Source organism: Allomuricauda sp. CP2A (genome assembly GCF_001683915.1).
GTDB lineage: Bacteria > Bacteroidota > Bacteroidia > Flavobacteriales > Flavobacteriaceae > Flagellimonas.
This window is the reverse complement of sequence record NZ_LXTT01000005.1, coordinates 1-57,671: the sequence shown is the minus strand read 5'-3', so window position 1 is coordinate 57,671 and position 57,671 is coordinate 1. Positions and strand designations below refer to the sequence as shown.

At 46.0% G+C, this 57,671-nt stretch carries 58 protein-coding genes and 1 pseudogene (1 of these 59 running past the window's edge); 24 read left to right on the top strand and 35 right to left on the bottom strand.

The window, feature by feature from the left end:
* The 3 genes from A7D14_RS00775 to A7D14_RS00765 all read left to right on the top strand — a co-directional run.
* On the top strand, positions 1-378 hold the 3' portion of the coding sequence (locus tag A7D14_RS00775) for a bifunctional 4-hydroxy-2-oxoglutarate aldolase/2-dehydro-3-deoxy-phosphogluconate aldolase (RefSeq protein WP_067028944.1). Its footprint begins 276 nt before the window's first position; only the last 378 of its 654 coding nucleotides appear in the window; the start codon falls outside the window, past its left edge; its stop codon occupies positions 376-378.
* Positions 368-1,516, top strand: coding sequence for a galactonate dehydratase (gene dgoD, locus A7D14_RS00770; RefSeq protein WP_409552654.1), 1,149 nt, complete (start codon positions 368-370; stop codon positions 1,514-1,516). Before A7D14_RS00775 ends, dgoD begins: the two co-directional genes overlap by 11 nt.
* A gap of 449 nt (positions 1,517-1,965) precedes the next feature.
* The gene (locus A7D14_RS00765; RefSeq protein ID WP_255307357.1) at positions 1,966-2,130 is read left to right on the top strand and encodes an addiction module protein; all 165 of its coding nucleotides are present in this window, start codon (positions 1,966-1,968) and stop codon (positions 2,128-2,130) included.
* 776 nt (positions 2,131-2,906) lie between these two features.
* Here A7D14_RS00765 and A7D14_RS00760 read toward each other — a convergent pair.
* The 4 genes from A7D14_RS00760 to A7D14_RS00745 form a co-directional block, all read right to left on the bottom strand.
* Positions 2,907-3,275: a DMT family protein gene (locus A7D14_RS00760; RefSeq protein WP_067028940.1), complete on the bottom strand. Its 369-nt coding sequence runs from the start codon at positions 3,273-3,275 to the stop codon at positions 2,907-2,909.
* 801 nt (positions 3,276-4,076) lie between these two features.
* Positions 4,077-4,466 (bottom strand): response regulator, encoded by a 390-nt coding sequence (locus tag A7D14_RS00755; RefSeq protein ID WP_067028938.1) that lies wholly within the window; start codon positions 4,464-4,466, stop codon positions 4,077-4,079.
* On the bottom strand, positions 4,438-7,599 hold the full coding sequence (locus A7D14_RS00750) for a PAS domain S-box protein (protein ID WP_067028936.1): 3,162 nt from the start codon (positions 7,597-7,599) through the stop codon (positions 4,438-4,440). The genes A7D14_RS00755 and A7D14_RS00750 overlap by 29 nt, the downstream gene beginning before the upstream one ends.
* A gap of 441 nt (positions 7,600-8,040) precedes the next feature.
* Positions 8,041-8,715 carry a hypothetical protein gene (locus tag A7D14_RS00745; protein ID WP_067028934.1) on the bottom strand — a complete coding sequence of 225 codons (675 nt, stop codon included), beginning with the start codon at positions 8,713-8,715 and terminating at the stop codon, positions 8,041-8,043.
* 287 nt (positions 8,716-9,002) lie between these two features.
* Between A7D14_RS00745 and A7D14_RS00740 the strand changes: the two genes are divergently transcribed.
* Positions 9,003-9,596: a TetR/AcrR family transcriptional regulator gene (locus tag A7D14_RS00740; protein WP_067028933.1), complete on the top strand. Its 594-nt coding sequence runs from the start codon at positions 9,003-9,005 to the stop codon at positions 9,594-9,596.
* Between the two features lie 295 nt (positions 9,597-9,891).
* On the opposite strand, the gene A7D14_RS00735 is transcribed toward A7D14_RS00740, so the two are convergent.
* The 7 genes from A7D14_RS00735 to A7D14_RS00705 form a co-directional block, all read right to left on the bottom strand.
* Positions 9,892-10,104, bottom strand: a complete 213-nt coding sequence (locus A7D14_RS00735; RefSeq protein ID WP_067028931.1) for a hypothetical protein — start codon at positions 10,102-10,104, stop codon at positions 9,892-9,894.
* Positions 10,097-10,783, bottom strand: coding sequence for a potassium channel family protein (locus A7D14_RS00730; RefSeq protein ID WP_067028929.1), 687 nt, complete (start codon positions 10,781-10,783; stop codon positions 10,097-10,099). The genes A7D14_RS00735 and A7D14_RS00730 overlap by 8 nt, the downstream gene beginning before the upstream one ends.
* Before the next feature lie 11 nt (positions 10,784-10,794).
* Entirely contained in the window at positions 10,795-12,582 is a 1,788-nt protein-coding gene (locus A7D14_RS00725) for a TrkH family potassium uptake protein (RefSeq protein WP_067028927.1), read from the bottom strand.
* 163 nt (positions 12,583-12,745) lie between these two features.
* Positions 12,746-14,083: a TrkH family potassium uptake protein gene (locus A7D14_RS00720; protein ID WP_067028925.1), complete on the bottom strand. Its 1,338-nt coding sequence runs from the start codon at positions 14,081-14,083 to the stop codon at positions 12,746-12,748.
* Positions 14,080-14,442, bottom strand: coding sequence for a hypothetical protein (locus A7D14_RS00715; RefSeq protein WP_141673180.1), 363 nt, complete (start codon positions 14,440-14,442; stop codon positions 14,080-14,082). Before A7D14_RS00715 ends, A7D14_RS00720 begins: the two co-directional genes overlap by 4 nt.
* A gap of 245 nt (positions 14,443-14,687) precedes the next feature.
* Positions 14,688-15,374: a response regulator gene (locus A7D14_RS00710; protein WP_067028958.1), complete on the bottom strand. Its 687-nt coding sequence runs from the start codon at positions 15,372-15,374 to the stop codon at positions 14,688-14,690.
* Positions 15,367-16,461 carry an ATP-binding protein gene (locus A7D14_RS00705; protein WP_255307356.1) on the bottom strand — a complete coding sequence of 365 codons (1,095 nt, stop codon included), beginning with the start codon at positions 16,459-16,461 and terminating at the stop codon, positions 15,367-15,369. The genes A7D14_RS00710 and A7D14_RS00705 overlap by 8 nt, the downstream gene beginning before the upstream one ends.
* Before the next feature lie 120 nt (positions 16,462-16,581).
* On the opposite strand from A7D14_RS00705, the gene A7D14_RS00700 reads away from it, so the two are divergent.
* The gene (locus A7D14_RS00700; RefSeq protein WP_067028956.1) at positions 16,582-17,517 is read left to right on the top strand and encodes a TerC family protein; all 936 of its coding nucleotides are present in this window, start codon (positions 16,582-16,584) and stop codon (positions 17,515-17,517) included.
* Between the two features lie 43 nt (positions 17,518-17,560).
* Here A7D14_RS00700 and A7D14_RS00695 read toward each other — a convergent pair whose 3' ends face one another.
* Positions 17,561-18,727: a heparan-alpha-glucosaminide N-acetyltransferase domain-containing protein gene (locus A7D14_RS00695; protein WP_067028921.1), complete on the bottom strand. Its 1,167-nt coding sequence runs from the start codon at positions 18,725-18,727 to the stop codon at positions 17,561-17,563.
* Positions 18,728-18,763: 36 nt separating this feature from the next.
* Here A7D14_RS00695 and A7D14_RS19910 point away from each other — a divergent pair, with 36 nt between their 5' ends.
* A complete protein-coding gene (locus tag A7D14_RS19910; protein ID WP_176712341.1) occupies positions 18,764-18,919 on the top strand; it encodes a hypothetical protein in 156 nt (51 codons plus the stop codon).
* 484 nt (positions 18,920-19,403) lie between these two features.
* On the top strand, positions 19,404-21,200 hold the full coding sequence (locus tag A7D14_RS00690) for a ParB/RepB/Spo0J family partition protein (RefSeq protein WP_067028954.1): 1,797 nt from the start codon (positions 19,404-19,406) through the stop codon (positions 21,198-21,200).
* A 783-nt stretch (positions 21,201-21,983) separates the two neighbouring features.
* On the opposite strand, the gene A7D14_RS00680 is transcribed toward A7D14_RS00690, so the two are convergent.
* The 5 genes from A7D14_RS00680 to A7D14_RS00660 all read right to left on the bottom strand — a co-directional run bounded on the left by A7D14_RS00680 (position 21,984) and on the right by A7D14_RS00660 (position 24,653).
* Positions 21,984-22,763, bottom strand: coding sequence for a patatin-like phospholipase family protein (locus A7D14_RS00680; RefSeq protein WP_067028917.1), 780 nt, complete (start codon positions 22,761-22,763; stop codon positions 21,984-21,986).
* A 95-nt stretch (positions 22,764-22,858) separates the two neighbouring features.
* The gene (locus A7D14_RS00675) at positions 22,859-23,347 is read right to left on the bottom strand and encodes a hypothetical protein (RefSeq protein ID WP_067028915.1); all 489 of its coding nucleotides are present in this window, start codon (positions 23,345-23,347) and stop codon (positions 22,859-22,861) included.
* A 47-nt stretch (positions 23,348-23,394) separates the two neighbouring features.
* Entirely contained in the window at positions 23,395-23,625 is a 231-nt protein-coding gene (locus A7D14_RS00670) for a hypothetical protein (RefSeq protein WP_067028913.1), read from the bottom strand.
* Positions 23,626-23,669: 44 nt separating this feature from the next.
* Positions 23,670-24,089, bottom strand: coding sequence for an Hsp20/alpha crystallin family protein (locus tag A7D14_RS00665; protein ID WP_067028911.1), 420 nt, complete (start codon positions 24,087-24,089; stop codon positions 23,670-23,672).
* Between the two features lie 93 nt (positions 24,090-24,182).
* Entirely contained in the window at positions 24,183-24,653 is a 471-nt protein-coding gene (locus tag A7D14_RS00660) for an Hsp20/alpha crystallin family protein (protein WP_067028909.1), read from the bottom strand.
* A 329-nt stretch (positions 24,654-24,982) separates the two neighbouring features.
* Between A7D14_RS00660 and A7D14_RS00655 the strand changes: the two genes are divergently transcribed.
* Positions 24,983-25,168: a hypothetical protein gene (locus A7D14_RS00655; RefSeq protein WP_067028907.1), complete on the top strand. Its 186-nt coding sequence runs from the start codon at positions 24,983-24,985 to the stop codon at positions 25,166-25,168.
* Positions 25,169-25,355: 187 nt separating this feature from the next.
* Positions 25,356-26,129 (top strand): membrane metalloprotease, encoded by a 774-nt coding sequence (locus A7D14_RS00650; RefSeq protein ID WP_067028905.1) that lies wholly within the window; start codon positions 25,356-25,358, stop codon positions 26,127-26,129.
* A gap of 63 nt (positions 26,130-26,192) precedes the next feature.
* Here A7D14_RS00650 and A7D14_RS00645 read toward each other — a convergent pair whose 3' ends face one another.
* The gene (locus tag A7D14_RS00645; protein WP_067028903.1) at positions 26,193-27,146 is read right to left on the bottom strand and encodes a DUF4382 domain-containing protein; all 954 of its coding nucleotides are present in this window, start codon (positions 27,144-27,146) and stop codon (positions 26,193-26,195) included.
* A gap of 288 nt (positions 27,147-27,434) precedes the next feature.
* Between A7D14_RS00645 and A7D14_RS00635 the strand changes: the two genes are divergently transcribed.
* From A7D14_RS00635 to A7D14_RS20305, 4 genes are all read left to right on the top strand, one after another.
* Complete coding sequence (locus A7D14_RS00635) at positions 27,435-27,809, top strand: ArsR/SmtB family transcription factor (RefSeq protein WP_067028899.1); 375 nt, start codon at positions 27,435-27,437, stop codon at positions 27,807-27,809.
* Positions 27,806-28,198 carry a metal-sensing transcriptional repressor gene (locus A7D14_RS00630; protein WP_067028897.1) on the top strand — a complete coding sequence of 131 codons (393 nt, stop codon included), beginning with the start codon at positions 27,806-27,808 and terminating at the stop codon, positions 28,196-28,198. The genes A7D14_RS00635 and A7D14_RS00630 overlap by 4 nt, the downstream gene beginning before the upstream one ends.
* Positions 28,199-28,525: 327 nt before the next feature.
* Complete coding sequence (gene merTP / locus A7D14_RS00625; protein ID WP_067028895.1) at positions 28,526-29,119, top strand: mercuric transport protein MerTP; 594 nt, start codon at positions 28,526-28,528, stop codon at positions 29,117-29,119.
* Positions 29,116-29,322, top strand: a complete 207-nt coding sequence (locus A7D14_RS20305) for a GDCCVxC domain-containing (seleno)protein (RefSeq protein WP_083157915.1) — start codon at positions 29,116-29,118, stop codon at positions 29,320-29,322. The genes merTP and A7D14_RS20305 overlap by 4 nt, the downstream gene beginning before the upstream one ends.
* 91 nt (positions 29,323-29,413) lie before the next feature.
* On the opposite strand, the gene A7D14_RS00615 is transcribed toward A7D14_RS20305, so the two are convergent.
* The 7 genes from A7D14_RS00615 to A7D14_RS00590 form a co-directional block, all read right to left on the bottom strand.
* A complete protein-coding gene (locus tag A7D14_RS00615; protein WP_067028891.1) occupies positions 29,414-30,511 on the bottom strand; it encodes a PepSY-associated TM helix domain-containing protein in 1,098 nt (365 codons plus the stop codon).
* A gap of 71 nt (positions 30,512-30,582) precedes the next feature.
* Positions 30,583-32,967: a TonB-dependent receptor gene (locus A7D14_RS00610; protein WP_067028889.1), complete on the bottom strand. Its 2,385-nt coding sequence runs from the start codon at positions 32,965-32,967 to the stop codon at positions 30,583-30,585.
* Between the two features lie 313 nt (positions 32,968-33,280).
* The gene (locus A7D14_RS00605) at positions 33,281-34,561 is read right to left on the bottom strand and encodes a serine hydrolase domain-containing protein (protein ID WP_067028887.1); all 1,281 of its coding nucleotides are present in this window, start codon (positions 34,559-34,561) and stop codon (positions 33,281-33,283) included.
* Between the two features lie 116 nt (positions 34,562-34,677).
* Positions 34,678-35,895, bottom strand: coding sequence for a DUF3500 domain-containing protein (locus tag A7D14_RS00600; protein WP_067028885.1), 1,218 nt, complete (start codon positions 35,893-35,895; stop codon positions 34,678-34,680).
* A gap of 293 nt (positions 35,896-36,188) precedes the next feature.
* A complete protein-coding gene (locus A7D14_RS20515; RefSeq protein ID WP_083157914.1) occupies positions 36,189-36,323 on the bottom strand; it encodes an IS1096 element passenger TnpR family protein in 135 nt (44 codons plus the stop codon).
* Positions 36,307-36,570, bottom strand: a complete 264-nt coding sequence (locus A7D14_RS00595; RefSeq protein WP_067028883.1) for an IS1096 element passenger TnpR family protein — start codon at positions 36,568-36,570, stop codon at positions 36,307-36,309. Before A7D14_RS00595 ends, A7D14_RS20515 begins: the two co-directional genes overlap by 17 nt.
* A gap of 195 nt (positions 36,571-36,765) precedes the next feature.
* Entirely contained in the window at positions 36,766-37,524 is a 759-nt protein-coding gene (locus tag A7D14_RS00590) for an SOS response-associated peptidase (protein ID WP_067028952.1), read from the bottom strand.
* 120 nt (positions 37,525-37,644) lie between these two features.
* On the opposite strand from A7D14_RS00590, the gene dinB reads away from it, so the two are divergent.
* Complete coding sequence (dinB, locus tag A7D14_RS00585; protein WP_067028881.1) at positions 37,645-38,859, top strand: DNA polymerase IV; 1,215 nt, start codon at positions 37,645-37,647, stop codon at positions 38,857-38,859.
* A 1-nt stretch (position 38,860) separates the two neighbouring features.
* Complete coding sequence (locus tag A7D14_RS00580; RefSeq protein ID WP_067028879.1) at positions 38,861-41,842, top strand: DNA polymerase III subunit alpha; 2,982 nt, start codon at positions 38,861-38,863, stop codon at positions 41,840-41,842.
* Positions 41,843-41,865: 23 nt separating this feature from the next.
* Here A7D14_RS00580 and A7D14_RS00575 read toward each other — a convergent pair whose 3' ends face one another.
* From A7D14_RS00575 to A7D14_RS00560, 4 genes are all read right to left on the bottom strand, one after another.
* Entirely contained in the window at positions 41,866-42,090 is a 225-nt protein-coding gene (locus tag A7D14_RS00575; protein ID WP_067028877.1) for a hypothetical protein, read from the bottom strand.
* Positions 42,078-42,680 carry a YkgJ family cysteine cluster protein gene (locus tag A7D14_RS00570; RefSeq protein WP_067028875.1) on the bottom strand — a complete coding sequence of 201 codons (603 nt, stop codon included), beginning with the start codon at positions 42,678-42,680 and terminating at the stop codon, positions 42,078-42,080. The genes A7D14_RS00575 and A7D14_RS00570 overlap by 13 nt, the downstream gene beginning before the upstream one ends.
* A 146-nt stretch (positions 42,681-42,826) precedes the next feature.
* Positions 42,827-43,000 (bottom strand): hypothetical protein, encoded by a 174-nt coding sequence (locus A7D14_RS19900; protein ID WP_176712340.1) that lies wholly within the window; start codon positions 42,998-43,000, stop codon positions 42,827-42,829.
* A 141-nt stretch (positions 43,001-43,141) separates the two neighbouring features.
* Positions 43,142-43,381, bottom strand: coding sequence for a hypothetical protein (locus A7D14_RS00560; RefSeq protein WP_067028871.1), 240 nt, complete (start codon positions 43,379-43,381; stop codon positions 43,142-43,144).
* Positions 43,382-43,671: 290 nt separating this feature from the next.
* Between A7D14_RS00560 and A7D14_RS00555 the strand changes: the two genes are divergently transcribed.
* The 8 genes from A7D14_RS00555 (at position 43,672) to A7D14_RS00515 (ending at position 49,676) form a co-directional block, all read left to right on the top strand.
* Complete coding sequence (locus A7D14_RS00555) at positions 43,672-44,223, top strand: hypothetical protein (protein ID WP_067028869.1); 552 nt, start codon at positions 43,672-43,674, stop codon at positions 44,221-44,223.
* 648 nt (positions 44,224-44,871) lie between these two features.
* Complete coding sequence (locus A7D14_RS00545) at positions 44,872-45,225, top strand: single-stranded DNA-binding protein (protein ID WP_067028865.1); 354 nt, start codon at positions 44,872-44,874, stop codon at positions 45,223-45,225.
* Between the two features lie 67 nt (positions 45,226-45,292).
* Positions 45,293-45,742, top strand: a complete 450-nt coding sequence (locus A7D14_RS00540) for a JAB domain-containing protein (protein WP_067028863.1) — start codon at positions 45,293-45,295, stop codon at positions 45,740-45,742.
* A gap of 62 nt (positions 45,743-45,804) precedes the next feature.
* Complete coding sequence (locus A7D14_RS19895) at positions 45,805-45,960, top strand: hypothetical protein (protein WP_176712339.1); 156 nt, start codon at positions 45,805-45,807, stop codon at positions 45,958-45,960.
* 252 nt (positions 45,961-46,212) lie between these two features.
* On the top strand, positions 46,213-46,422 hold the full coding sequence (locus A7D14_RS00530) for a hypothetical protein (protein WP_141673178.1): 210 nt from the start codon (positions 46,213-46,215) through the stop codon (positions 46,420-46,422).
* A 45-nt stretch (positions 46,423-46,467) separates the two neighbouring features.
* Complete coding sequence (locus A7D14_RS00525; protein WP_067028857.1) at positions 46,468-47,052, top strand: BfmA/BtgA family mobilization protein; 585 nt, start codon at positions 46,468-46,470, stop codon at positions 47,050-47,052.
* Positions 47,053-47,054: 2 nt separating this feature from the next.
* Positions 47,055-48,074: a MobB family relaxase gene (gene mobB / locus A7D14_RS00520; RefSeq protein WP_067028855.1), complete on the top strand. Its 1,020-nt coding sequence runs from the start codon at positions 47,055-47,057 to the stop codon at positions 48,072-48,074.
* A 12-nt stretch (positions 48,075-48,086) separates the two neighbouring features.
* Positions 48,087-49,676 (top strand): type IV secretory system conjugative DNA transfer family protein, encoded by a 1,590-nt coding sequence (locus A7D14_RS00515; protein ID WP_176712338.1) that lies wholly within the window; start codon positions 48,087-48,089, stop codon positions 49,674-49,676.
* 35 nt (positions 49,677-49,711) lie between these two features.
* Here A7D14_RS00515 and A7D14_RS00510 read toward each other — a convergent pair whose 3' ends face one another.
* From A7D14_RS00510 to A7D14_RS00485, 6 genes are all read right to left on the bottom strand, one after another.
* A complete protein-coding gene (locus A7D14_RS00510; RefSeq protein WP_067028853.1) occupies positions 49,712-51,592 on the bottom strand; it encodes a DNA/RNA non-specific endonuclease in 1,881 nt (626 codons plus the stop codon).
* 67 nt (positions 51,593-51,659) lie between these two features.
* Positions 51,660-53,399 (bottom strand): patatin-like phospholipase family protein, encoded by a 1,740-nt coding sequence (locus A7D14_RS00505; protein ID WP_141673177.1) that lies wholly within the window; start codon positions 53,397-53,399, stop codon positions 51,660-51,662.
* A gap of 362 nt (positions 53,400-53,761) precedes the next feature.
* Positions 53,762-54,568, bottom strand: coding sequence for a DUF4138 domain-containing protein (locus A7D14_RS00500; RefSeq protein ID WP_067028848.1), 807 nt, complete (start codon positions 54,566-54,568; stop codon positions 53,762-53,764).
* A gap of 18 nt (positions 54,569-54,586) precedes the next feature.
* Positions 54,587-55,504 (bottom strand): conjugative transposon protein TraM, encoded by a 918-nt coding sequence (gene traM, locus A7D14_RS00495; RefSeq protein WP_067028846.1) that lies wholly within the window; start codon positions 55,502-55,504, stop codon positions 54,587-54,589.
* Positions 55,485-56,111: a conjugal transfer protein TraK gene (locus A7D14_RS00490; RefSeq protein ID WP_067028844.1), complete on the bottom strand. Its 627-nt coding sequence runs from the start codon at positions 56,109-56,111 to the stop codon at positions 55,485-55,487. The genes traM and A7D14_RS00490 overlap by 20 nt, the downstream gene beginning before the upstream one ends.
* 47 nt (positions 56,112-56,158) lie before the next feature.
* Positions 56,159-56,941 carry a hypothetical protein gene (locus A7D14_RS00485; protein WP_255307359.1) on the bottom strand — a complete coding sequence of 261 codons (783 nt, stop codon included), beginning with the start codon at positions 56,939-56,941 and terminating at the stop codon, positions 56,159-56,161.
* A 219-nt stretch (positions 56,942-57,160) separates the two neighbouring features.
* Here A7D14_RS00485 and A7D14_RS00480 point away from each other — a divergent pair.
* Positions 57,161-57,671 (top strand): annotated as a pseudogene (locus A7D14_RS00480) (IS21 family transposase); the annotation flags it as partial.

Sequence of the window (57,671 nt, the reverse complement as noted above, 5' to 3'; positions counted from 1 at the left end):
AATACCAACAAGGGTATAGTGGATGTGGCCAAACAGGCTGATATACCGGTGGTCATGGGGGCGTTTACCCCAACGGAGATAGCCGATGCAATTGTCTTTGGCGCGGATATCATCAAACTCTTCCCAGCCAATCATTTAGGAACGGACTATTATAGATCTTTAAAGGGTCCCTTTTCCAACACCAAATTTTTTGCAGTTGGTGGTATAGGGGTTGATACCATGAACGATTGGTTCAAGGCGGGCATCGATGGAGTCGGTATAGGAAGTACGTTGGTTCCATCTGGGGTCGGAACTGAGGAAGAATTGAATGCCATTACAATATGTGCATCAAAGTTTGTGGAACATTTAAAAACTGAAAATGGGTCAATTGCAGATTGAGAATATTGAGCTGTTCAAGGTGCCACCGAGATGGTTGTTCTTAAAAGTAACCACTAAAGGAGGCATTGTTGGATGGGGAGAGCCTGTAGTGGAGGGAAAAGCCGATACGGTCGCTACATGTGTGCAGGAACTTTCAAAATATTTCATTGGCCGATCGGCAAATGATATTGAGGATATTTGGCAAACCATATACCGCGGAGGCTTTTACAGAGGAGGACCCATTTTGATGAGCGCTTTGGCGGGAATTGACCAGGCACTTTGGGATATCAAGGGAAAATCTTTGGGTGTTCCGGTGTATGAACTGCTGGGCGGAGCGGTCAGAAAGAAAATGAAAATGTATTGTTGGATCGGGGGCGATACCCCGGATGTCGTCATAGAACAAGCCCAATCCAAGGTGAAAGAGGGATATACGGCAGTTAAAATGAATGCCACAGGGGCACTGGAATGGATCGATTCCACAAAAAAAATAAAAAGCGTAACAAAGAACATCCAACTGCTCAGGGAGGAATTTGGGGATGACCTGGATATTGGGCTTGATTTCCATGGAAGGGTGCACAAAGGCATGATGAAAAGGCTCATAACAGAACTGGAGCCCTATAGGCCCATGTTCATTGAAGAGCCCATATTGGGAGAAAACAATGGGGTTTTGGAACATATCTATTCCTTCACATCCATACCAATTGCCACCGGGGAACGCATGTTCTCAAGATGGGATTTTAAGGAACTGCTGCACAGGGGTGTTGTTGATATTGTGCAGCCCGATCTTAGCCATGCCGGCGGTATATCCGAGGTAAGAAGGATTGCTGCCATGGCCGAGGCCTATGATGTTGCTTTGGCACCGCACTGCCCTTTAGGTCCAATTTCGTTGGCATCGGCATTACAGATTGATTTTACGAGCATCAATGCCTTCATTCAAGAAAGCAGTTTGGGTATTCATTATAATAAGGGATACGACCTATTGGACTATATGGAGAACCCAGAAGTTTTTGACATGGAGGACGGATATATTTCACTTTTAAAAGAACCGGGACTGGGTGTCCGCATTGATGAAGAAAAGCTTAGGAGCGCGGTGAAGGAAGGGCACCAATGGAGCAACCCCATTTGGAGGAACCAAGATGGCAGTCTTGCTGAATGGTAGGGGTGAACATGGGTGGTTCCAATAAGGGCAAATAGGTTCTTTTATATTTCTAAATATTTCCAACATAGCTTTTAAAATTGTGCATGTTAAAGGATTCTGTACCATTTGTTAAAAAATGACACAATTTGCTGGCTTTAAAATAGTAAAGCCCAAAAATTAAGAAGAAAGACCAAATAGGCCACCAATTACAAAGCATAGAAATTATGTGATTGGTTTTTAACGGGATATGAAGTATCCTCACAATCTGCCACTATGGAGGGTATCAAAAAACACTTGGGCTTTCATGTGGCCCGACATACGTTGGCGACCACTGTAAAACTTTTAAACGGAGTTCCGATGGAATAGAATTCGTACCTTTATTCTTAGAAAAAAAAGCTATCATGGCAACAATCGATTTAAGGAAAACGGTCAAGGAGTAGGTGGACACTGCGGACATAAGACTTTTAAAAATGATAAAGGCATTGGCCGAAAGCTACCAAAAGGACGAGCAAGAACTTACCTTGGACGAAGAGCAATACAAAATGATGGACAGGCGAAGGGAAGCGCATTTAAAGGGCGAGAGCAAATCACTTACTTGGGAAGAGGTTAAAAATAATGCAAGAAACGCCAGCTAGTAAATGACCTATATTTTGGAGATCAAGGATGAGGCCAACCGGGAAATCATAGAGGCCTATCTTTATTATCAAGAAAAACGAACAGGACTGGACTAGGAATTCTTGGAACATTTGGACGGTAATTTCGAGAGGATTGTAGCGAACCCGAAACACTTCCCTCAAAAGCGGTAACCTTACCGGGAAGCATTCATAAAACGTTTTCCGTTTCTAATTGTTTACGAAATCACAAAAAAAAAAGATAATTGTTTACTCCGTGTTCAACACTTGGCAAAATCCGGAGAAGAAGAAAAAATAGTCCTCCAAAACAAATCACATTTTTTTAGTTTCTCAAAACTCCCTGTCTTTTGTTCCGTTCTCTGCATGGATGAGACGGATAATGGGAGTCCTTGAAAACGGCAAATATAAACCAGTCAGTTTGTTGTTTCAGTGCTTTGTAAATCAATTCCTTATAGGTTATTGGGACATACTCAATTTTTTCTGGGAAAGGTGGTGTGCCTCATCCATTTTATACAGATATAGGGGCTTCGGTATATTCCTTCATCAATGACATAAAGTCCATATTGTTAGTCTTATTCGTGATCAAATTCCATCCCTGCCTTCAGTGACACAAGAGTGAACCTGAGCCAAATAAATATTTTAATCAGCTCAAATTCTTATTGTTTTTGAGCCGAATATGACCTTTAATCCGTTCGGTCCCTTTATGAAACTACAGTCAAGAAATTTGCCAGTATACAGGACTACTGGTGGCATCCCAAATCATTTTATTGTTTCCAATCTCATTTCTTGAACATGAAATAAACGGCTAAAATCAAAAAAAGAAAGGAAATGATATGGTTCGGACGAAACGTTTCTGTCTTGAAGACCACCAAGGTGAATATCGCAAAAACAACCAATGTTGTTACCTCTTGCAGTACTTTCAATTGGATGAGGCTGAACGGTCCCCCATGTTCCTTATACCCAATCCTATTGGCGGGTACTTGGAACATATATTCAAACAGCGCTATGCCCCAACTGATCAGTACTATGGAAACAAGCCCAAGCTTATTGAACCACTTCCATTCTGAAAATTTGAGGTGACCATACCAGGCCACGATCATAAAGGAATTGCTCATGAACAACAGGCCAATTGTCAAAAATGCTTTCATCGAGGATGTTTGGGTTAGTGAACCGTTCCGGGACCTTGATTAATGGCCAGATCCGTGTTCTTTTCAAAAGGTGGAAATTACAGAAAAAACCAACACAGGATGAGTGTGTTGCCGGGATACACAATAAGCAAAATACACGGATAGTGATCCCGGACGGGACGGTTACTTTTTAAGTTTTTTGAGTTCCCTTTTGGACGCCTTTAAAATCATATGGAGTTCTTTCCTTCTCTGTTTGCATGTTGACCTTGATACTTCCTCTTTCGTGCGGAACATAAGGGATTCGCAATAAGCAATTCGATATTTACTTGAGAATTGTACAACCTTTCTGTACAGGGGGTCGATTTGTGGTAGTGTTGATGAAGATTTTTTGTTTTTTGTTAAGAACAATGTGGAACAATTTAATTTGATCATTGTTGATAAAGCCACAACTTCTGTACCAAGTATGATATGGGAAATTTAGGGAACGCAATAGAATCTTATGTTCGACAGGCGATACCCTCTAAGAATTGCAATAGGTAAAGCTCCCATTCAAAGATTCGTATTGAAGGCAATGCCAGACAAAATTTTTTCTCAAGGTCAATTGTCCACTAAAAAATCTTGGCCCAGATATTAAACTTAGCTCTAATATGTTTCAAAGATTCATGGAAATAGCGGCCGAAACATGAAACAGAATCCATTTATCCAAAGATTGTGTTTTGGTACAATCCCTCGACAGATAGCGCAAACCGCATTTACGACGTTTGTTGGGAATCTATAAAAGCACTGGATATGGAAATATCCGGGAACGGTCCTTTACTGAAATCAAAGTGGCTTTTTTAACTTCGCCACCATAAATGACTCCATCGCTAGTTCATCCAACGGTTTTTCAATGAACGAAGCAACATTAGGCAGACCATTGGCCCTATCCCTGTCACCAGGGTTTATGGAAGACGTCAAAACATGAATCTCCATGCATGTTTCAATCGTTAAGGAATCCGCTGCTTCAATAAATTCCCAACCATTCATCACGGGCATATTGATGTCCAAAAAAACAATATAATGTTTGTCCGGATTATTCTTTATATATTTTAGACCTTCCAAACCATTATAGAATATGGTAATGGGAATGCCCTTTATTTTCTGTTCGATCAAATTTTGATTTAAAAAATTGGTGATGGCGTCGTCATCGATTAATAATATTTCCTTGGTCATTATGAAATTTTTTGTTGGTTATCTTTATTACCTTATGCAGTTCTTTATCTATTTCATCAATGGAGGTTGAAATAATATCCAACAAATCCATGGTTGAGAAAATTTCCTCCCCATAAGCCTTATGATGCATCAGCAGGGACATTATCCTTGTCAGGGGCGAACGGATGGCATGTGACTGCAGCCAGGCTATTTCCGTGAGCATTTTGTTCTGATTCTTAATTTTTTCCAATTGTTCCCTTGCCACCGTAACATCCGTTGCCGAACCAATAGTTTTTATAGGGTTGTTATTGCAATCCCTTTGGACATAAAAACTATCCAGGACATGCCCAATGGAGCCGTTTTCGGAAATTGTCCGATACTCGATCGCCCAATCATCCTTTTCAGATTCGAACAAATGGTTTTCAAGGGTGTCCCAAACAAATTCCCTGTCTTTTGGATGGATTCTTCTGAACCAATCATTATCTATTTCAAACGCTTGCTTTGTTATTTGTTCCTCAATCCGGTTGGAAACTTGGCAATATAACATGGTCTTGGATCGATGGTCCAGCTCCCAAATGACCTGTTTACTGGCTGACATGGCCAATAGGAAACGTTCCTTACTTATCCTTAATTGCAGCTCGTATTCCTTCTCCTTCGTAATATCCCGGACCGTTCCCTCAATATGCAGTGGCTCCCCTGTGGATTCATCGATGATCATTTGGATTTCTTGGTGCACCCATTTAACGGCCCCGTTCCCCGTAATGATCCGATGCTCAAATTTTGTGATGACCCCTGGCTCTAGATGGTTGTTGGGGTTTTCCTCGATAAGGTGTCTATCTTCAGGATGGAAGGCATTGGTGACATTTTCCATGGTCGGAAGGAAATTTTCCGGCGTATATCCGAAAATCCGATAGGTTTCTGGGCTCCACTCACTGAGGTCCGAACTGAAACTTCTGTACCAATAACCGATTTTGGCTATCCGGTGTGCCCGGTGGAGCCTGGCATTTGACATCTTAAAGGATTGTTCTAATTCCTTTTGGTCCGTAATATCCTTGGCGACGGCCAGCACCAGTTCATGGTCTTTATTGGCAGTACTTGACCATATGAACCATTTTTCCATGTTATTTACGGACAACATACGAATTTCAACGCCATCCGTTCTTCCCAAACCACAACGATTGGGTAACACGAGGTCCAATTTGTCCCGATTGGATTCATGGATGAATGCTTCAAATTCGCCTCCCACAATTTGAGTTCGATTTATTCCTATAACCCTGGCGAAGGCTTCATTGGCCTGTTTTATTCTCCCATCAAAACCAATGATGCAAAAAGGATCGGGTGAGAGCTCAAAAAATTCCAAATATTCCCTCAGGACCATTTTTTGTTTGATGGTTCCTCCTATCTGATGGCCAATTCCCTCCAAAAGGTATATGGCATCATCCAATTCATCTTTTGGTTTCTTTGAGAGCAATAGGAGACACCCGATGGATTCCTGGCCCGAAAGTATGGGTAGGCCTATGCAGGTTCTGAGCCCAAACTTTTTGGCAACATTTGATCGGACAAATTCAGATTTCTTGTCAAAATCATCCCAGATCATCAATTCGTTCGCCCGTTCAATTTTACATTGTACCCCCGTCCCCGTAGAAAAAAAATCCACGGGCATGGGGTGATTCAAAAAAAGCTCACCGTCTTTGTCCCTACTGGCCTGGCCTAGCAGGATGAATTTGGCCCCGTCCTTTGATTTTAACCACACCTCAGCGGCTTCGATCTCGCACACTTTTGCCAGTTTTTCCAGCATGTTGTCAAGGCCCTCCCGAAGGCTTCCCTTATTTCCAAAAGCTTTAACGAGGTCCAGTACAAGCTCCTTCTTCAGTTTGGACCTCACCCTATCGGTAACATCCTTGGAATTCATGACAATTCCTTGGATGTTAGTTTCGCCCAAATGGTTGCTCCAAATGGATTCGATCCACTTCCAGTTCCCATTGGAATGTTTAAACCGGAATGGTTCGATCTCAACTTTCTGGGCCTCTTGCACCATTTCGAGTGCACTCCTTAACCGTGGTACATCCTCATTGGACAATCGATCAAAAAAACAAGTGTCAATCAAATCATGGGTTGAATACCCTAATTGGTTGTCAAAAGATGGGGAAGCATAACGGTAGATCCCGTCCATATCCACGATGGAGATCAGATCGGTTCCGTTCAGCACCAGGCTTTTGAACCTACTTTCGCTGTTCTTCACTTTGTCCAACACATCTGATTGGTTGATCAAGTGGGATAGATTGGTGGTAAGTGTGTTCAACAATTGCACTTCCTCTTTCGTCCAATTCCTTTCCAACTCATGGTCCTCCAAGCCGATAAACCCCCTGAAAGTGCCTGATGAAAAAACAGGAAGTGCCAATAATGACTTTAGGTTTTCCGTCTCCAATGTTTCTACAAGACTGGGGTCGGAGATTTTCGACCTCTTCATGGAAAAGACCCTTCCTTTTCTCAACCGCTCGATCAGGTGCTGTAGAACTGGGAAGGGTAAGGCGGGGCATCCATATCGTTCGGAACTTATTTTAGGGCCGGGACCGGTCTTAATTTTCATTAAAATGATCCTATCATGTTTTGAATCGCTCTGAAAGAAATAAACCCGATGGATTTTCAAGGTCTCCAACAACAATGTAAAACAAACATCCAAGGCTTTCAACCAATCCGGATTTCGAATCAAATTGTTGTTCATGTCCGATATGGCCTGGAAAAGTCGGTTTTGGGAAAGCAATCTTTTCTCGTGATCTACGGTATCGGAAACATCCACTGCAATGACAAGTTCAGCTTGTCTGCCTTTATATTGAATGAGATTGCCTTTTAGGAATACCGGGAAAACCGTACCATCCTTTTTCTTATGGCGATAAAAGCCCTCTTTGTAGGTATCCTTTCTACCTTTGGCATTCTCGATGGCTATCTGTAGCTTGGGAATATCTTCTTTAGGTCTAATGGCTTTAAGGGTCATACGGAGAAAACGGCCTTTTGTAAAGCCATACTGTTGGACAGCAGCATCATTGACCTTTAGAAAACGAAGCGTCTCTAAATCATAAACCCACATGGGGTGTGGACAAAAATCAAAAATATAGTCTTCCGATAAACTGGAAGCATCTGGAGTGGGGGACATTCCTTTGAGGTTGGTTGAAAAGGTTTGGGATAATTGAAACGGTTAGACAACCAAATCACTGGTAAAAAATTAACTTCTGAGGCATGTTGGCAATTTAGATATTGTTGGTCTATTAAATTAAAATTACAAGGCCCTTGTAATTTTATCCGTAACGAATTTTATTCTCAAATATTATTAAAATTATAAATTAAGTTTAATTAAATCAAAAAAACTTAACAGCTCGTCTCTTAGTTTCTTCACGAAAAAAGCCGATTTAGATCTCCAACATCCCTAATGCCGGCCCGATTGTAATTATGTAAGACTCCTTTATACATTCCAAATAGTATCTTAATCTGAGATATCTTCGTCTTGACAAAAGCATGCCCAAAATAAACCATACTAATCATTAATATCACTATTGTCTTCACTACTTCCTACCTGTTTAATAATAGTATTAACCCTTTAACGGGTTTCAACCACCTCAATAATTCCTTGATGCCCGGAGGTCCTTCCCACTAGGAAAAGTGTGAGTAAAATTTGAACTAAGATGACAACAGAAATCAAAACTGGTTTGTCTGCCAAATAGAACTCTAAACCTTTTATCTGTGGAACGAACATAGTTAGATTGGCAAGATTGAATAGAAGGATAATCCAAAATAATGACTTACTTCCTTTGTAGTACCACCAGCAGAAAATTCCAAATGCCAGTTCTAGGAAAAATGCCACTATAGGTGCCGAAGAATATAACCCCATGCCCAACAAGGAATTATTCGAAAAACCCAAAGGAATATCCGCGGCATGAGTCAATAAATCCAGGACAATATGAGAAAGAAGGGCGAGAGCCATCCAAATGGCAACCCGCCAAGACCTCTTCCATACCAAGAACAAACCACCCCCGACTACTGCTATGATAAACGAGGACAGAACGGAATGGGAGAAAGGCATATAATCCAAATGAATATCACCAACATAGTTTACAGTCTTCTCAGTTACAGTGTTCTCAACGCCCAACAAATTTAATAGCACCCATAGCAGTTCCACGAACTGCACAGATAATAAAACCCAGACAACGGAAACCTTGTTTCTTAACTGCTTTTTAAAAATTAAAGCAGATGCCGCATGATTTATTGCAAACATAATATTGAGTATTAAATAGCAGTAACAACCATTATAATTTTTCACCACTAAATATTTGACATCCCTTCAAAACCCAATGAACCATAGTACTCTACATAACTCAGGCTAAATTTGATTACTTCTATAAAGTACTAAAATAGTATATTTAGTACAAATATAACGTTTATTTGAATTCTCGGGTTAGAAATTTGATTGTCAATAATAAAATTCTTGCTCCATTGATAGATTCTCCAGCTGGAATGGTCGGTTGATTCTTGCCATTAAAGTTTTCTTAGTACATTACCTTCATGAAAAAAGGAACAATAAAAAAAAGAGTTTTAAAATTAGCTTACGAAAAATTTTTGAGACATGGGTTTTACCGTGTCTCAATGGATAGTTTAGTGGAAGAATTGCGCACAAGCAAAAGCAGTCTCTACAATCATTACTCCTCAAAAGAAGATCTTGTAAAGGCAGTTATTGATGAGATCAATAATAAAATTAACACCAAATTGGAAAGTGTCACTGAGAATGAAAACCTGCCATTTAAGGACAAACTTATCATCATCTCCGAATTTACAAAGAACTATCTTTCAAAAGTCAGTGATGCCTTTCTCAAAGATCTTGCAATAAGCACTCCTGGAATTGGGGATTATTATGAACAACAGCGCACTAAAAGAATAAAGAAGTATTATAAACGGCTATTTGAAACCGGTATTTCTGAAGGGGCGGTAAGGAAGGATATCGATCTTGACCTTATTCTTGCTATATATTTGAACCTAACAATGATGCCCCTTAGGCCAGAATACCATCAGTTACTCAATATGGAGAATAAAAACATCTATAGCGATGTTCAAGAAATTTTTATGAATGGCATTTTAAAAGATGAACGGACTTCTGTCTGAACCCATTAAACCTAATCAATCAGCCCTGAAAATTATCTATCATGTAACTAAAAATCTATTAGCTTCCATTTTCTTTATTTTAATTTTTCAATAGAATTTAAAAATTTGGGCCGTAACGGATAGCAATTTCATGGTCAAACCCTTAATGGATTTATCAGACATTTATTACGGCCATCCCACTAAACCCCAATAATAAGAGCCTAATTGGGATTTAATACGTGTATGGGATTGCTACAATTCCCTTTATGGGCCATGAACCCGAATGCTGAATTGGAATCGGGCTCCTCCTTATAGATCAGGTATTCACAGCCTTCGAAAACAATGGTCTCAAAATGGTCCTTGGGAATTCTTGCCGTCTTGCCCTCTTGCCCTCGACCGAATTGGCCAATGAATCCTCGCCACGTTGCCGTTCCAAGCGCAGTTTTTCGTAATCCCTGTCCTGACAGGAGGAAGCAGTGATCATTGCCATTAACAACCCAAAAATGAGAATATTCCTTGAATCAATCATCCTTTAAAAACTTCTTGATATCCTTGTTCGAACCATAGACCACTATGATATCGTCCTTGTTCAAGAGACTATCGGGATTGGCCACTCCTTTCACTTTCGTTACATTTCGTGTCTTTCCCACTACGGTCCTTTCTTCGGTATTGGCAATAGTGGTCAATACCAATAGGTTGTACTCTTCCCTGATATTGCTCTCCCTAATGGTCTTTCCATGAAGTTTCTTTGGTACATCTACCTCTACAATACTGTAATCGTCGTTCAGTTCAAAAGAATCCACAACGCCTTTCAAGCAAAGCTTTTTGGCCCAGCGCTCGGCTGATTCTTCCTCTGGGTGCACAATTTCATCCACGCCGATGGCATGCAGCACTTTTTCATGCAGTTCGTCAATAGATCGGCTGATCAAACGCTTCACCTGAAAGTTCTTGAAAAGGGCCGTGGCCATCACACTGGCCCCTTTGTCCTCCCCAATGGCCACAATGACCATATCTGTATCCTCCAAGGGAAGGCCTGACACCGTAAACTCATCGGTGGCATCCATACAAATGGTATGGGAAATGCGTTCCTTGTAATTGTCCACGCGGTTCATGTTAGAGTCTATACCGATAACTTCATTGCCCTGTTCGGTCAATTTTTCCGATAGTGAGGCACCAAAACTGCCCAATCCCACAACGATATACTTCATATTGATGTTTTTTAGTTAATGGTAAGCTCCTCAACGGGATACCTGTAATTTTTCTGTTTGACCTTTTTGAAAACCGCGATCAACAAGGTGAGCATACTGATCCGCCCAATGAACATCACTGCTATGATGACAAACTTGCTGGCGGCACTTAAATTTGCGGTAATTCCAAGGCTCAATCCCACCGTACTATAAGCGGAAAAACATTCAAAGGCGATGTCCAGCAATTTCTTTTCACTATCAAAAACGGAAATCAGCATAATCCCTGTGCCGATGACCAAGAGCGAAAGTGCTATCACCGCAAAGGCACGTCTTACCGAGATTTCTGCGATTTCCCTTCTAAAGACCTCGATCTTGGCCTTTCCTTTGGCAAGGCTCAAAAAATTAAGGGTAGCAATGGCAAAGGTGTTGGTCTTGATTCCGCCTCCGGTGGAAGCGGGGGAAGCACCCACCCACATCAACAAAAAGATCATCATGATCGTGGAAAATTCCAACGCTGCCATATCCACGGAATTGAAACCGGCCGTCCTTGGGGTAGCAGCACCAAAAAGGGCCGTTACCACTTTTCCTATACCCTGATGCTCCGCCAAGGTATTGTCATATTCATTAAAATAGAATAGTATGGTCCCCAAAACGGTGAGGGAAATGGTCGTTATGAGTGTAATTCGACTGTTTAGGTTCAGTACCCAAGGCCTATACTTTTTTTCTTCCCCGGTTAGGAAGAACAGTTTCCTTAAGACAAAATATTTGAGATACTTTATGATGTTCACCACGATCGGAAACCCCAGTCCACCCAATACAAAGGCAGCAATGATAACCACTTGGAGCGTATAATTGTATCGGAATCCAGTTTCGTAAAGACTGTTGGGCAAGGTGGAAAATCCGGCATTGCAGAAGGCCGATACCGCGTGGAACACCGAAAAGAAAAAGCGTTGAAAAAAAGAGGCGAACAAGTTATTGTCCATGCTCAAATAGATCAATAGTGCCGCAACCAACTCAATTGAAAATGTAATGACCAGGATGCGTCTCAAAGTCGCGAAAACCTCCCCCAGCTTTTTGCTTCCGGTCATATCGCTCAAGGTCAACTGGTTTTCATAGGAGGCACCCCCTTTGAAAAAGTAACTGAAATAGCTTGCCACAGTCAGGATCCCGATTCCCCCGGCCTGGATAAGGCAGAGGATGATCGATTGTCCAAAAACGGTAAAGTAGCTTCCCGTGTCCACAACGATGAGTCCCGTTACACATACAGCACTGGTGGAGGTGAACAAAGCATCCAAAAAGGAAATGCCATTATGGGTGGCATTGGGCAACATCAACAAAAGTGAACCGACCAAAATGATGCCCAAAAAACTGGCAATGAACAATTGCGCGGGATTGAGAAGTGTCTTTTTATAGTTGATTTCCTGCTCTGAAAACTCCCGCACAAACGTAAGGATAATCGCAAATTTCACCCAATTGTCATTGTATAGGAACGATAGGTGCCTATGTGCCTCCTCACCAAAAAAATGGGCGTAGAGTATCATCAGGGTCACCAGAATGGTCACCGCATCAAAAATAACAACGGCACGCTTGATCTGTTTTTGGCGTTCCACGTACCGTAGGGCCGTGGCCAAAATTCCCAGACCGATGACCACAAAATAAAAGGTATTGAACCAAATCTGGACCTGTTGAGATTTATCAAAGCCAAAATCGACAACGAATAGAAAAACCCCAATAATGCTTGTATAAAAGGCCAATTGAAAAAGAATTTTGGAAAACTCCCAATCAAAAAGCCTTGACCCTCCCCATTTGAAAAGCGACATAGAAAACCATAATTCGGTTGGAAACCGTAAAGGTATGGATAGCGTTATAAAGATTTTATAAAGATTGGATGCCCGCTCAAAGGGCAAGTGCGGTTGAGAGGTAAATAATGGCTATGGTTCCAAAGACCAAGACCTTCCTGGGGGAATGATGGGGACAAATGGGCTAAATCGCCAAGTCTTCACTGCCTTTTTTGATCCTCAGCTTGTTCTTTTTGGCAAGAATGGCCAGGCCAAAGGTCAACAGGCCCAGCCTGCCCACAAACATCACAACGATAAGGACCATTTTTCCAAAGGACCCCAAATTCCCCGTTATCCCAGTGCTCAGGCCAACAGTGCCGATCGCTGAGGTGGTCTCAAAAAGTATCTGTTCCAAAGGAAAATTTTCTGTCAGGGACAACAGAAAAGTGGCCAAAAATATAACGGATGCATAGAGCATGAACACGGAAGTGGCCACATAGAGCCTTTCCAAGGGGATGGTCCTTCCCCAAAAGGTTACTTGTCTATTGTTCCTGATCCGGCTCCACATAATCGCGATCAGGGCGGTGACCGTTGTGGTCTTCATACCCCCTCCGGTACCAGATGGTGAGGCCCCTATATACATGAGAAAAACAACGACCAAAAGGCTCCCGGTAGCAAAACCCCCCAATGGGACCGTGTTGAACCCTACCGTGGTCAAGGCGGTCATGGCCTGGAAGAAGGAGGCCATCAACCGATGTCCTGCAAGGTCTTCCACGGATGGCTCGAAACAGTAGATCATCAGGGTGCCAAAGACCAATAGGATGGCCATGGCCCCCAAAATGATCTTGGTGGTGAAGGTGATATCCTTCGTTTTCCCGGAAAGCCTGTTCCAAAAGTCGGTGACCACAATAAAGCCCAAGGAACCACAGATGGCCAAAAAGGAGAGTATGATATTAATAGAGGGATTGTCCGTAAACTGTTCAAAACTGTCATTGTACAGTCCAAAGCCAGCGGTGCAAAAGGCCGAGACACTATGATAGATACTGCTCCACAGGGCAAAGTTATGTTCCACCCCTGCATTGGTAAAGGCAATGTAAAGACATAGGGCTCCAATGACCTCGATGGTGAAAGTGAAAAGGATGACCGACCTCAGAAAATCCTTTACCTGAAACCCCTTGGGCATGGTAAACTCGGCATTGAGGATACGTTGGTGCCAATGGGTGAGATCACTTTTTTTGGAAAGCAGGACAAAGGTAGTAAAGGTCATATAGCCGATTCCCCCTATTTGGAACAGGAGCAAGATAATGAACTGGCCGAACCAGGAGTAGGTATCAAATACACTCACCGTGACCAGGCCCGTAGTGGAAATGGCAGAGGTGGCAATGAACAGGCTGTCCAAGGCATGAACATCCAGTTTATGGGAGAGGGGGAGGGACAAAAGTGACCACCCGATAAGGGTATAGACCAGAAAGCCGTACAACAGGTTTTGTTGGGGGGACAATGTCAACTGAAATTTTCTGTATTTCCTTAACAAGGTGTTCATGAATTATATTTTAAATGGCGTGTTAAAAGATGTTCCAGTTCGGTTACCTCGGAAAGAATGTTGTCCAGGAGTCCCAGAACCTGAGTCTTATTCCCCGATCCATTGGGAACCGTTTCATAAATGGCGATGGTATTCTTGACAAAATCCATGGTCTTGCTTGCTTCCTTGACCAAGCCCCGCATGCCCAAGGCTCCCAACAGCGCATCCATCCGTTGCTTTACATCGGTATGGACCCATTGAAAGAGCATGGCATTTGGTCCGGGCTCATCCATTGATATTTTTTTCAGTTCATTGATGCTGAAACAAAGACTGACCAACAAATCCGCTATCTGCTTGTTGATGATGGCTTGTTTTTCCATGGGATAGGTCTTAGGATGGAGAATTTGAAGCAGCGGAAGATGACAATCCAAATTCCGAGCATAATGATCAATGGATACATGAGATACCTTTTGTCCCTGTACCAACCTTTCACAGAATTGTAAGTGCTACCGGAACCTTCATCATATAAAAAATTCCATATCATCGTTGTTCTGTTCTATTGCAGCAAATTTCAGGGAAAAGGGGTATTTAAAAAATCAAGAAAGGGGGTGGGGGAGTAAAGATTTTATAAAGCTCCTTGGAAACGATAGCCGACCCCACTTTGCGTAATGATATGTTCGGGGTGGTTGGGGCTGTCCTCTATCTTTTTTCTCAAGGTGCCCACGAACACCCGTAAATACTGGGTCTCATTCTGGTGCCCATAACCCCAGACCTCGTTCAGGATATACTGGTGTGTCAATACCTTGCCCTCATTCTTGGCAAATAGCGCAAATAGATTGTACTCGGTCTGTGTGAGTTTGACCAGGGTTCCATCCTTTTTGACCGTTCGGGCCACAAAATCGATTTCAAGATTCCCAAATTGTACGACCGTATTGAGCTCGATGTTGTGGTCCCTGCGCATAGCAGATCGGATACGGGCCAAGAGTTCCCCTGTCCTGAAAGGTTTGGTCAGATAGTCGGTGGCCCCATTGTCAAGTGCCTTTACAATATCCGGTTCATTGTCCTGGACGGACAAGACAATGATGGGCTTATGGTACCAGTCCCTGAGTTCCACCAAAAGGTCATGGCCGCTTTTATCGGGCAATCCGATATCCAATAGGATGACATCGGGTAAATGGCTTGCCGCCAGTGAAGTGCCTTCCTTTGCATTTGCCGCCTGTAAGATCTTATAGCCATTGCTCTCCAGATTGATCTGGAGAAGTTTCCTGATCTGGGGCTCATCGTCTATGATCAATAGTTGTACCTTATCCATTTTCATAGGTGCTTATCGGGGATGCTTCTGCTGGAATGGATATGGTGAACAAAGAACCGCCTTCTTGTCCGTTCTCCAACAGTACCTTGCCGTCCATGGCCTCCGTAAAGCCCTTGACAATAGATAGTCCAAGTCCAGATCCCCCGACCGTGTTGTCAAGACGATAGAACTTTTGGAAAACGGAATCCATTTCATTTTCCGGGAACCCTTTTCCGTTATCCGAGACCCAAACAATGCAACCCTCCCCGGTCTGATCGGCCCCAATGGTTATGATGGAGTTTTTGGGCGTATGTTGAAGGGCATTATGGATAAGGTTGTGCAGAATCTGCTCCAATAACCCCCCGTCCAGTTTAAAAAGAGGAAGATGTTCCTTGGGATTGAACAGGATTGTATGTTCCGTTGCATCCTGCGAGTTTCTTCGCATGGTGGAAAAAATGGTCTCGTTGATATCGCACCAGTCCCTTTTGGGCTGGATGAACCCCGCTTCCAACCTGCTCATGCTCAAAAGATTTTCCACTTGACGGTTCAGTCGGAGCCCCGCTATCTCGATTTCCGCATACAGTTCGTTCCTGTTGCTTTCCGAGAGTTTTGAACGGTTGTCCTTGATGGTGTCCACTGCACCAATGATGGTCGCTATGGGGGTCCTGAGTTCATGGGAAAGGGAATTCAACAAGATGTTGTAAAGGGCAATGGATTTGGTGCGTTCTTCCTCGTCCCATTGCCTTTTTTCGAATTCCCTGATCTTAAAGGTAAGCACGGCATTGATCGACGCGATCACGAAATACATCAGGAACATAAGACCATCCTCAGGGGTCTCAATATGGAAGGTAAGGGTGGGAGGGATGAAGAAAAAGTTCCATATCAGTGCACTCAACAGGGCCGAAGCCATGACAGGGAAAATGTCGAATAGGATTGCATTGAGGGAGACCGCCATCAACAAGATCAGGGCAACGGCACCATAACCGATAAAATTGACCAAAAAGAAACAGATGGCCGAGGTGGCCACAATGAGCAGGATACTTATCGTGTACTGTTTCCTTTTACTGTAGTTCCTTGTTTTTAGGAAATCCAAATCTTTTTTGGTCAAAGTTATTCAGAAGAATATAAAGATTTTATATGGATTTAATATTGGACCGCTATTATTTGATGGTTTTTTGCAGACCAACCATTCCCATTGTTTATTTTTGGTCCCTACAATTTGAAGCTTATGGCGGTCTGGGGGTTTTTCCTTTTGGGAATCCTTATTTTCTTGGCATTGGATCTCGGTGTCTTCAACAAAAAGGCACACATCATCAGTGTGCGGGAAGCATCGATATGGACCGGTATATGGGTGACCATGTCCTTCCTGTTCTCAGGCATTGTCTACTGGCTGTACGGAACCGGGAAAGTGGACAATGTGGATTCCCTGGCACCCATGGAGGCCAGTTTAAAATACATTACCGGTTATCTGATCGAGCTTTCGCTCAGCATTGACAACATCTTTATCATAGCCGTGATCTTCGGTTCGTTCCATATCCCACAGAAATACCAGCACCGTGTGCTCTTCTGGGGGATTTTGGGGGCCATTGTGTTCCGTGCTCTGATGATCTTCTTTGGTGTGGCCCTGATCAAGAAGTTCAGTTTTATGACCTATATCTTTGGGGCCTTTTTGATTTTTACCGCCATAAAGATGTTGGTATCCAAGCAAAAGGCATTCAATCCCAAAAAGTCCTTCATTTACCGAAATTTAAGAAAGGTCATGCCCATTACCACGCACATGCAGGGCCAGAAGTTTTTCATCAAACTTCGCCACATCACCGCAGCCACCCCATTGTTCATCGCCTTGGTGATCATCGAGTTTTCCGATATCCTTTTCGCATTGGACAGTGTGCCGGCCATTTTGGCCATAACCTCGGACCCCTTTTTGGTGTTCAGTTCCAATATATTCGCCATTTTGGGCCTTAGGTCGATGTACTTTTTCCTTTCCCACATGATCAACAGGTTCCACCACCTTAAATATAGTCTGGTGGCCATCCTGAGCTTTGTGGGGGTCAAGTTGATATTCGCACACCATTATAGCTTTCCGGAATGGGCTTCCCTGGGGTTCATTGCACTGGCGCTATCCATTGGGATTTTGGCCTCGTTCAGAAAAGAAAAGGAATAAACCGCACATGGGGAGCTATTGGGACCCTTCGCTCCAACCGGTCTCAACCAAAGAGTCGCTTTGCTTTCCTATCTGCCATCAGGACCACGGAACAAATGGCAGTAAGGAAAAACAATGCCCCAAGCACAACCTGTGAAAGGGACAGGGAGTGATGGAAATACCTGCTCAGGCCATGCCCCGTGATACTGCCGTAAAGGACCATGGCGTGGAGGATATAAATGGCCAATGTGTTTTGCCCAATATCAAGAAGAATCTTATGGTTCAGTATGTTCCTCAATAAAATGAATATGGCAAAGACAACAAGGACCACGCCCAAACGGGCAAAAAGATAACTGTCGTCCAATGCGCTGTGCAAAAAACGTATATCGGCCAGAATCCCCAGATCCCTTATGAACTCATAGGATTGGAAGATCAACAGAGCACCGATGGACAGCACGATCAAAAAGGCTTTGGGGTAAAACCCATGCTTGGCAAGATTGGAAAGGAAAAACCCCGATAGGCACCCACCCGCTGTAGCAAAGCCAAACCAGGGCACCATGGTAAAAACGGAACCGTTTTCGCGTGTGATGTAATTGGAGAACCAGTCGGGCAGGAAGCCATACTCCCATTGGCCCACGGTGCCGCTGGATAGGAAGAGCAAAATGGTAATGGAGCCCAACAAGATCTGGAACAGGTATTTGTTGAACTTATAGGTGGCCAAATAAAGCGCAACGATCAAGATCATCGAGAGTCCCAAACATTGGAGCACATGGACAATATCAAAACTGGCATTGATCGAGCCTTCCAACAAAAGGCCAAACCTGATCTGCAATACATAGCCGATGAGAATGAGGAGACCACCCCTTTTGATCCCCTTCTTGACACGGGGATTTGACCATCCCTTTTCATATTTCTTGAAGAGCAAATAAGTGAATATGAATCCCGTTACGGTAAAGAAAACTGGAGCGGTCACTCCCCTGAGATAAGCCCAGGCCAAATAGGTAGTACCTCCTCCTTCCCGATAACCTTCTGCCAATAAAGCGGACACAAAGTGTCCCTGAAGCATCATCAAAATGGCCCAGGCACGAAGGGCATCTATAAAGGATAACCGCTCAGAATTGGGTCTGTCGGGAAATTTTACGGGTTCAATGTTGATTTGCTCCAATGGTTCAGCTCTGATTGGGTTGAAAGGATCGATATTGTTCTTTATGTACGGAATAAACCTCACCATGGATCGTGTTGACCACGCTTATTTGCAATCGGGAATATGTTGGGGCATGGTGGCGATATGTACATCCCCGTCAACACTCTGAATGAAAAAGCATACTATCTATGGAACCCCGACACGGGAATTGCCACCAAAGCTTTTGACATAACTGGGGCCGACCTCTCGGGTGTGTTCAACATTACCAATAACAACTAAGAAGATTGAATTTAAAATCCCTTCAAATATTGGGGGAAATTATAGTTGTAGATGTTTTCCATTATTAAAAATAACTGGGATTCCGGACATAAGATGTGGATTTAAAATCTGGACTGGCTTGATGATTTCTCGGTCACGATTCTTTAGTGGATAGGTAATAGGTGTCAAAGTAGCCACACAAAGTTCAAGTTTATAGGATATTTTGACATGATATGTATCAATACCGCTTCTTCAAATTAGTTTGTGCTGTTCCTGATTTTTCAACACTTTGACAGGTGTCAAGCTTTATAGTTTATATTGCTTATCAATATTCCCGAAAGGTAAACCCGCAAAATATTTCTCGGACAAGGGACGGCATAAAACCGTTTCTATTGTCACTGCCTACCAGGTCGGCAGACAGGTTTATTCCGTTTCCTTGCCGCTCCAAAATTTTGTCTTCCGTTTGGTTCCCGCTCAAATATTGTTTAACCAAAATCCAAAAATCATGGAAGCACAAACAAAACAAAGAGGGGCCCGAAAGAGAAGCAATGGGCAGGGAACTAAAGCAAAGAGTTCAGAAACAGTCGGAAAAAAGGTGACCGTTCCACAGATCCAAATGCTGGACATCCAATCGGTATCCCCAGATCCCGACCAACCCCGAAAGACCTTTGATGAGCAAAGCCTTCAACAGTTGGCCCAGAGCATTGCCGAACATGGGGTCTTGCAACCGATCACGGTCCGTAAATCAGGGAAGGGTTTCATTGTTGTAATTGGGGAACGCCGGTACCGGGCCAGTAAATTGGCAGGGCAAAAGACCATTCCGGCCATGGTCAGGGCGTATGGGGACAAGGAGATCTTGGAGGTCCAGATCATCGAGAACCTACAGCGCAAGGATGTGGAGCCCACAGAGGAGGCGGAGGCCATCCAGTTCCTGTTGGACCGTTACGAACCTACCGAGATCGCCAAGCGGCTGGGCCGGTCGGAGAACTATATCCGGCAACGCATCAAACTGGCTGGCCTGATCGAAGGGTTCAAGGCCTTTGTCCGAAGCGGGGAAATGACCCTGTCCCTTGGTGTGGCCGTGGCCCTGTTCGAGCCGGGGGAGCAACAGCTGATGTTGGAGAGCCTGGAGGGGGATTTTCAGGCGCATCGGGTCAAGCGGATGATCGACAACCGGACCTTTGACCTGACCAAGGCCTGCTTTGATGTGACCGACAAGAAGTTGGTGCCCAAGGCCGGAGCCTGTGATGTCTGTCCCTTCAATGCCGCCAACCAGGGCAACCTGTTCGGGCAGGGGAAAATGGTCTGCACCCGGACCGCCTGCTTTGAGAACAAAAAGACCAAGACCTTTATGCAGCTCCTGAAGCGGGTAAAGAAAGAAGGGCTGAAACTCATTCCCGACATCAACAAATACTGGGTGGACGAGGAACACAACCAATGGGTGATGGCCCAAATGGAAAAGCAGGGGCTTGAGGTCCATCTGACCGATGGGCTGGACATTTTGAAAGAACCCGTAAAGCCCACCATGGAGACCATCAGGGAGGAACATCGCCATTTTGGACACAGCGAGGAGGAATTGGGGGAATTCCTGAGAGAGGCCCTGGAATCCTTCACCGAGGAGAAGGATGCGTGGGACAATGCCAAGGACCATGGCTTTGAGAAGGGGATTCTCCTACATACCGATACCTACCGTACCGAGGCCATTATTGTTAGGCCAAGGGAAGAGGTCCAAAGTGGAGGCCCAGGTGCCAGGCCCTTGGAAAACCGGAAAATGGCCGAGTGCACCCCGGAGGAACAGATCATCAAGATCAATGCCCGGGAGCTGCGGAAAAAACAGATCGAGAACAACCGCCAGTTCAAGGAAGTGGTGGAGATGGTCAGGGAGACCGATTACATTGACCGGAAGAAGGCCCTCTCCACGGATGAAATGGTGGCCCTTTCCATCTCACTGTTCGAGAACAACATCGGATGGGAGGACCAAAGGGAGCATTTCGAAGGGTTCTTTGGGGATGATCATAATTTGTCCAATGAGGAAGTGGTGGCCCGGCTCAAGGCAAATTTCAAAAAGGAGACCTTCCATAAGCTGCTCCGGTTCCTATTGACACGTCAGGTACACCTCGGGGAGAGCAACCATGCCAATAATTTGACCAACCGGTCCTTTTATGTCGCCATGCAGACCTTTTACAGGGACAAGATCTCGGCCATTGAGGAAACCTTTGCCGAAAAGTGCCAAAAACGGGAAGCACGGATCAAGGAAAGGGTTGCGTCACTGGAACAGCAGGCCAAGGCACTGGAAGATTGATTTGGTTTGGCCAGGGGGCCTGGAAACAGGCCCCTCTTTTTTATGGCCAAACCTTGGTATGGTCATCAATTAAATGCACCCTTTTGCCCTTACGACGTAAGGAAGGTTGGATACTGAACACCCCTAGAAACGGACAATCTGAACCATTGTAGGTTTTGACTTAGAGGTTTGGTTTTCAACTGCTTGTAGCTGATTATGCTATGCTCTATTTTATCGACCAATAGGATAAACCTTGTCCCACACTCCCATACAAACCCAAGCCTTTTTGAAACTATTGGTCAGCCAATATTTAGCTGTTCTTCCGGGCAAGCTAGCCTGAATGACGATTTCATTTGAAAATACGCTTGGGTAACTCTTGTCAAGGCCCATAGCCCTATTTCCTGTTACATCCTTTATCCCATTCTCAGGCCAATGTTCGCATCCATTGTATATTCCCTTAAAAAGGTGATTCAGTGACGCAATGCCCATAGATAACGTTGATTGGTTCAATGAGACAATCAGGTATGGACCTTTCCTCTTGTTGGTACTGTGGCTATTTCTTAAAGCCACGTACCATCAGGTAAACCCTTTCCCTAGCGATCTTAAAAACCCTTTGAATTTTTTGATAAAGCCATTAAGGCTTATGTGTCGGGAACTTCCATTCCCAAAGAAATACAGGTAAGTGATGTGCAGGAAAAGGGCATAGACTACCATGATCAAAGAGATTCCTATCGCCAAAGTTCCCATATCCAAACATTTTAAGGTTTTCCATTTGGTTTATTTCATTTTACTGCGGCATCATCCTCACTGCAACCATTCATCCAACTTTCTGTTGGCATGGTCATAGCCAAGGACAAAGGCCTTGTCGATTCCCTTTTTGTCCAGGACCTTGATGTTCCCCAGTTCCTCCGGTACGATCAAAAGATCGGGGATGTGAAGTTTGTCCATGGCATTGGCGTGCAACATCAAAAGATTGGCCCTTTGGGAAATTTGAAGGGCGCTCTTGATCTGGCCCTTCCCCACCTCCTTCATGGACGAGGCATAACACCCAATGATCACATCGCAGGCACCGGCCAAGGGCTCCACCGGAAAATTGTTCATGATCCCGCCATCGGCAAAGAGCTGTCCATCGATGGATACTGGACTGAACACCGGTGGCAGTGCCGCCGAGGCCAACAAGGGCGCGAACAGTTCCCCCTTTTCGAAGTACACCGGTTCGCCCTTCAATAGGTTGGTGGCCACCACCACAAGCCGCTTATCGAGTTCCTCGAACCGATGGGCGGTGAAAAAGTCATCAAAGAAGGGTAGGTACTTATCCGTATCGAACAGCCCCGGTTTGTTCAGTGTTACAAAGTTGTATTTGAGCAAAGGGGTTTCCTTGAAGAACAGGAGCATTTCCTCAATGGACGCCCCATCTGCATAAAGTCCACCCACAAGTGCCCCGGCACTTACTCCCGAAATCTGGCTTGGATATATCCCGCGTTGTTCCAGGGCCTTGAGCAGCCCAATGTGGGCCATCCCCTTTACCCCTCCACCGGATAGCACCAAGCCCAGTGTGGTGTTGATCAATCTTTCCGGTTTCATATTCAAAAGTTTACTGTCAAGGGGGCATTGCTCCTTTTCTTAAGTGGTTCATTTTAAAAGAAACAAGGTTTGGACAAAGATGGATCCGTATCATTTTACAGACTGTCCCTCTCCTGGACCCCCAGGTCGGAGCGGTACTTTTCCAAGAATCTCTTTTGTCTTTCCATCATTCGCTTTCTGATATTGTCAAGCTCCATAAAGTCCTCCCCGAAATCGCTTTTAAAAAAATCTTCATTGAAGAACCTTTTGCTGAAAAGTGAGTCCGGTTCGAAAAGGTCCCCGAACCCTTGGTCCTTGAACTGGGAAAAGTGGCTGTAGAACTTGGATTCAAAGTTGCTCAAAAGGCTGTCCCTGTCCAGACCGGAGAGGTCGTCCAACGAATCGGAGGACCAAGTGTAGATACTGTCATAACGAATGAGGTTTCCGTTCTCGTCAAATTCCCGGTCGACCTTCCAACTGCCCTTGGGTTGGGCCATCTCTTTGTGGTCACCTTCCTTGACCATTTCACTTTCCTTTTTCTCTTGGCCCTGACAACTGGTAAGGGCCAGTAACAGACCTGTTAAAACTAGGGTTTGAATTTTCATTTCTCACGCTTTTTGGGTTCAACATTCTTTTGATCATCGATTCTCCGCTAGGTTTTGAAGATTCCTTTGGTGCCCAACACTTTCGACAGTCGGTTCTGGTGGAATACCCGGGATCTTCGCTGGCCATTGCGGTACCATGTACATTCCACATAGGTGTCCCTGTCCAGGAACCCAAATATGGGTTCCTTCTTGGTGATATATTTGGACACCTCCATTTTGGGGCTATCGGACGCTCCCTTGGCCTTGACCCAATCCCCTGCCTTGAACTTCCGTGCCATATTGTGTCAATTGGTAGAGCATTGAACATCGGGTCAGGCCACTTTCAGCAGGCGCCTGTAGGTGGTTTCCCTTTTGGAGAAACGAACCTGCAAAATCCATTCCCCAAGGTGGCATGTATGCTGTCAGGGGCAACATCCCCCGGGAGCTCCAAGGTCTTGTGGAAGGTGGAACGCAAAAACTCCCTGTGCACACCATAGCCTTCCTTGACCTCACGTGATCGTTCCTTCTCACCGCTGATGATGAGGGTGTTTCCCTGAAGTTCCAACTTCACGTTGTCCGTACCGCACCCGGGCATGGGAATGGAAAGGCCAAAATCGTCCTCCCCGACAGCGCTGCCCGTCAATGGCTTGGCCAACGATCTAGGTTTGCCAATGCCCGGTACACGCTTTGCCCAGTTCTTCATCCGTTTTATGATAGGTGGGATCTGGATTGCCTTGCCCACCTTTTTGCCAAAGATTTTCATTTTTGCAAAAATTTAGGTTCAACAATTAATGGGTTGAATGGAAGGGGCCGGTCTATCGGCCCCGGTCCACATGATCCGACAAAAAATACTTTGCTACGTAATCTTGATGGTCCTGGCTGGTTTTTGCCTTGCCTCTTCCTTTTTCGGAAGATGAATGTTCAGGATACCATCGTTGTACGTGGCTTTGATCTTGTCATCGTCAATGGAATCGGGAAGTGTGAAAGATCGCCGGAACGATGCATAGCTGAACTCCCTACGGGTGTAGTTGTCCTCCTTGTCCTCCTCTTCCTGTTTCACCTCGGTCGAGATGGAAAGCTGCTGGTTGTCCAGATCGATCTGGAAATCGGACTTTTTCATTCCGGGCACGGCCATTTCCACCCAATAGGCATCCGCCGTTTCCTTGATGTTGACCTTGGGAACGGTAATCCCGGTGCTGAAGTTGGAAGTGGACACTGAAGGTAGGTCCGAACCGAAAAAACTGTCGATCCAATTGGACCAGCTTGGGAAGTCCAGATTTGATTTTGCCAAACTTCCATTTTTTGGTACAGAAACTAAATTGCTCATGGTTTAAAAAATTTAAGTTCAACATTATTTTTAACGTATGGGGCTTTTCCAAACCCCAATGTGTGATGGGCAAAGGGCATGCCAAATTGGATCTCTGTCATTTATTTGTTAAGGGATTCTAAATGGCCCTGTCATATTTTCGGAAGGATTGGAGCCTGCAAATATCATTTTAATAAAATATTGACATTAAATATGTCATATTGACATTTTGATTGCCGTTTTGCCAAGAATAAAGTTGAAGAGATCATAGGTTTCCCTCTTTGGAACGGCATTTGCCCTGGTTGAAACGGTATTTTTTTTATGGTTTAACTTTTTTAAAATTTTAGGTTATGGAGAAAAAACCAGTCAAGGTAAGGCTTATCGGAAAAAATGGGAACTCCTATCAGATCCAGTTCCCCAATCTTAAGATCCCCGTCAATGTGGACGAGACCGTGTACAATAAAATGCTCCACAGTAAAGAGTATGAGTTTGGCCATTCACGCCCCAAGATGAAGCAACCTTCCTATTCTGCATAGGGACGCTTGGTTCTTTATTTCGGTAGTTAAACGGGCCACCTTTGGATGCTGGAAATCCCAGAGGCCCTTTGGAAACGAAATGAGGAACGTGTTTCTTTAAGAGCCGATTTTGTCCAGAAGAATACTATGGGCCGGACTTCCCCGTTAGTTTAATATGACGTTGAAAAATAGATCACTATTGCGAGCGATGGGCTTACCCCTGATAGTATCGATCCTTGTCGCTGGATGTTCCACTGATGGGGAATCTGGATCCATGGATGATAATCTTCCGGAGGGAACGGATGTTTCACAAAACCGAAAGGCTGTTGGGGAGTCGGCCCCGGATCTTTTGGACGGCACAAATTTCACCGAGCTTTTCATAGAAATATTCTATGTTTCCGGAATGGAACCCAGTGCGACGGCTTTGGATAATTTTGAGACCTTTTTAAAGGAACGGCTCCACAAACCTGACGGGGTTTCCATTGCGCTTACAGAAATTCCATCCCCGGATCAAGCGATGTATTCCATTACTGATATTAGAAGTCTAGAGGACGAGATCCGAACAGCTTATAACCAAAAGGGTACACTAAAGGTCTTTGGACTTTTTCTTGATGGGGAGTACGCGGAGAATACGGAGAACGGTTCTGTTTTGGGCGTGGCCTACCGCAATACTTCCTTTGTGCTGTTCGAAGAGACCATTAGGAAGTTCAGCGGGCAACCTTTGGCCCCTAGTACCACAGTACTGGAAACCACGGTTCTTAACCATGAATTCGGACACCTGTTGGGATTGGTCAACGCAGGCACCCCACTGCAAAGTGCGCATCAAGATGAAGCGCACGGAAGACATTGTACCACTGAGGATTGTTTGATGTTCTGGACAGCGGAAACCGGTGAGGGGCTCATCAATATGATCAGTGGCGGCAACATTCCAGAATTGGATGCGGCCTGTTTGGCAGATTTACAGGCCAATGGTGGTAAATAATACCTTTGACAATTAAAAAAAGCCCCGTTCTGGGGCTTTTCTTGTTATAATCGATGGGATTGCCTATAACGAAGCGGTCCCTATTACGGTAACATTGGCGCTCAACTGTAGGGCCGATGTGATATTGATGGCCCCAAGGTCGAGACCGGTGGTGGACTCCACTTCCAATTGTGAGTTGAAATAAAATTCAGTACCATCTTGGGTATAGGAAGCAAAGATGAGTTCATATTCCCCTTCGGCCAAAAAATTAAGGCTATAGGAGTTGTTGATGCCACCCACCTCAGCACTGGTAACGGCATTGGCGAACCTGATATTGCTCTCCCCCTGGCCCTGGGTCTCCACTTCGGCATTGTAGGTGCCCTTTTCATAGGCGTACACCACAATTTTATCGGACGTATTTTGGGAATCGTTGACCGTACCCGAAATCTCCCCGGTAGTTTCCTTGTTTACGGTCCGAATACCTGCGGAAAGCTCTGAAAGAGTTACGAAATCAAAGTCCGATTCCAAGGTTCCCTGTTCTTCCTTTATGGTCTTTCGCAGGTCAAAATCAATGATGATCTCATTGGTATTGGTGGCAAATACCTCAAAGGAATCCGTGATGTTCACGGTACTGGAAGAGGCCTCTATCTTGTCCTTGGTCCCATCCGCCATTTCGACATAACATCCAGGACTGTTGCCATCCATGTCATTGGCATAGTCCAGGACCAATTCGATGTTGGAATAAGTTCCTGCTTCCATTTGGAGATTGCCCAAGGTCTTGGTCTGCCCATTGACCAAGGCCGAAAGGTCAAAAGTGGTTTTGGAGAACCCCTCAACGGAGTTTCCATCCACCTTTACATCGGAGACGGTAATGAACACTGCTTCCACATTCGCATTGTCTATCGGGGCATCCGTCATTTTAATGGTTGTTTGATAAGATTCCTTCTCTACATTGTCATTTTCATTGTCGTCACTACAGGATATTATCAAAAGTGTTGTTCCAAAGATAATTCCCAAGTTTTTCAAAAGGGTCTTCATAAAAATTAAGATTTAAGGGTTTACTATTTGTTTCAATAGTATAACAATTGGGTTGCAACAAACCCTACTTGGACCTTGAAAACATTGAGGGACCCCAAACCGGGAAGGTTGTCATCAATTTGAGCCATAGGAGATTACGGGAAAGGGAAGTGCCCTATGAAAAATTTAGGGACGGATTCTCAAAAGGGGATTTAAAGTATCCGATAGAATGGTACTTGGAGGTTTTCTCAAGACATAAAATTATACTTAAGTTATTGCTTAAATACTAAAATATATTATCTTTAGGAAATGAAGGACAACACCTGCATCAGACAGCAAGCGGATCTGGAACAGATTGAACGGTGCCGGAAGACCGCTGCGACCTTGGATGGTCCCATGGACCAACTTGCCGACCGTGTACTGTTATTGGGCAATCCAGTGCGCCTGAAGATCTTGTACCTGCTCCATGGGGAGGGCAGGCTCTGTGTCTGCGACCTGAGTGACATTCTGGGCATGACCGTCCCCGCGGTGTCCCAGCACCTCAGAAAACTAAGGGACCGCGGCTTTATCAAGGCTCAAAGGGAGGCCCAGACCATTTTCTATTCCCTCCAAAGGGACAACGAACCCTTGCTCTTGCCTTTGTTCGGACTATTGGACAGGGATAAAATACCACAACCCATATGATACCGCCGGACCTGACAAGAGAAGTAAAAATATCCCTCAAGACGGCCATGGGCCAATTGGGTTATATTTTGGGGCAAATCGATGATGAAGGACAGGCAGAGAATATACTGCTGCAGCTCAAGGCGGTGAAGGCGCTACTTGACAAAACCACACTGGAACTGTTGGATGGGACCTACCGTAAGGCCATGGCCGAAAAAATTGCCTTGGCACACCAAAATTGCCCAGGGTACTGTGGCAACGAAGCGGCCATCGAACAGTTAAGGAGACTCTTCCCGGACATTCCCTTGGAAGAAGTGCCGGAAAGACTAAAGGAGGCCGAAGCATTGGACGAGCGCTTGAAAAAATATTTATCCAAGAAAAATTTGGACACCCCCCTATCCGGTACGTGATATTTGTGTCATTGTTCAACCTTAAAAGATTATACCATGAAAAAAAGACTCATGATCTTTACGACGATGGGCTTGTTGGCCGTTGCAGAATTTGCATTTGGCACGAATAGGGACCGAACCCTATCATGTCCATGGGAGGGCACCCCGAGTGCCCTAAACTGGGATGCCCTTTGGCCGATACGCCTCAATGTCCCTTTGAAAAGGATGAAACTGCGATGGCCCTGCCGGCCTGTTGCAAAAAGTAAATCAAAAAGGGTGTGGGCAACCAATCCCTTTTCTTGCGAACACCTAACATTAGATGCTTCAAAATTTAATTGAACCAATGATATGAAACATATAGTTATGGCCCTAGGGGCTGCAATCTTGAGCTCGCTGTGCTGCATCCTTCCCGTTCTGGCAATCGTTGCCGGAACTAGTGGGCTGGCCACGACGATTACATGGCTCGAGCCCATGCGGCCCTTTTTGATCGGTGCCACCGTATTGGTCCTTGGTCTTGCCTGGTTCCAAAAACTAAGACGGAGAAAAGAGACCCAATGCCAATGTGAGGCCGGGGGAAGATCAAAGTTTGTCCAAAGTAAACTCTTTTTGGGCATCGTCACCTTTTTTGTAGGTACGATATTGCTCTTTCCCAACTATGTGGACCTGTTCTATCCAAAAGTGGAAAAGCAAATGACAAGCAGTGGGAATATTCATCTCAAGACCGTGTCAATACCCATTGAGGGAATGACCTGTACGGGATGTGAGGCGCATATCGAACATGAGGTGGACAACCTTCCCGGGGTGGTCAAATCGACGGCTTCCTACCAAAACGGTAGTGCATGGGTCGAATTTGATGGGTCAATGACCGATTTGCCCCAAATTGAAAAGGCCATAATATCGGCCGGCTATAGGGTAATCGATAAAAAGAAGGGACAAGAATGAAAGTCCTGTTGCGCTCCAAGATCACCTGTCCCGAATGTGGCCACCAAAAGGAAGAGGAAATGCCGACCAATGCCTGCCAGTTCTTTTATAATTGTGAAGGCTGTGGTATGGTCCTGAAGCCCAAGGCCGGGGACTGTTGTGTCTTTTGCAGTTACGGTTCGGTCCACTGTCCCCCGGTCCAGCAGGGGAACTGTGCCTGTTGATGTTTCATCCGTTTGGCACGCATGGGCAACATGGGTAACACTGCCATTCTCCATTTAGCCAAGGTATCAGAAGAGATAAAACCGGGATAGGTCATCTACACTGCATCTTGTCCTTTTTTCCGGTCTTCCTTCTTTTTTTGTTCCGGTATATGTTGAGCCCCGTCAAGAACAACAGCAAAGGGACCAGACCGGAGACGAAGACCAATATCCTGCCGATGGTACCGGCCATTTCACCGATATGGATAGGGTAGAACTGCGTTGCCATTCGGTTGCTGTTGGGGTCCGTCCTAAAATCACTCACCACCCTAACACGGCCCTTGGCATCGAGCTCCACTTCTTTGGTCCTTCGAAGCCCAACGGTTATGTACCGTTCCCTGATATATCGAAGCCTATAATGGTCCGTTCCATTCTTGGGAAAGTGGATGGCCCGTAAGGCGTAGGATTCATTTGTTTTTGACAGATAATCCTGCAATCGTGGAGAATCCCCAAGTGCCCATGGTCGTTGGCTTTCCAGGCCCGTGCTGTCGCGTTTCCCATCAAAAAGGCCGAGGGCCGATATATAGTAGGAGTTATAGGTAAAATAGGAACCACTGAGGGCCATGAGGAGCAAGGGTGCCATAAAATAGGCCCCAAAGGCCTTGTGCAAATCGAAATTGATTTTCTTTCTTTTTGCCTTCCATTGAATGGTAAAGCCCTCTTTAAAGTTGTTGCGATAGGATGTTGCCCAGATATAGATGCCAGAGGTCAACAGGAACAAAAAGAAAATGATGGCACTGGTCCCCACAATGTATTTGCCATACGTTGGAATGCCCAAGGTCCGGTGAAGGACCAACAGGTTTTCAAAAAAGAGGATGGAAGCTGATTTTTTGCCCAGATAGGCATGGGTCTCGGGGTGGTAATAACTGGTCTTTCCATTATTGAAAGTAATGGAGATCGTCTGTTGTTCCCGATAGGGGAGGAACATACTGTTGATGCTGTCCCCATGAATGGCAACCAAACTTGCCGTGGTTTCCATGATGGTCCTATCGTCCAGATTCCCAAAGTCCTCCACTTGGAGCAGGTCGGGATTGAGAAATACGGAAAGTTCGGGTTGCCAGACATAGAGGGAGCCCGTGAGACCGGAAAATGAGGCGATAAGCCCACAGGTGAGGCCCAGCCAAAGGTGTATTTTCCGTATCGTTCTGTTCATAGTGGTCAGAAGGGTGCCTGATATTGTTTGAAAACGGTGCCAATGGGAACATCGACACTGCTTTCTACGGATTAGAAACTGTACAAAAGGCTCAATTTCGTATTGATGCCTTCCCCGGCTCCGGTAAAGGTGCGCAAGGGCGCTGCCCATTGCGACCTTGCGGGCAGGTAATATTCGTTCAACAGGTTATTGATGGCCAAGGAGACGGATATATTGGACTGCAATCGATAGGTCGCGGACCAATTGAGAAAGGTATAGCCTTCCACTGGAAATTGGGTGTGCCTAAAGGTGTAATTGTCATTGGCATCCAGATAGGGGTCAAACCTGTCCCTGTCCCCCAAATGGGTCATTCGTAGGGAGCTGCCCAATTTGTCCGTTGGTGCCCAATTGACATAGGCCGTCCATTTAGGGGCAGCAATGACATCACCTCCCAAGTAAACCAGATTGTTTTCATTGCCCGCATTATGGGTCACTCCTTCCACATAGGTGTACGAGGTGCCCAGTTGCCATTTGTTGTCCGGGGAAAAATAATCCAGGGCAACCTCCCCGCCATAGATATCCTGGGGCTGTTTTGAAGGGACAAAGGAATTGATGTTCTCATCGAATACAACGCCAGTGCCCAAATTGGAGGTGCTGTAATATCCCACAGCTTCAAATTTGATGTTCTGGAACTTGGACAGGAAGCCGAACTCATAATTTTTGGTCACTGCCGGTTCCAATTGGATGTCATTGATGTTGTCAGCGGTTGCGGACCGGAGCACCGAACCCAGATCGGCAATGGAGAATCCTTGGGAATAGCTCACATAGGGGATGAACTCTTGGTGTTTGATATAACGGAGACCCACATTGAAGGCCAGGTTGTCAAAACCTATCTTGCCACCTTCGACGGCCACTGATGGGTTGAAGTTGCCATCCCCAAGAGGAGAATAGGGAAGTGTATTGTAGTCCTCAATGTCCAAGTTCATGTCATCAAAACGAAGACCGGCCTTCACCACCCAGGTCCCATTGAACTTTGCAGTGGACTGAAGGTAAGGGGCCCAACTGAACATTTTAATGTTCGGCACCCATAACCTGCCATCCAAAAGGCCTTGATTGGTCTTGTCACGGAGCAGGTCCACACCATAGGTCAGGGAGATGTCCGTTGCAGTATTGATGGGAAAGGTCGTATTGAAATTGGGCCTCAGTCCATATTTTTCAGCATTGATGACGGATTGGCCACCATTTTCAAATTTATCGGAATAAAAGAAGATGTTTTCCGTGTTCTGGTAATATAGGTCCGCCGTAAAATCTGTGGTCCCCGAGAAAATTTGGGTCAGGTTATATTTTAGCTGTCCGTTGACAAGTGTCGATCCCGTGGGTTCCTGTCCCTCCACAGAACCCTCGACCCCATATCCAGCCGTGAGGGTATAATCCCCTTCCTCGTTAAAGACCTCGAACTCTGCTGGAACAGGTATGAATGGGGTGTCCTGGGCCGATTTGTATAGGTTACCGCCCAAAGTGATATTTTGGTTATCGGAAATCCGGTATTCCAACTTGGCCAGGGCACTGTAGATCTTCGTGTTATCCAGACCATAAGTGGGCAAGATCACAGTCCCGTCGGCATCATATTTGTTTCCGGTCTTTTCATAGCTCCCGCTGATATAGTACTTAAATCTGTCCAGATTGCCCTTAAGGGACTGGTACAGCCCAAAACCAAGGGCGTCATCTGTCGCCGCTAGGTTGGAGGCGCCCCAAACATTTGTAGTGCCCTCTATTTTTTCGGCAGCGTTCGGCTTTTTGGTGATATAGTTGATAAAACCCCCATTGCCCCCATTGCCAAAAATGGAGGTGGCCCCTTTGATGACCTCGACCCGGCTGATATCATTGGGGCTTATCGATTTTATGCCCAACTGTCCATTCCGAAGTGGGGTGGACTGGGGAATCCCGTCGACCATCACCAAGAGTGAACGTCCCCGTAGGGTCTGTCCCCAATTGGAAAAGGTTCCGGTGGACACCGCAAGACCGGGTACCGTAAATTCCAATATTTCACTGATGTTCGAGGTGGAGTTGGAGAATTCCTGTAGTTTGACCTCGCCCACCACGGTCACGGAGGCCGGGATTTCGGAAAGGTATTCCGAGTTTCTGCTGGCCGATATGACGACCTCGTCCAGACTGTTCAGGTCTTCGGTCAATACGGCCGTGAACGGGATGGTCCCAACTTGTGAAAATGTTATTTGCTCCACACGTGTCCGAAAGCCCAACATCCTGAAAGTCACCTCCCAGGTACCCTCTTTAATGGAAGTGAGTTCAAAGTTGCCATCAAGATCTGTAGTGGTTCCAATTTGTAAAGCTGGGATGTAGACTGTGGCCCCCATAAGGGGCTGGTTTTGTTCATCGGTCACTTTTCCGTTCAGATTCGACTGGGAAAATGCGCCAAAGGTGAATAGTAGTGCCGTAGCAAGCGTAATGGGTTTCATTAATTTGGATTTATTTAAATTAAGGGACCAAAAATAGGGTATAATGCGATAAACACAAATCTTATTTAGATTTAATACAAATAAAAATCAAGAAATGTTTTGCGAGGTAATCTGGTTGATCAGAAATCCGAAATTACTATAAGATTTGAATTTGGTGATTCGTCGTTTATTTGAACTTTGGTAACGCTCTCGGTTATCAATAGTTGTGCGCGTTGACAAGAAACTATATAAGTACACACTAAACTGAGAATCCACCAATATTTGGAGAGGTAGCCCTAAAATGAGCACCTAATTATAGCCTTTATTGAACGGGTTATTCGTCAAACAATCCCGATTTTGCCAGCTGTCGGGCTATTTGATGCAAGTTATTGAGTAAAATTCGGCCTTCACTGTCAAAACCACGGGTACCGAAATACGCGATGACCAAATCACGGCTAGGTGAAATGTACAGTCCCTGTCCGCCACCTCCCTCTTTGAAAAAATCGCCATCGTTCATCACTACATCCCATTGATAAGTGGAATGTCTTGGAGGCTCACCGTCCACTAAATGTTCCGCGGTAATTGGATCATCGTAAATGAAAAGATCAATTGGCCCCGAATTTTTAATGATTTCAGGTCGGCCGCCTTGTTGTATTTTCTTGATGTAAGCTATTGGTATAAAATCATAGGGGGAAATTCTACCCGATGGGGTGAACAAATGTCCGAAACGTGCATGATCTCTCAAGGTAGCACTGAGTCCTCCCATATACATCCTATCGTTCGAATTGGGCAAAAACATCAGTGCATCCGATTCCGCACCCATTCTTTGCCAGATCCTTTCTTCAATCAATTCAACAGCTGTTCTATTTGTAATCCGCTCGATGATCCATCCCAGAACTTCTGTGTTGAGGGAGAAGTATTCATAAATCCGTCCAGAAGGTCCTGTCTTTTTCATTGGAGCAAGTTGACTCGATGGTCCTCCTTTGGATTTATCGTTACCGATCCAGCCATTCTCGTTAAAGAATAGTTGTGCAAAAAGATTATCATCGATTCCCATTCCGGAGCTCATGTCCAATACATCAATAATGGGAACCGCACCCCAGTCCGTTCCTTTCAGTTCTGTTAAATATGCTGATACTGGTTTCTTGACATCTATCTCACCCTCCATCTCCAACAGGGCAATGATGGTAGAAACATAAGGTTTGGTCACTGAAAAACTATGATGCTTGTAATAATCCTTCATGTGCGGATATTCCTCGAACACGATTTTGCCTTTATGCAGAATGATCATGCCGTCCACCAAAGGACTTTTTACATATTCTTCCAGAGGTATCTCCCCTTCCCAGGTTTTGGTGACAAATTTCTTTACATCCTCCCTTAAAAGATAGTCCAATGGTCTGATGGAGCCTGATCGGCTAAGGACTTGGTGCGGCCAAAATTCAGACATGTGAGAATTGATGTACCGTGTGAAATCACCTCCTTTATTCGATTGTTGATGAATGTCAAAATCGGTATGGATGGCTTTTATTTCATTCAAAGTGTGGCCCTTAAATTCTTGGGCACAGATTAAATGAGGCAAAAGAATTGCAAAAAGGACCAATAGTCTTGATTTCATTTGGCGTTTTTAAATTGACCACAACTTGTTTATTTTATATCAATGTAAAATACATCTGTACATTCAAAATGGATTGATATTGAAGTATTTGATTATTGTTTATTCTAACTTTGGCCTCAATTTTTGTTATGATGCCTCTCTTTATGTTGTCTCAATAAATCTTTTCCATAATCATTTCCGTTTGGGGTTCTTACCACCGTATGAATATGGTTTCTTGATGGCTTCCCATCATCGGCATTGGGTACGCCAACGACTCTTTGATGATCAAATTCGATCAATACCACTGGACTATGGATTCGATAGTAAAAAACGGCATTCTCAGAGGTGTTTCCGACCCAAGAAAACCATGTATCATCAATATGTTCCATCACTTCCCTCATTTTTACCTTATCATGCCCCTCTCTAATATTGCTGATGTACAAATAAATTAAGTCCAAAAGTTTTTGCCTTTGTTCATCTGAAAACTTTGAGACTGGAATACCTTCATAATTAAGGGTTAAATTATCTTTATTAGCCTCAGCCAAATTGTTATTGCCAGTTTTGAACGTTGTAATAGTGGCTTCTTTCTGGTTTTCGGACTCTAAGGACTGCATCAGTGCCAATCCCATATTCTGTTCATCCTGAAAAATGGTATTTCCTCTGTACTTTCCTGAAGTGGTAATTATTGGTTCACCGCCCATAAATACGGGTGACATTACAACTTGGTCTCCCAATATAAAGTAGTTGATGACCAGATGGTGTCCATCCAATTGCCATCCCCAAGGTTCAGTACTTGAAGGTTTTCCCATTATGGTCAAGAAATATAATTCTTCATCATAATCCAATGACCCATTATTGAGCTCTTTAAGCGTCTGGTCGGTCTTCATGATGTCCCTACTCAGTTGCAGCCCCTTTGCGCTTAAAGATTCCTGTATTAATCCAAAGGCATTTTTTTTCTGGTTATCAGTTAATTCTTTTAGGCTAACTCCCTGTCTGTCATAAATCCCATTATCCACGTTGCACCATTTCCTCCATTCATCGTCATCAATAGTAAATGTGGTACGTTCTATTTGTGAAGCGGACAGGTTTTTTAAGAATATCTCAGCGGCTTGTTGAATCGGTAAAGTCGAAACCCCAGTGGAACGAATTTGAAATAATTCGGTCGAATCGTCCTTTTTAGTAAAAATACCAGCATATTGCTCTTTCAAGGCCTCCGCCTCCATTTTGGCAAAACGTTCTTTCACAGGATTTGCTTCCTCAGGATTTTCATTTGTTTTGGCATTTCCGTTTTGAACCTTTTTATGCCTGCAACCAAAGACAGTCCATAGTATGAGCACTATGAGTATGTTTTTCATCGTTTATAGTTTTTTAGCCCTGTGAACTACTTAAATGTATGGAAAAAAACAACACCTGAATAGTACCTAATTGGAATATAACCGATTGTCTTTCATTGGGATTGGTTATTTGAACTTTGATAAATGTTGGAATTTCCCAGTTGTTAAAAATTGTGTTTTCGGTTAATAGTGGTCAACCTGTCTAGAGAAACTGAACTTTATTATAGGTGTAATTTATGGTCTAAATGGAAAACCAATTAAGTGTGCAGAAAAGTATACTCTTATTATCAGTGAGCTTGCATTAGGTTAATAGTTCAATTCTCCGGCACAACAAACGGGAAAGGGATCGCCAACTCATCTTTTATCACCTCTAAGGTCAGGGAATGTTGCCAGTAATCCCCGAAATCGTATGGATATTCCAATTTCTGGCCCCTAAACCTGAAGGACATCACCAATTGTTATCGTTTTTGAGTCGATGATCTTATTGGGGGCATTAAAGCCATCGTCTTCAAATTGTTGCCCAATACGATAGCTGTCCAATGTGATTTCGTAAAGGTGATAGTTCTCCCATCCCATTACGATTTGGATGATATGATGGAGTCTATAAAATGTCGTATTGGATGGAACCAAAAAATTCACGCCATATTTTAGGGGAAGTCCCTTCCAGTGCAATTCGAAACTTGAATATTTTTTCAATGTATGGTACTTACGTTATAGAATAGCACTCAATTTTATAACAAAATTGTCATATACTAAAATTGTTTGGGAGGTATTGGCCAAGTGATTTTTTCTTGTTTTCTATCTTTTATAAGGAAAGGGTAGGAGCTATGGAACAACAGGCCAAGGCTTTGGAAGATTAGTTTTGATACAGCGAGGGATCTGGAAATAGGGTCATCCATAGGAAATCGACACTTCCTCATAATCCACTTTGTCCACGATGCCGGGATAATTGAAATCCACCGTTCTGCTGTACAGGTCCTTGGTCACCGGATGGGCCTCCAGTTCCCCTTCCCAAAGATCATCATCAATGAGGTCCTGTACATCGGAGGTCGTATTGCCATGGTGGAGCCAAGATTCCAGGTTCCCGTCGTCGATGATCACCGGTCTTCGTTTTTTATCATTATGGATTTCTTCAAACATTGGAGTTGCATCCTTGGTCAATACGGCAAAGGTCCTGCGTCCATCTGCGGTGTTGGTATAGATGCCACCCAGATAAATGGGATCCCCGTTCTTTCTATGGAAATAAAAAGGCACCTTGAAATCCTTGCCCTTTACCTTTACCTTGGTGTTGTGTGGTTCAAAGAAACCGTCCACAGGGATGATGCACCGCTGGTTCTCCCAACAATACCGGTACAGGAAGTGGTCAAAGAGCTTTTCCGATTTGGCATTCAGCCCCCCAAAGGTCTTGGGGTTCTTGAAATATTGCTTGTAGTCTTCCTGTTTTTCCCTAGGTGGCATGATGCCCCACATCGCCGGGAGGAGGTTGTTGGGCTCTTCCTGGCCCAAGGACCACATCACGGGATGGCTCCAGCCGTTGGCATGGAAATAAATGAGTTCCAGATCGGTGTCGATGTCACCGTACATGGCCTTTACGGAAAGGAGTTTTTCCAGCTCCTTCCGTTCCCGGGTCTGTCTGGTCGAATAGCACATTTTGAGGTTGGATTTTTGCAGCAATAAGATAGTCAAAATTGTTAAAGTTTTGAAACCGATCTCCGCTTTCTGTAATTTTGGATATATTCCAAATAATAGGAAATAATCCAAAATCATACTATGAAACCCACCATCCTCCATCTCGATCTGGATACCTTCTTCGTCTCCTGTGAGCGGCTGTTGGACAGCCGTCTGATGAAGCGGCCCCTCTTGGTCGGTGGGTTGGGGGACAGAGGGGTGGTCGCGGCCTGTAGCTATGAGACCCGACGGTTTGGGGTACACTCGGGGATGTCCATGAAAGTGGCCCGTAGATTGTGCCCGGAGGCCACGGTCATCAAGGGCAATGCGGGTACCTATATGAAGTTCTCGGACAATGTGACCGAGATCATCAAGGAGAGCGTGCCGGTCTTTGAAAAGGCCAGTGTGGATGAGTTCTATGCCGACCTATCGGGGATGGACCGTTTTTTTGGCTGTTATAAGTACGCCTCGGAACTGCGGCAACGGATCTTGAGGGAAACGGGGTTGCCCATTTCCTTTGGGCTGTCCCGGAACAAGGTGGTCTCCAAAGTGGCCACCGGGGAGGCCAAGCCCAACAACCAGATGAAGATCGATCTGGGCCTCGAAAAGGAGTTCTTGGCGCCCCTGCATATCCGTAAGCTCCCGTCGGTGGGGGAGAAGACCTATGGGCTGCTGTCCAATATGGGGGTGACCACCATCCGGACGGTACAGGAACTGCCCTTGGAACTATTGGAAAGTGCCTTTGGCCTGCACGGCAGAACCATTTGGATGCGGGCCCAAGGGCTGGACAATTCCCCTTTGATTCCTTTCCATGAACGGAAGTCCATTTCCACGGAACGTACCTATGGAAAGGATACGACCGATATGGTCAAATTGGAGACCACCTTGTTCGCCATGGCGGAAAACCTGGCCTACCAACTCCGTCGGGCCGACAAGATGACCGGCTGTGTGAGCGTGAAGATCCGGTACAGTGATTTTAAGACCTATACGAAACAGAAGCGGATACCCTATACCTCAGCGGACCACATTTTGGTGCCCTTGGTGAAGGAACTCTTTACCTCCCTCTATGACCGAAGGATGCTCATCCGACTCGTCGGGGTCAACTACAGCCATATCGTGGGGGGACACTATCAGATCGACCTCTTCGCCGATGATGAAAAACTGCTGAACCTCTACCAGGCCATGGACCGGGTGCGCAGCCGCTTTGGGGAATCCAGTCTGATACGGGCCTCGGCCCTGGGGGCCCATAGCATAGGAAGGGGCGGGAACCCCTTTGACGGACAACCACCCATTTTATTGGCCCATAGACAGCAATAATATGTACCTGAATTGCCATACCTACTATTCCCTGAACTACGGGGTGCTCTCCGAAACAGAGCTTTTGGTGTTGGCCCGTTCCCATGGGGTGGAAGTACTGGCTTTGACCGATATCAACAACAGTTCGGCAGGGATGAACTTTGTGCGCTTGGCCAATGAGCAGGGGATCCGTCCCATTCTGGGCATCGATTTTCGAAATGGTAACATACAGGAATTTGTGGGCCTGGCGCAAAACAATGAGGGGTTTCGCGAGATCAACGCCTTTCTATCCGAACACCTGCACAAGGGAACACCCATTCCCTCCGTGGCCCCTGCCTTTGTCCATGTCCATGTCATCTATCCCTTTGAGAAGATCCAGGAAGAGGAGCGGACGGATTTCAGGACCTATGAGCATATCGGGGTGTCGGTAGAAGAACTCCGGAAATTACGCTTCTCCCGGTATAGGGAATACAAGGACAGATTGGTGCTGTTACAGCCCGTGAGCTTTCGCAGCAAAAAGGATTTCAATACGCACCGGTTGCTAAGGGCCATAGGCTTGAACACGCTATTGAGCAAACTCCCCCAATCCGAGGAGGCCAGACCGACCGATATCCTTCGGCCCATGGAGGAATTGAAAAGGGCTTTGGTCGATTTCCCGCATATCTGGGAGAACACGCAGCGATTGATGGATTCCTGTAACATTGCCTTTGGGTTTGGAAAAGAAAGGGTGTCCCAGAACCAGTCCCGTTTTTTGGGGTCCAAGGAATTGGATGTGGAACGGTTGCGGGAACTGGCCTTGGAAGGGCTGTTCCGACGCTATGTCCATCCTTCCGAAAAAGTCAGGGAACGGATGTTCCGGGAACTGAAGACCATCCAGGAACTGGATTTTGTGTCCTATTTTTTGATCAACCATGATATTGTCTCTTATGCCAAGTCCAAGGGTTATCCCTATGTGGGCAGGGGAAGCGGGGCCAACAGTCTGGTGGCCTACCTGATCGGGATCACGGATGTGGACCCCATTGAACTGGACCTGTATTTTGAGCGGTTCATCAATCCCTTTCGGGCCTCGCCCCCTGATTTTGACATTGATTTTTCCACATGGGACCGGGATGATGTTACCGCTTATATTTTTAAGCGTTTCGAGCATGTGGCCCTCTTGGGCACCTACAACACCTTTAAGTACAGGGCCGCCGTTCGGGAACTGGGCAGGGTGTTCGGCCTGCCCACCGAGGAGATCGATAAGCTCAGTGCGGGTCGGTACGAACAGGGAACCTTGGATGAACTGGCCCGATTGGTGCTGAAATATGCCACCTATATCCATGGGATGCCCAATTATATCAGTGTGCATTCCTCGGGGATCTTGATCTTTGACCGTTCCGAGCACCATTACTCGGCCACGACCCTCCCGCCCAAAGGGTTCCCGACGGTACAGTTCGATATGATCATTGCCGAGGATGTGGGGCTGTTCAAGTTCGATATTTTGGGACAACGGGGCTTGGCCAAGATCAAGGAAGCGGTGGAGGTCATTAAGAAAAATCAACCGGATGCCCCCCTTTTGGACATCAAGAGCGTGGAGGCCATGAAGCAGGATGCCAACATCAACCGGCTGTTGAGCGAGGGGAGGGCCATTGGGGCCTATTATGTGGAATCCCCTGCCATGCGGGGGCTGATGAAAAAACTGCGGACCCATGATTACCTTGGTTTGGTGGCGGCCAGTTCCGTGATCCGTCCAGGGGTATCCTCCTCGGGAATGAAGGACGAATACATCCGCAGGGAGCGGGAACCGGAACGACGGAAGGAGGCCAATCCAGCTTTACTGGAGATCATGCCCGAGACCCACGGGATCATGGTCTACCAAGAGGATGTGCTCAAGGTGGCCCACCTATTTGCGGGACTCGACCTTGGGGAGGCCGATGTGCTGAGACGGGGGATGAGCGGAAAGTTCCGTTCCCGGGAGGAATTCCAAGAAGTAAAATTGAAGTTTTTTGAAAATTGCAGGGAAAGGAGCCATGACAGCGCCCTGACCCAGATGGTCTGGGAACAGATCGAGAGCTTTGCGGGCTATGCCTTTGCCAAGGGGCATTCCGCTTCCTATGCCGTGGAAAGCTACCAGAGCCTTTACCTAAAATGCTACTTCCCCTTGGAGTTCATGGTGGCCGTGCTCAACAATGGGGGAGGGTTCTACGATACGGAACTTTATGTCCATGAGACAAAGATGTGGGGAGGCATTATCCATCCGCCCTGCATCAACCGCAGTGACCACGTCAATGCAATCTATGGTAAGCACATCTATCTGGGACTGGGGCAGCTGAAAAGCTTGGAACGTCTGGTCATCCAACGCATCCTCAACGAAAGGCAGCTCCATGGGAAGTTCAGGGATTTTGATGATTTCATCGACCGGGTCCCCATTGCCATCGAACAGCTGACCATCCTGGTGCGCATCGATGCCTTTCGGGGCTTTGGGGTGCCCAAAAAAGAAGTCCTTTGGCAGGCCGTGTTCAAGACCAAGGCCCTTAGAAGGAACACTTTTCAGAAATTGCTGTTCAAGCCCCGGCACAGGAACTTTTCAATGCCCCGTCTGCCTTCCCATCCCATTGAGGATGCCTATGACCAATTGGAACTCTTGGGCTTTCCGTTGTGCGGGTATTATGAACTTATGGACGGGAAAGTGAAGAGTAGGTTGACCGCCAGTGATTTTGAGGCCCATGCCGACCAAAGGATATGGATCTATGGCTCCATGGTGCACACCCGGTTGAACACCACGTCCAAAGGGGACACCATGCGCTTTACCACTATGTTGGACCTGGAGGGGAACTTTTTTGACTGTGTGCATTTCCCCCAATCCATGCCATCCACGCCCATTCATGGAAAGGGGATCTATCTGTGCCATGGTAGGGTCACCGAAGAGTTCGGGCACTATAGCCTGGAGGTGGTCACGACCCTCAAACAGCCCTTGAAACCAGATCCCAGACAGATGGGATCGGGAGCACTGATGGCCAAGTGAACACACGGTGTGATCTATCCCGATCAATGGGTCCCCAAAGGTGAGCCCGGACGATAATTCTCGGACAGGGGGAGGCAGAAAGCCGCTCCTACCGCCATGACCTGCCCATTGCGGGCGGTTTCCGATTCCTTGCCGCCCCAAAATTTTGCCTTCCGTTTGGACCATGCCCAAATGGTGTTTGACCTAAACTTGGAAATCACCGAAGCTATCGGACCAATGATCTTGATGCCCTTTGCTAAAGACAGCATTTGTCCGCATCGGGGATAGGCCTATAGGAGTAGTAGTGCAAAACTTCTTCCACTGCCATTTTCAGCGCCTTGTTCACGGGGACCATTCTATTGCCCAGATGAAAATCAATTTGGTTCAATTGCATATAATAATCCGTGAACACCGGAACATACAGTCCTTTTGTGATGGCTTCGGAAACGGAACGGTAATTGGCGGCCTGGCCCTCACTGATAATTTTACAGGTCACCAATCTCATGCTCCCATATTTATCCCTGTTTGCCGCAAAGCCGAACAATCGGCAGATCAGACCTCTGTAGGCATATGTATCACAATGGCCCTGGTCAACAACGGAAACGGGCTTGAGCAGAAAGCAAGTGGAGCCATGTTCCCCGTTGAGCGCATCAAGCATATTTTCTGCCTTTCCGGACAAAAACAGGTGAAATGCCCAAGGTAAGAATTCCAATGGGGAAGCCTCTATTTGTGGGTAGGTACAACATTTGCCACAACCGGATGCACAACCCAGGCCCGAGCTTTGTTGAAATTGGGCGCCCTCTTCCTCCAATTGGGCGAACAGTTTTTCGACCAATTGGACCTTTAGCTCTAAATCCATCGTTTCATATCAGGGATATTTGGTTCACGCTACTAGTTGAAAATCATATTAAAAAAGAATATTTTACTGTTTATAGGTGCAAAGGGTTCGATCCGGGACATGTTCGGGCGAGAAGGTCAATAATCGACCCCTTACAGGGAAAAGCTTTAGATCTGGCCGTCTAGAAAAAGGGTCGACCTGATTTTGTGGGCCGTCCAAGGAACACCTATTGATATAGGGATATGGGGAATAAATCCGATACGTCGGGCCTCTACACCGTAGATGGTCTTGGCAATGTACTCCCGACACACCGTAACCCCGACATGGCTATTTATGACCATGGCCTTTTGCCATTGGCAAGGCATTTGATTATCGAACCAAAGGAAGCGAAAAAAAGGATATGCCGTACCATTCAAATGATTTTTTAATAATGGGAATTTTTTTGGGCCATATCCTAAATCAGAACCGGAATTTGTAGGGTTTCAATCCATGCGCTCAATGGACTGTATGTCCTTGATCTTGATCGGTAGATCCAATCGGTCATTTCCTTTTATGTGCACTGTGACAATGATCTCGTGCAGCTGCTGGATTTCTAGGGAGTAGTTTTCAAATTGGTCAAAATTGTTCTTTGAGGATTGGATGATACAGGAAAGTATGGAAGCATCACTTGTTTCCAAAGTGACCATTTCATCGGTAAAGATCTTGATGTATTTGGCTTCCATTGTCACCAAATATAACCCATTTTTGGATTGCCGGTTGTTTCGACCACGCCTTTCCCGGTGAACCCGATGGGCAAACTGGATCTGTCCACTTGGTCAGGACAAAAGTGGGAAGTCCAATAGTGTCTGTTTGGATCAATACTGCCCAAAGGTAAACCCGGAAAATATTCCTCGGACAAGGGACGGCATAAAGCCGGTCGTCCACTCTCTTTTTATTCCGTTTCCTTCCCGCTCCGGAATTTTCCCTTCCGTTTGGCCGTGCGCCACTATTGTTCAACTTAAAACATATCATCATGGAAAATTCCCACGTAGTGCAGCTGGATTTTGGCTTTGAAATGGAGCCAACGAAAACACCAAATCCAAACCCCAATCCTAAGTCCCTTAAGAAGGCTAAATCCGATTTTATTTTCGACTTTATGGATGTCCTCGCTGGTCCCATCATTGTGTATCCCTCTGCTTGGCAGGATTTGATTCCCGTGGATATATTGCAGAACATCACCTCGGCCCGTATGCGGGTCCAAATGGAAGGAAAGCAAACCGCGTCCCTTACCGAGGTGGTTGCCTATATGATGCCCAGGACCTATGAGGCGCCCATGCCCAGTGAATGGACGAACATTTACACTTGGTGCGGGCTACAATATGTCCGGACCTTCAACAAGACCGAACAGTTTGAAGCAATGATGGAAATAGCACCCGAGCAACTTTCCGATCATGAGAAAGGACTCTTGGACAACCTAAGGTCATGGATCTATGAGAAACGGAGACAGGCCCTAAGGGACAAACTGAAAACTTCAAAGCGTCCAGATACCAAAACTTCCCGGAACAATCAGGGAGAACTGTTCTGAGCGGAGGAAAAAGTGATTCCCGTATTATATCCTCCAGAACGGGAGTATTGCTCCATCGGCCACCGCAATGTTGGAAGAATACAATACATCCACATCCAACAAGGAAGTCGGCCGAACGGATTTTGATGCGGCCTTCCTTTGCAGACCCTTCTTGGGGGCCTTGCTTTGGAAGGCCGCAAATCCGCCAGTCCGCCCACCAAATTTTAAGGGATCCGTAATAAAAGAAGCTCTTACTTGTTTTTCGGGGCATCGAAAAACAGGGCAGGGCCCAAGGACTTCCGATCAGGACACCATCGCCCGCACTCGCTCAACTTCCCGTACGCTCCCTTGCCAATGGGTCAGATGGAATTCCTAGGGCCCTCATCGAACCTGTCAAGACCAAGACAGGTTTTGGCCATAAATAGGGTATCCACTTCCTTGAAAACCTTGCCCACCATCGGCGGTCAGGGTTTTGCTACGTCGCGGAGCCTCCCGATTTCCGCCCAAAAGCCTTGACAGAACCCCCTTCTTTTATTGTGCTGCGCACGTAAGAAGCAAACAAACGCCCCTTAAAATTTGGGAAACATTGACCAAAAAAAGAGGGGAATTTATTAACCCGTCTGCCCGATTGTCCAATAGGAAGAGGGCAGGCACTTAAAGCTTTTTATCATGAGTACATTGAGAAACAAAGTACAGTTGATCGGAAACGTGGGACAAGATCCCGTGATCACAGACCTTGAAAAAGGGAAACGCGTGGCACGCCTGACCATGGCCACCAATGAACATTACAAGAACTCCGAAGGGGAACGGGTGACCAATACTGAATGGCATACCGTCATCGGATGGGGGAAACTGGCCGACATCATCGAAGGTTTTGTGACCAAGGGCAAGGAAGTTGCCATCGAAGGGAAATTGACCTCCCGCTCCTATGAGGACAAAGAGGGCAATAAAAAGTATGTCACCGAAGTAGTGGCCAGTGAGATCCTTTTGTTGGGCGGTGGTGAGAACAATACCACCGAGTAAAATGGATAGGGGTGCCCCGTAACAACTTGGGGCATCCTTTACTTTTTCAAACTTAAAAGCACATGAAATGGAACATCGTGTCAATGAAATACAGATCAGTTACCGGGAAAAGCTCAGCACGCTGAAATCCCTGTCCGTGACCAACTCCAACGAGGTGGCGGAACTGTTGTTCCAAAATTGGGACAACAAGACCATAGGCCTGCACGAGACCTTTAAGATCGTGCTGCTCAACCAGTCCAACAAGGTAAAGGGTATTTACCCACTCTCCCATGGGGGCATCACGGGCACCTTGGTGGATGTGCGCATCCTTTTTGCCATTATCCTAAAGACCCTTTCGGTGGGGATCATTCTCGCCCATAACCATCCCTCTGGACAGCTTAAGGCCAGTTATCAGGACAAGCAATTGACCCAAAAGATCAAGGAGGCCGCACAGCTGTTTGATGTCAAGGTATTGGATCATATCATCCTGGCACCTGATGGGCGCTACTACAGTTTTGCCGACAATGGAATTTTATAGGCGGGACCATTGGGGGGCTGACCTTTTAAATGGACAATTGAAAAACATGAAAAACACAAACCATGGAAACACGTATCAGAAAATCGCTGGAGATCCCGGCCAGAAAACGCCAAGCGAACCATACCAAAAAGGAATCCAATGCGGAGAAGGCCTTTCTATTGGTCATCAACATTTGGCTCTTTCGGTTTGAGTACTCCAAGGAGCTGTTCAAATCCTGATCATAACTTTTGGAAAGACGCTTGGAAAGACCCTCGAAGGAGGGTCTTTTTTTTGGCCCATGGGCCAGCACCCGACGTTTTGGACCCCCAAAAATGACATTCAAATTCCATTTGGTGCCAAACCCCGCCAATTGTGCACAATATGTGTTTTCATCTTAGCGGGAATGTCGCTACATTTATGTAGTGGAACCCCAATGGACGCCCAATGGCGACCCATTTGGTCCAACACCTCGGACAGGCATGACTTTCCCAATGTCCGTAGAATTCGATTTGACTTTTAGAACAGAGGCAACTGACCCTTGGGTCATGTTGTGCGATACGATTTTGTCCCTGCGGGACAATTCGGAGAAGCAAGAGGGTAGCACGCTCGCGCGTCCTACCGATCATGATTGCTCCGCAAGGCCCCTGTTTATGGGGGTTTGCGGTATCAAGGAAAATGACGGCGAAAAGGTTTTTGACTAAAAAAGGCCTCTAGCCCAATAAAATCAAGACGTTTTTGACTCAAAAATGGATAAAGGATACGAAAAAGAGGGGTTTAGGACCATTCGGGTAAAAAGCTCGGTGGCCTTGAAATTTAGACGGTTTTCCCGAAAGTTTGGACAATCCCGATCAATGACCCTGTTGCTCATGGTGCACTTTTTTGAACGACATGGAATCTCACCGGACCAACATCTGGGGGAGACCATGGCCAGTATGAAGCTCTACATAAGGCGGCGCTTCAATGCCATGATCGCTATCATGCGCAGCATCGAAAAGGAACAGACTCTGCCCACCGTTGGAATGATGCAGGCGCTCTTTGAACAGGAACTGGCATCCGATGACGAGGAATGGGACAGCGATTTTGATTTTATCGAACAGCAGTTGACCGAGGCCAAGCCACCCAAGGAGACTGATGTATTTGATGGGGAGGTCACCGTGCCCAAAATCCGTTATGACCGACTGGAGGAACAAATGGAAGAGCTCAAGGATGATTTTGCCTATGTGCTGGACCATGTGAGCGTATACCACAACCGCTTTGGCAAGGACCACCTCAAATTGGATTTGAACCCCGAGGCCATTGAAAAATACCGCACAAAACTTAAAAAACAATAAGTATGTACATCGCCATCACACGCCAACAACTGGGGGACAATTTTAAGGGCAGTGCCCGGGACTTTGTCAACTATCTGGAAAAGGAGAACGAAGGGAAGGAACCGGAACAGCAGGAAGGGTATTTCAATCAGGAAGAGAACAACATCGATGCGGAGCGGGTCATTGCCGAGATCGACGCCAATACGGCCAAGCTCAAGAAACGGGAGCCCAAATTCTATTCCCTGGTGGTCAGTCCTTCCCAACGGGAACTCCATCATATCGGAAACGACCCCGAGAAACTGAGGCAATACACCCGGCAGGTTATGAATACCTATGCGGCCTCCTTTTACCGGGACCGTGAAGTGACCGTCAAGGATATCCTCTATTTTGCCAAATTGGAACGGGAACGCACCTATTCCCAAAGGGATCGCGAGGTCAAGGAGAACCAGGCCCATGCCAGCAAGATCTTGGAACTACAACACCGGGTCAGGGCCATCCAAGAAGGACGGGAGCAAGGGGAAATTGCCAAGCTCCGGGAAAAGATAAATGTACTGGAAGGAGAGGCGCCCCACCAACTCAACGGAAAGCGCATCGTTCCGGGGATGGCCAAGGAGGGCCACCAAAGCCATATCCATATCATCGTGAGCCGAATGGACAGGACCAATACCCATAGCCTCTCCCCGGGGTCCAAGTTCCGAACTTCCGAGACCACCCTCCATGGGCAGACCGTCAAACAGGGCTTTGATCGGGATAAATTCTTTAGGGCAGCGGAAATGACTTTTGACAAAAAGTTCGGATACAAAAGAAATTTTGTGGAGACCTACCATGCCCGTAACCTGTTGGACAAGGATCCGAAACGCTTCTTTTCGGCCCTCTTGGGTTTGCCGACGAATGAACGGCAAGCGGCCAAGCAGTTGTTGTTCAAGGCGGGCGTCAAGGTACCGACCATCCCCAAGAACAAGGCACAATTGGCCTATAAGGCGATGATGCAGCTCAAAAAAGGAATCGGAAAGGCCTTGGAATCGGGGTCGATCGGAATTTAAAACAGTGTTGCTATGGAAAATTTAGGATGGATGGAATGGATAATCGGTTTGATCGTTGGGGTAGGAATCTCATTTGTGGCCAATAGGTATCTCAAGAATGGCTTTCTGTATTATCTCGGTATCCTGCTTATGTTGGCAATCACCATTGGAGTGATATTCGGCTGGGACTTACTTTTGAAACAGTCCTTGGGCCTGTGGCTCCCTTTGTTTTTTGTGCATACCGTCATCTATGGGCTGGTGGATTATCATAAGGATACGAGTAAACCTTCAAAGGTGTTCGAGGTCAAATTAAGGGTCAAGGGCAGGTCCTTGGTCCTGGGGAACATCCGCAGGGGGGTATCCGTGATGGCTTCCGCAGGGAGCGGGAAGACCGAAAGTGTCATCTATGGCTTCTTGGAGCATTTTAAAAAAGAAGGTTTCTCCGGGGTCATCCACGATTACAAGGATTTTGAGATCACGGAAATGGCCTGTCCCCTTTGGAAAGATCAAAAGGTACCCTTTCATATCGTGTCCTTTGGGCCGATCTACCATCGGGTGAATCCCATTGCACCCCGTTACCTGCCCGATGAAGAGAGTGTCCACGAGGTGTCGCGGGTCCTGTTGGAGAATTTGATGGAACACAGGGACTCCGATGGGAACAGTACCTCCCGTTTTTTTAAGGATGCTGCTGAGGGCTTGATCAGCGGACTGATCTGGCGGCTCAAGACCGATCACCCCGATTTCTGTACGCTGCCCCATGTGATGGCCCTGTACCAACAGTTGGGCACCAAGAGCCTGATCAAGTTTTTAAGGGAGAATCTTACCTCACGTGCCATGGCCGATGCCTTTATCAGTGGGGTGGGGTCGGAGCGACAGACCGCTGGGGTGATGAGTACCTTGGCCAATGCCATCAAAAAGATCAGTACCAGAAAGATTTTTATGGTATTGTCCGCCGATGAGATTCCGCTGGACATCAATAATGAAAAACATCCCTCGGTCATTGCCTTGGTGAACAATCCACAAAAAGATGCTTCCCTATCCCCGGTGATCGCCACCATTATACATACCATCTCCAAACAGATGTCAAGACGAAACCGCAAACCCTCCTTTATGCTGTTGGAGGAGGCTTCAACCTTACGGCTATTGAACATGCACCGCATTCCTGCCACCTTGCGGAGTTACGATATTGTGAGCGTATATGTGCTACAGGATAAGGTTCAGAACGATATGATGTACGGTGAAAAGGCCAGCAAGGCCATTTTGTCCAATCTATCCTATCAGTTTTTTGGGAAGGTGAACGATCCGGATACGGCCCGCTATTATGAGCGGTTCTTTGAACTGGTCAAGATGCCGACACGGAGCGTGAGCAAGAGTTCAGGCTTGAGTTTGGAGCGACGGATCACGGAAGGGGAGAAGGAGGTGTCCAAACGCAGGGCCGAGGTGTTTTTTCGGTTAAAGCAGGGGGAGTTCGTGGTCTTTGCGGATGGAAAGGACCGAAAGGTACGGTTTCCAAGACCTGAAATTCCAAAAGGCTTGCCCAAGCACCTTGAAATCAAAGATGGGGATTTGGAGCGACATTATCTGAAGGTGCATCGGGAGGTGGCCTCCATATTTCAGAAATAAAGCTTCAACAGACCCAAGGGTATGGGTTACGATTCTTAAATGACAATGTGCTCAAAATCCTGGATCTGGTTCATCCGTAAGCCCATGTGCAGGGATTCCGTAATGTTCGCCATGGCATCAGAATCAAGGATTTCTTGATCAAAAACGAGGCCTGTTTGTTCTTGCACAAAAGCCACCGGTACTTGATAGGTCTCGTAGGGGCCAAAGACAAACTCGATATCATCCAACCATTTCTTTTGGCTCAGTATATAGGCCGTCGCATAAATGCCATTGTCCCCTTTATTGGCCACCACGACTTTCCAAAAACTTTCGGGTATCTGAATGTCCCGATAGAACATATCGGTTTCCGAAAAAATGGGGCCATTGTACACACAGATCTTCATTTCGTTGTCCACGGTTTTGGAAAGGATATATTCTTCAAGCCCCAACCATATCTTTTGATTGAGGTTCTTATGTTGCGGTGCACAATTGGTATAAAAGAAGGTGTCCTCGGAGGCGTCTTTTGCCGCTTGATAGGAGGTTCCCCAGGCTGGGTCCATCCTTCTGACTAGGTGCCCCCGATCAAAATTGTTGTACTTGTACAGTTCATTGCCCACCTGTTCGCTTGGCTTTATCCTTGGGTCTTTTGACCATTTGTCCCTGCCCCTGGTGATGTGTCGCCATTGGGTACCATCGATATTTACGGCGGTAGCCAAAGCAAGACGCTTCTTTTTGCTCATGACTACGGAATAATTCAGGTAGTCCAGCTTCGTCTGTTTGCTGTTCTTTAATTGGGCGAGCTCTTTTTTAAGTTCCTTGGTAACCCCTGGAAAAGGTGTTTTTTTGTTCAGGAAGTTTTCATCGAAACCCTTTCGGCCCTTCAGATCTTCTTGCGAGATCTTTTCCAGCTCTATCGAAGGATCGAATTCGCCTTCCGATATGAAAAAGCGCTTGTTGGTCACAGTATTCTTGAATATCCTATCAATGATGACAGCGGGTATGGCAAAGTTTCCTTGACGTTCCCTTCCTGCAAAGTGCAGTCCGTATACCTTTTGTGTTTCGATGTCCACGATGGGGGAACCTGAATTCCCGCCTAGGGTGGTACAATCATGAATGAAAAACTGCTTATCGGGGTCCACATAGTCAATTTCACCTACGGCCAGTCTTTTCTTGTCGAATACATCGGAGAAAATACGGATCTGATCTTCCGGTATTTTGGTACGGGAATCCCTGGCAGGATATCCGATGGTGGCAATGGTCTCATCCGTTATTAATTTATTCGCGAGCTCCAAGGATGGGAACTTCGCATTGTTATCGTCCCATACGATTTGAAGGATGGCCATGTCATATCCACTTTCAGGTTCAATATGCAGTACTTTGCCAATGACATAGCTTTTGGAAGTGGGATTGTTCAGCTCTTCCTTAAAATCAATGGAACACGAATAGGCCTCGTTCAGGAAGTTTCTTTTGAATACAAATCGTTCCCCAAGTCTTGTGGCGAATTCTTGGGCAACGTGCCTATTGGTGATGATATAATCGTCCTGATACAACCAACCGGTCCCAACCCAATCCAAACTGGGATGTCCTGCCAATTCTATCCTACCGATCGATGGGATTACTTTTGTTAGCCCTTTCTTGTTCTTTTTTAGAATGTCCTTCCAGAAATCAAGTTCGGGCTCATTGACATCAAAGGAATCGTCACGGATTTCAAGTACCGGACGGCCCATGACATTGATGATGGCCTCTTGCACATCGTTCAGGTCAAAATTGCGATTGGTGAGTTGTTCCCCCAGTTTCTTAAAATCGACCTCGTCATTGTCCCCAATAATGGCAGTACGCCCAAATTCCGGGAATTCCATGTTTCCGAACTTGTTTTCCATTTCCGCTAAGATCTTGTCATTTTTGACGATGCGCTGTGATAGATTGAATGCTTTCATGTTTGTGTTTTTTAATTGATGTGTCTCGAACTTGTGTTTTATTTCGTTTGATCTGAAAATAATCGCGTTACATACCCCTGGCCTTGAAATCCTTGATGATGGTATCCATGATCCATTTGGTCATTTTTTTGGATAGCAGGGATATGAGGAGGCCAAGTCCTATGCGCATCGCCCAGTTCGAAACCTTCTTTTTTAATTCAGCTTTCAATACGGCTTTCAGCCTTTTTTTTATGGGTTTCTTTAGTTCTAGAAACTTCACTTCATTGAATTTCGGAAACTCCTGCACCTTATATCGGGAAGGGTTGGAATCGTCATCTTTATCCAGTTTGCCCACATCAGGGATGATGGGCAGATAGGTCTTGCCATTAACTATTTTTCTGAACTTTTTTAGGGCTTTCGGGTGGATACCATAGAAAAGGTTGTTTTTATCGGTCTCATCATATTCCATAAAGAATACCCCTCTTAAAAAGTTTTGGGCATTTTTGCGCCCTAGGAAAAAATCATGGATTCTGAAATCAATATCCAAAAACCCTCCAAATCCACCGATGCCCCCTGTAGCCAACGGAGGGTGTTCAACCTCTTGGGTAGTCCCCAATTTTAATTTGCGGGGGAAGGCCATAAGCTTAAAGAGTCCGATACCGTAGGTGTCGGTCTGTTTGTTCCGTGCCTGATTGAGCACCGTGGGAATCAAGTAACCAATGATGTCCATGATACTGGTCAACTTAAAGTCTATGTTTCCAGGTTTCTTTTCATATTCAAAATTGGGAAACGGATCGATCAGTACCGTGCCATATTTTGGATTCTTCTTATTGGCAGCCCCATGAGTGGCTACCAGGGTTCGGAGAATCTCGTCGAACGGTTCGTTATTGATGGCTCCACCGTCCACTGCGGTGAATTTAAAATCGGAAACCGATGTGGTATCAAGTTCGATATCCATACTGGTATCAAAAGCCTTGCGTTGGGATAAACTGTAGTTCACGTAAGCAGAAGAAAAGTCATCCGCGAAATATCGAGGGGCAAGTCCAATCGGAAAAGCACCAGTGGCCTTGGTCACGTTGGTCAGAAACTCCGTGTTCACTTTTTCCACGGGACTTTTGGCGGTGGGCCTAAAGGGCAGGAACTTGTCCTTGTCCACGAGTTCGTTATAGTTGAGCTTAAAGTGGGCTACAATATCATGATGGCTGATCTTGTGTCCCGGGGTCGAATCCAAAAACTTAGACTTGAGTTTGCTTAATTTGACCTTGTAGTCCACGGGTCGCAAACTGGTAATCGTCAATAATAGCCGCAGGTCTTGAGAAATATAGGCCGGAAAATTGACCGTGCCAGCATCCTTTGGAATCTTTTCAAAGACCGTTTCGGCAATGGTATCGATGGGTGTTGAGTTCAATAATGATGACGCACCTTGGTCCCCTGTAAGATCACTGGTGGAAAGCATCTTTGCAAAAGTGGTCTTTCCTTTACGGGTTCCGTTGTATAAGCTGTCATCATCGTCCAAAAACACCCAGCTGTCATAGAGGATATTCCCGGTCTTTTTTCTGGAGACCTCCTTTACCGGTTTATGGATTCCCGAGTAAAGTGCCAATGTGGTTATCATACTGACCATCCCACCGGCGGAGGCGCCCCCCAAGGCATCGATGATGACATTGTGTTTTGGGATGACATCATCGGGGCTAGCTTCTTTTTTGGCCTTTTCCCAATTATCCAAGGCTTCGATGATATAATCCATAAAGCCTGCGGTATAGGCTCCGGCTGAAACCGCCCCCGCCATGGTTATCCCTAAATGGAACGTATACTTATTTTTTGACATAACTTAATTCGCATTCGTTTACAGTTGATCTTAGTGTATTTGTAACTCCGATTAGGGGTGTTAATCAGTTTGAACTTTTTTGGGGGAATTGGGTTGTAGGAAGTGCAATGGTTTGAGGTTCTTAAAGATAAGACGTATTCGCCAAAAAAAAGTGCGGGAAAACCTTAATTTTTCTGGGGTTTTGCTGTAATGATTGACCAAGGGCTTGAAGGTGATTTAAAGAATATCCGACCTATTCTTCCTCAGTTTTTATACCCAATTGTATGCGTTAGGTCATATCGGATTGATGCGCTGGCATTATGTTACATTTTGATTTCAGGACCTTTTACCAGTTTGATAGGCTTTTCACTGGTTGGGCAAAATCAACGCAACTTGAGGATAAGATTACGGCTACCTTGGGCCTCCAATACCTTTACTTGTAGGCGTTGCTCTGCATTCAAGGTAAATTTGGGATAGACCATCACAAAACGAACTGAACTACTTCGACCGATTTGTTTGGGCATTTTGAATTCGAATAGGGGAGTGATCGGCAATTCTTGGTAGGAGGCCTTACGTTTTGTGGTACCCAATACCTTTGACAATTGGAACTGTCCAAGTTCATAAGGGATATTGGAACGGTTCTTCAATTCATAAACCATATAGACGTGATCATCATGGTACACGCGTTGCATGAGTTTGACCCTGATGCCTTTTTGACCCTTACTGCGGTGGGTTGACGATTTCTTGTGTAGCAATTGGGTACATAACAGCGTAAAGTGCTCTTCTTTGGCAGAAGCGGTTTTCTGGATGGAATCTTGTGCTGAATTACCATTGGAAGAATGTTGCAAAGGGTTTTTCAAACGTTGGTCCGGGGCGATGAAATAATGCAATTGGGAGAGGTCTTCCCGATAAGAGAGGATAAAGGAATAGAGGTTTCCTGTGGTGGTCCGCACCAACAGATTGCTCTCATGGGCTTTTTCTGCCTGCAGCAATCCCAAGTTTTCCGCTTGCTCCCTATTGAAATTGAAGGTAAAGTTAGGGGAACCGGTCATACCTGTTTGGATAGGGTCCGTAAAGGAAAGGGATACCACCTGATGGTCGTTGGCATAGATGGTGTCCAAGGTTTGACATTGGGCATAATTGCTGGAAACGATGAAGATGATAACGGGGATAAGACTGTATTTTTTCATGGTGTTAATTTTGTTTTATTACTGTTTCGGTTTTAATAATAAGCGATGGCCATCCAAAACGGTCACCTTCTGCTTGCGCTGGCTGCGTTGGAAAACACTTTTTAGGCCCCTTACTTGGGGCAAACCGGCAATATTGATGTCCTGAACCATATCGTCCATAATCTCTTGGGTGGCTTCCTCCCGCAGGGAGTTTTCCAAATAGAGGCCTGCAAGGCCATCCTGTAGGTCAAAGGCTTCCCATTGCAAGGGAACATGGTCAATTTGGGTGATGTTCAGGATGGTCCGATTGGGCCGGAAACGCACGGTACCGAACAACGTGGTGTATTTGGGGAAACGATGGCCGTTGATTATGGTTGGCTCCACCAACCGCAACCGGATGCGGCTGTTCTTTCGTAAAACCTGTTTGCCGTCCACTTCGACCAGAATGCCGGGATTGGTTTTTTCTTCCAGAACTTTAGGTTTGGAGGCAAAGAACAGTTGCTGTTCCAAAGCTAGTTCGGATATGGGTATGGGATTGGCTGATAGGGGTTCTTTGTTTTGTGTTGGTTCGGTTTTCGGTTCGATGGATGATGTTTCTTCCCCTAATTCCATTTGTTCACGTTGTGGGGCCAAATTGCCCGTACTGTAGACACTATCGATGATACGATGTTTCTCATATTCCATATAGTCCGGATTGAAATAGCCCTTGTCATCGACCATATTATCGGGATAGACCTGGGGAGCGGTGTTCTCGCGTTCCTCTTTGAGATCATCCAGGGCCTCCATCTTGGATTCATACACTTTTTGGTTTTCCTCCAGATCGGGCATCGGAATGCGGTCCGGTCTAAGGTCGGTTTTCTTGTCCTTACCAAAGGTTAAGATGGAGTAGGCCACGATAAAAAGGACCACCCCGATCAGGACCAATACAAATACAATCTTATTCTGCTGTGGTTTCATAGTCTTCTATTTTACGGAGGGAGTTTTCAAAAAAATCAGTGATCAATAACCCATGGGGGTTATGGGGAAAATTTCGGGCCACTTGGATGAGTTTGCCCGTAGTTATCAATTCGTAGGTGTCAATGACAGCACCTCGATTGATTCGGATCACGGTCCGGGTCTGAAAGGCATAGGGTTCCTGGTCCATATCGATTCGGGATTCGATGCGCTCCACCTGCTGGATCAAGGAATATTGCAACAAGCGGTTGTAGAAGCCATCGGCCTTCTTTTGCCGATAGAGGGCATCCACCGAGCTGTTGCCCAACCACAGGGCTTTCTCCAAGTTGCTCTCATAGTTACTGGCATCGATTCCATAGAAATAGCCGTGGAACAGTTCCAGATGTGCCTTGGCCTCCACTTCGAGGTTTTCCAGTTGGGAGACCATTTGTAACGGAATCACGCTTCCATCCCCGTTGACCACAAAGGCATTGTCCATACTTTCCCTGTGGAGCTTGATGACCATCAGCACCGAAACGATACAGGTCAGTACGGCCCCGATGATCGTGGCCAACACGATAAAGCGGTTGAGCTTTAGGACATCGTATATGTTTTTATAGGGTGTTTTCATTCTTTATTGATTTTTGTTAAGGTGCATTGGACAGTTATAAATGTGCCTTAGGCACCACCAAAGAGTTTGAAGGTAAAGGAGGTGGCCTTGCGGTACAGTTTGAACTTCAACAGCACGATAAACCCAATGGAAGCCAGTTCGATCAAGGGCGCAAAAAATTCACTGCCCCAGTCCGTCCCGAACAGGTTGTTCCAAAAGTTTGTGTTGATCTCCGTGTACAGGGCATTGACAAAGACATTGACCAAAAAGAAGGCCGGCACCAACATATATACCCCGGCATAGAGCTTAAAGAAGTTATAGGCCAATCCCCTGAACTTCTCGAACACGGCCAAACTGATCACCAAGGGAAAGAAGGCCCGCATAATGCCCAATAGGAAAAAACGTTCCGCCAAGAACAGCGGATAGATGAACAGGTCCATCATCCAAAGGAAAATGCCGATGATAAAGGCCAGCAACTTCAATCCGTACAAGGGGGTCACCAAGGCCTCGTACAGTAGTGCCAAAGCCTTTTTGGCGGCCTCCAGTGCGCCCACATCCCGTTCCAGATCCACATCCTGTAGCTGTAACGGGAGGAGCGCTGGGGCCGTATCCCGGTATTGGGTCTCAATGGAGACCAAAATGGTATCAAAGACATCCAATACCTGTGTGGAGAAAATCACCAAGATCACAACAGCAAAGTTCTTGGCCAGTTCCGTGGGGGTCAGCCCCCAGGTATGGCCATCGGTCGAAGCGATGCCCTCGTTGTACTTCTTTAGAATGTTCACCAAAAAGAACAGGACGGCCAGTGCCTTCATGCCCGTAATGGTGTACTGGGCAAAATCACTGTCCATGATGGTCCGGTAGACTGCATCCACATATTCCAATCCTATTCCCAAGTGCAAAAAACGGGCATAGTATACCACCTTCGGCGGGTCAAACTGAGCCACCCGCGGCGGACCAAAGTGAGCATAGTGGGGCGGATGAAAGTGAGCCACTAAAAAGATCGATTCTATTTGAGTGTTGCGATGGTTTCTTTTGTAAAAAAGACCATGGCGAACAAACAGATAGATATGCGCAAGGCAAAAAGGATTTACAAATTGTACGGCGAGGGGGCCAGCAAGCGACGCATCAGCAAGGAACTTGGCATCTCCCGCAACACGGTGGCCAAGTACATCGAGTTCTTCAAGTGCTACAGGCTGACGCCCTACGAGGTCTCGGAGATGACCCTGGAGGAGATCCACAGGCTCTTCAAGGCGGACCAAAAGCCCAAGAGCGAACAGCTGAGGACCTTAGAGCGGTACTTCCCTTATTTTGACAAGGAACTCCGCAAAACGGGTGTCACGCGACAGTTGCTCTGGGAAGAGTATCATGCGAAGCACCCGGACGGGTTCAAGCTCTCCCAGTTCAGGTACTGGTACCGTGAATGGACAAAAGAGACATCGCCAGTGATGCACTTCACCCATAAGGCGGGCGACAAGCTCTTCATCGATTTTACGGGTAAAAAGCTCCATATAACGGACAAATATACGGGAGAGATCCAGGAACTCGAGGTATACCTGTGCGTGTTGGGCAGCAGCCATT

Coding starts and splice junctions, on each gene's coding strand:
- A7D14_RS00765 (WP_255307357.1), top strand. CDS start 1,966: ATGATAAAGGCATTGGCCGAAAGCTACCAAAAGGACGAGCAAGAACTT.
- A7D14_RS00760 (WP_067028940.1), bottom strand. CDS start 3,275: ATGAAAGCATTTTTGACAATTGGCCTGTTGTTCATGAGCAATTCCTTT.
- A7D14_RS00755 (WP_067028938.1), bottom strand. CDS start 4,466: ATGACCAAGGAAATATTATTAATCGATGACGACGCCATCACCAATTTT.
- A7D14_RS00750 (WP_067028936.1), bottom strand. CDS start 7,599: ATGTCCCCCACTCCAGATGCTTCCAGTTTATCGGAAGACTATATTTTT.
- A7D14_RS00745 (WP_067028934.1), bottom strand. CDS start 8,715: ATGTTTGCAATAAATCATGCGGCATCTGCTTTAATTTTTAAAAAGCAG.
- A7D14_RS00740 (WP_067028933.1), top strand. CDS start 9,003: ATGAAAAAAGGAACAATAAAAAAAAGAGTTTTAAAATTAGCTTACGAA.
- A7D14_RS00735 (WP_067028931.1), bottom strand. CDS start 10,104: ATGATTGATTCAAGGAATATTCTCATTTTTGGGTTGTTAATGGCAATG.
- A7D14_RS00730 (WP_067028929.1), bottom strand. CDS start 10,783: ATGAAGTATATCGTTGTGGGATTGGGCAGTTTTGGTGCCTCACTATCG.
- A7D14_RS00725 (WP_067028927.1), bottom strand. CDS start 12,582: ATGTCGCTTTTCAAATGGGGAGGGTCAAGGCTTTTTGATTGGGAGTTT.
- A7D14_RS00720 (WP_067028925.1), bottom strand. CDS start 14,083: ATGAACACCTTGTTAAGGAAATACAGAAAATTTCAGTTGACATTGTCC.
- A7D14_RS00715 (WP_141673180.1), bottom strand. CDS start 14,442: ATGGAAAAACAAGCCATCATCAACAAGCAGATAGCGGATTTGTTGGTC.
- A7D14_RS00710 (WP_067028958.1), bottom strand. CDS start 15,374: ATGGATAAGGTACAACTATTGATCATAGACGATGAGCCCCAGATCAGG.
- A7D14_RS00700 (WP_067028956.1), top strand. CDS start 16,582: ATGGCGGTCTGGGGGTTTTTCCTTTTGGGAATCCTTATTTTCTTGGCA.
- A7D14_RS00695 (WP_067028921.1), bottom strand. CDS start 18,727: ATGGTGAGGTTTATTCCGTACATAAAGAACAATATCGATCCTTTCAAC.
- A7D14_RS19910 (WP_176712341.1), top strand. CDS start 18,764: ATGTTGGGGCATGGTGGCGATATGTACATCCCCGTCAACACTCTGAAT.
- A7D14_RS00690 (WP_067028954.1), top strand. CDS start 19,404: ATGGAAGCACAAACAAAACAAAGAGGGGCCCGAAAGAGAAGCAATGGG.
- A7D14_RS00680 (WP_067028917.1), bottom strand. CDS start 22,763: ATGAAACCGGAAAGATTGATCAACACCACACTGGGCTTGGTGCTATCC.
- A7D14_RS00675 (WP_067028915.1), bottom strand. CDS start 23,347: ATGAAAATTCAAACCCTAGTTTTAACAGGTCTGTTACTGGCCCTTACC.
- A7D14_RS00670 (WP_067028913.1), bottom strand. CDS start 23,625: ATGGCACGGAAGTTCAAGGCAGGGGATTGGGTCAAGGCCAAGGGAGCG.
- A7D14_RS00665 (WP_067028911.1), bottom strand. CDS start 24,089: ATGAAAATCTTTGGCAAAAAGGTGGGCAAGGCAATCCAGATCCCACCT.
- A7D14_RS00660 (WP_067028909.1), bottom strand. CDS start 24,653: ATGAGCAATTTAGTTTCTGTACCAAAAAATGGAAGTTTGGCAAAATCA.
- A7D14_RS00655 (WP_067028907.1), top strand. CDS start 24,983: ATGGAGAAAAAACCAGTCAAGGTAAGGCTTATCGGAAAAAATGGGAAC.
- A7D14_RS00650 (WP_067028905.1), top strand. CDS start 25,356: ATGGGCTTACCCCTGATAGTATCGATCCTTGTCGCTGGATGTTCCACT.
- A7D14_RS00645 (WP_067028903.1), bottom strand. CDS start 27,146: ATGAAGACCCTTTTGAAAAACTTGGGAATTATCTTTGGAACAACACTT.
- A7D14_RS00635 (WP_067028899.1), top strand. CDS start 27,435: ATGAAGGACAACACCTGCATCAGACAGCAAGCGGATCTGGAACAGATT.
- A7D14_RS00630 (WP_067028897.1), top strand. CDS start 27,806: ATGATACCGCCGGACCTGACAAGAGAAGTAAAAATATCCCTCAAGACG.
- merTP (WP_067028895.1), top strand. CDS start 28,526: ATGAAACATATAGTTATGGCCCTAGGGGCTGCAATCTTGAGCTCGCTG.
- A7D14_RS20305 (WP_083157915.1), top strand. CDS start 29,116: ATGAAAGTCCTGTTGCGCTCCAAGATCACCTGTCCCGAATGTGGCCAC.
- A7D14_RS00615 (WP_067028891.1), bottom strand. CDS start 30,511: ATGAACAGAACGATACGGAAAATACACCTTTGGCTGGGCCTCACCTGT.
- A7D14_RS00610 (WP_067028889.1), bottom strand. CDS start 32,967: ATGAAACCCATTACGCTTGCTACGGCACTACTATTCACCTTTGGCGCA.
- A7D14_RS00605 (WP_067028887.1), bottom strand. CDS start 34,561: ATGAAATCAAGACTATTGGTCCTTTTTGCAATTCTTTTGCCTCATTTA.
- A7D14_RS00600 (WP_067028885.1), bottom strand. CDS start 35,895: ATGAAAAACATACTCATAGTGCTCATACTATGGACTGTCTTTGGTTGC.
- A7D14_RS20515 (WP_083157914.1), bottom strand. CDS start 36,323: ATGTCCTTCAGGTTTAGGGGCCAGAAATTGGAATATCCATACGATTTC.
- A7D14_RS00590 (WP_067028952.1), bottom strand. CDS start 37,524: ATGTGCTATTCGACCAGACAGACCCGGGAACGGAAGGAGCTGGAAAAA.
- dinB (WP_067028881.1), top strand. CDS start 37,645: ATGAAACCCACCATCCTCCATCTCGATCTGGATACCTTCTTCGTCTCC.
- A7D14_RS00580 (WP_067028879.1), top strand. CDS start 38,861: ATGTACCTGAATTGCCATACCTACTATTCCCTGAACTACGGGGTGCTC.
- A7D14_RS00575 (WP_067028877.1), bottom strand. CDS start 42,090: ATGCTGTCTTTAGCAAAGGGCATCAAGATCATTGGTCCGATAGCTTCG.
- A7D14_RS00570 (WP_067028875.1), bottom strand. CDS start 42,680: ATGGATTTAGAGCTAAAGGTCCAATTGGTCGAAAAACTGTTCGCCCAA.
- A7D14_RS19900 (WP_176712340.1), bottom strand. CDS start 43,000: ATGGTCATAAATAGCCATGTCGGGGTTACGGTGTGTCGGGAGTACATT.
- A7D14_RS00560 (WP_067028871.1), bottom strand. CDS start 43,381: ATGGAAGCCAAATACATCAAGATCTTTACCGATGAAATGGTCACTTTG.
- A7D14_RS00555 (WP_067028869.1), top strand. CDS start 43,672: ATGGAAAATTCCCACGTAGTGCAGCTGGATTTTGGCTTTGAAATGGAG.
- A7D14_RS00545 (WP_067028865.1), top strand. CDS start 44,872: ATGAGTACATTGAGAAACAAAGTACAGTTGATCGGAAACGTGGGACAA.
- A7D14_RS00540 (WP_067028863.1), top strand. CDS start 45,293: ATGGAACATCGTGTCAATGAAATACAGATCAGTTACCGGGAAAAGCTC.
- A7D14_RS19895 (WP_176712339.1), top strand. CDS start 45,805: ATGGAAACACGTATCAGAAAATCGCTGGAGATCCCGGCCAGAAAACGC.
- A7D14_RS00530 (WP_141673178.1), top strand. CDS start 46,213: ATGTCCGTAGAATTCGATTTGACTTTTAGAACAGAGGCAACTGACCCT.
- A7D14_RS00525 (WP_067028857.1), top strand. CDS start 46,468: ATGGATAAAGGATACGAAAAAGAGGGGTTTAGGACCATTCGGGTAAAA.
- mobB (WP_067028855.1), top strand. CDS start 47,055: ATGTACATCGCCATCACACGCCAACAACTGGGGGACAATTTTAAGGGC.
- A7D14_RS00515 (WP_176712338.1), top strand. CDS start 48,087: ATGGAAAATTTAGGATGGATGGAATGGATAATCGGTTTGATCGTTGGG.
- A7D14_RS00510 (WP_067028853.1), bottom strand. CDS start 51,592: ATGAAAGCATTCAATCTATCACAGCGCATCGTCAAAAATGACAAGATC.
- A7D14_RS00505 (WP_141673177.1), bottom strand. CDS start 53,399: ATGTCAAAAAATAAGTATACGTTCCATTTAGGGATAACCATGGCGGGG.
- A7D14_RS00500 (WP_067028848.1), bottom strand. CDS start 54,568: ATGAAAAAATACAGTCTTATCCCCGTTATCATCTTCATCGTTTCCAGC.
- traM (WP_067028846.1), bottom strand. CDS start 55,504: ATGAAACCACAGCAGAATAAGATTGTATTTGTATTGGTCCTGATCGGG.
- A7D14_RS00490 (WP_067028844.1), bottom strand. CDS start 56,111: ATGAAAACACCCTATAAAAACATATACGATGTCCTAAAGCTCAACCGC.
- A7D14_RS00485 (WP_255307359.1), bottom strand. CDS start 56,941: ATGGACAGTGATTTTGCCCAGTACACCATTACGGGCATGAAGGCACTG.